The following is a 57,671-nucleotide window of genomic DNA, read 5'->3' on the forward strand; positions in this document are numbered from 1 at the left end:
TAAATATTTTGATTTTTTAGTATGTTTATAGTATGATAATTGTAGACATACATCTTATGGAATTCCATCTAAAAACTTACTAGGGTACATAAGAGAGGGGCAAGTACAAAATGCATAATGTTGTCATTACAGCTGCAGTTCGTTCACCAATTGGAACTTTCGGAGGAGCACTAAAAAATATCACACCAGTAGAATTAGCTGTTCCTGTACTTCAGGAAGCTGTAAAAAGAGGCGGAGTAGAGCCACATGAAGTTGATGAAGTGATTTTAGGTCATTGTATTCAAAGAACTGATGAAGCAAATACGGCAAGAACAGCTGCATTAGCGGCAGGGTTTCCTGACACAGTTACTGGTTATACAATTCAACGTCAATGTTCTTCAGGTATGCAAGCAATTATGTCTGCTGCAATGCAAATTCAATTAGGTGTAAGTGATATTGTTGTTGCAGGTGGAGTAGAAGCAATGAGTTCAAGCCCTTATGCATTAAAACAACACCGCTGGGGACAACGTCTACAACATGGAGAAATCCGTGATACAGTGTGGGAAATATTAGAAGATCCATTGCATCATATTATGATGGGTGAAACAGCGGAAAATTTAGTTGACCAATATGAAATTACGAGAGAGGAACAAGATGAAGTTGCACTTCGCAGTCACACATTGGCACTGCAAGCAATCGAGTCTGGATACTTTGACGATCAAATTGTTCCTATTACGATAAAAGAACGTAGAAAAGAAGTTGTATTTTCGAAGGATGAACATCCACGTGCAGATATTACAGCGGAAAAATTAGCAGGATTAAAACCAGCTTTCCGTAAAGATGGATCGGTAACGGCAGGAAATGCGTCTGGTCTTAATGACGGAAGTGCGGTTTTAGTATTAATGAGTGAGGAAAAAGCGAAAGAAAAAGGGTTACAACCGTTAGCTCGCATTGTTGGATATTCAGTAGCGGGTGTAGATCCGAAAATTATGGGTATTGGACCAGCACCAGCAATTCGCAAAGGGTTAGAAAAAGTAGATTGGTCATTAGAAGATGCAGATTTACTTGAAATTAATGAAGCTTTCGCTGCACAATACTTAGCTGTAGAGAAAGAGTTAGGATTAGATCGTGAGAAAGTGAATGTAAACGGTAGTGGCGTAGGACTTGGACATCCAATTGGTTGTACAGGAGCTCGTATTACCGTAAGTTTAATTCACGAATTAAAAAGACGTGGATTAGAGAAAGGTATTGCCTCTCTATGCGTTGGAGGCGGTATTGGAGTAGCTTTATTTATAGAAGCATTATAAAAAAGAGGCAGCGATTGCTGCCTTTTTTTTATGACTCAAATAAGTGGTGAAATAATCGATCGCGATTTTCAAAGAAAAGTTTCGTCGTTTGGTAATGCTCTGTTTCTTCTAATGTCGATTCGTGAACCCCTTCTTGAGTTAAAGAGTATATAGTAGATTCAGGATAAGCCATTAAAATGGGAGAATGCGTTGCGATAACAAATTGTGAACCTTGTTCAGCTAGCTCGTGCATGCGAATGAGCATTGAAAGTTGCCTCATCGGTGATAAAGCTGCCTCAGGCTCATCTAAAATGTATAAACCTTGTCCTGAAAAACGATTCATAAATAATGAGAAGAATGATTCGCCGTGTGATTGTTCGTGAAGTGAAACGCCGCCGTAAGATTTTATAGCATCTATTTCATCGATATAAGAAGCAACGTTATAAAATGATTCAGCACGTAGAAAAAAGCCGTCTTTTGGGGTATTAAAACTTTTTGAAATTCGAATGTATTCATGTAAAGATGAATGTGAATCGTACGTGTTAAAACGGAAGTTCTTCGTTCCACCTTCTGCATTAAAACCTAAAGCAACTGCAATAGCTTCGAGTAATGTTGATTTACCTGTTCCGTTTTCTCCAATAATGAATGTTACATTCGGGTGGAAAATGAGTGATTGTAATGTTCGAATTGCGGGTAAACAGTATGGATATGCGGAAAAGCTAGGGATATTTTCTTTTTGTAATGAGACGCTTTTTAAAAAGGGTGTTTTAATCAATATATAAACCTCAATTCATAAGGGATTTTGTTTCTAAAAAAGCAGCGAATACAAGTGTAAGACAGCTTGCTATTAATATCGTATATTGAAGTGCGCCAAAACCGAGACCTTCTCATCTGAAAGTCATTCTCTTTAATATAAAAATGAAAAGAACGTTCATAAAGCCAACTAGAGTAGGCGTATATTTTATAATTTTTAAGTTCTTCCATTGAAAAAATCCTATGTACGTACTTATTAAAAAATAGAAAGAATAAGAAAAAAGAAAAGTGTTAACGACACACGAACTCCTCCTTATTTTCTGAATATTGCATGTGGATTATATCATTTAAACTATCATATTCCAATGTGAAAATAAATATTGCATGGAGATTATTCATGTCGTTATGATAGTATGTATTCTATTAAAATTATGAAAAGGAGTTAAACATGCCGTTTACATTTGCACATCCAGCAGCTGTTCTCCCTTTTGTTAAGAAAAAAAGTTACATTTCAGTAACGGCTCTTATATTAGGTAGTATGGCACCTGATTTTGAATATTTTTTACATTTTAGGCCATACGGTATTATTGGCCATACATGGGCTGGTTTCTTATATTTGAATTTGCCACTCGTTTTTTTATTAGCGTATGCATATCATTGTATTTTAAAAGGACCATTTATAACACATTTACCTAAGCCTTTTGCTAGTTACTATAAATATGTAGTAGATGAGAAGTGGGCGCTTTATAATTGGAAGGATTTTTTTGTATTTTGCTATTCTGCATTGTTTGGCATGCTGACGCATGTCTTTTGGGATGCGTTTACTCATAAGACCGGCTATTTTGTTATGAAAATGCCGCTGTTACAGCAAGAAGTATATAGTATTCCGATTTATAAGTTTTTACAGCATGGGAGTACATGTTTCGGTCTACTATTACTAATATATGTACTATGGAAATATAGAAGAATGGATAGAGATACTAGTTTAACTTCGGAAAAAAGGAAGTACTGGTCTTTATCTATTGGTTTGGCAGCCATTATATTTATCGTTCATGCGTTCATAGATCCCTATTTTCATATTTTCCAAATAGGGGGTATAATAGTATCTGGACTGACAAGTTCGTTTTGTGGACTTCTCATTGTTTCTATAGTTTACAAAGCAAGGGACTAATTTATATTAATGAATGATAGTGTTAGGAGAAATTAAATGATGAAAGCATGGAAAAATATTTTTGTTTTATGTAGTTTTCTTCTTATGTTAAGTGGTTGCTTCCATCAAGAAGAAAAGAAGGCAGAACCTAAAAAGAAAGAATCTATTCCAGAAACAAAAGAGTATGGTGGGCGTGAGCTTAAAAAAGTAGGACAAAAAGTGAAAGAAAAAGGATGGGGGACATTTGAATTAGAACAGATTCATTCTGTGAATCAAACATTTGAAGTAGCCCCAATGAAAATTCATGTACAAGACGTTAAAGTTATCTCATTATCACAAATGAGCAAAGATGCAAAAAATACATTGAAAGTGTATACGGCATTAACTCCTGAAGAAGTAAAGCGTAGATTGGGAGATAAAGTGAGTCAAGAAGATGCTGAATTATATGCATCGTTAAGTGGAACAGAAATTAGCGACACGATTCGGTATGTTGAAATTACATATAAGGTAGAAAATAGTGGGAATAAGAACATGCAATTCTTCTCTATGAATGATGTTATTATTAATGATAAACAACATTTTAATGTAGCGACTCAAAACTTTTTATATGAAGAAGACACACTGGTGGGGACAAAGAGTGTATCAAGGGAAGATTATAAGCCTGGTGAGACACGAGCCGGAATTATCGGTTTAATACTTGATGATGGAAAAGAGAAGGTAAAGGATATTAAGTTTACAACAGATGATTTAGCGGCAGGAGATACTCATGAAACTGTTCAAGAGCCACAAACTTTCAATATCTCACTTTCCAAGTAAGGTGTGTATTTAAACGAAAACAGTCAGCATAAAAATTTATGCTGACTGTTTTTTTAGCTCTTTCACATATGAATCTACACTTTGAAAAGGTACTGTAATTTTAAATGCATCTTTTTGTTCGTTAAATTGTTTTTCATTATAAGGACCGAATCGTTTATTATGCTTTACATCGATAATCCAATAATGTTCACTTTTTTTATTTGTAATTGCTGCATCGGGATTATTTGGATCTGATTTTTCCTCAATTTGTTTTGCGATAATGTATTTATCATCCCAAGCAATTTCTGTGATTTTAGCAGGGATGTATTGTGTAGCATATACAGCATCTTGCGAGGGGAAAAGTTCAAATGCATCTCCAGAAGTATGTATGAGTTCATATTCGTCGTTAATTGTATAGGTTAAATGGTTTGTATTGCCTGTACAACCTGTTAATAAGAGTGCGGCAAATAGGATTATCCATCTTTTCAATATGGGAACCTCCTTTATAGTGCTGTTGTAACACATTGTACAAGAAAAGTAAGAGAAACGCTAGTTTACAATGTTTTTTAGAAGTGGTACGATGAAACGGGTAAAGAAGGATATGAAGGAGTCGACATAGAATGAAGTTAAAGATGCATCGTCCAGCGCTTGTAATGAATCGCATAGGTGCTTCCCTTATTGACATGTTTTTAATCTCGGTTATGTACGGTGCGATAGTAGCTGTTATCACCGGAAACTATAGTGCTATTTTCAATCGTTTTAATATAAGTTTTGGTGACTATAGATATGACCTTACGGTAGCTTTCATGCTAATGGCTATATATTTTATTTTGTTACCCTTTATTTGGAACGGTTCTACAGTAGGTAAAAAGGTAACAAGAACAAAAGTAATTTCATTAACAAGTGAAAAACTAACGTTACAAACATTAATAATACGATTTTTTGTATTGTTATTACCAAACATATTGTTACTTGGAATCCCATTAATATGTAACGTATATATGATGTTATTCCGCAAAGATAATTGTGGTTTCCATGATTTAATTGCAAAGACGAAAGTGATGAGTCTGGTATAAGGGATATTTAGATTATACGTTATAATAGTGAAATAAGACTTTTTATTGTTTGCATATAAAAAGTCTTATTTTTTTTTAGAAATTTGATAAATGTAATTGATATAATGGAATTTATATGGGCTGGATATCTACTATATAGTATTCTCCATCTTACTGAAGGATGTTTAAAGAAGCGGTGGCTAATTCAAACATCCTATTTTCTGTTTGAATAGATTGAAAATTAAGTTAATGTTATAATGAATATAAATAATATTGTTATATAACAAAGGGGGATTTGGAATGACCGGAGGTAGCTTAATATTTTGGGGGATTCTTATTTTTATCGGTTTAACCTTTGATCAATATAATAGTAAGAAAAAAGAAACAAAAAAGTAATCGCTTACAAGTTGTGAGGTTAACTTTTCCTGCTTGCGGACTAATCTAATAAAGGAGTATACTGAATGACGGTAAGACATATAGAAGGGGTAATGAAAATGAAGCTTGCAGGAAAGGTTGCCATTGTAACTGGTGGTGGCATCGGTATTGGACGTAGTACAGCTCTTTTGTTGGCTAAGCAAGGCGCAAAAGTAATTGTGACGGACATTGATCAAGAAAGTGGACAAGCAACAGTGGAAGAAATTACGAATCTAGGCGGAGAGGCACTTTTTGTATCCTATGATATGGGAAAACAAGGAGATTGGCAACGTGTTATCAGTTTTACTATGGAGGCATACAGTCGTGTTGATATGCTTTTTCAAAATGCTGGTCTATATAAAATAGATTCTATTTTTTCTCGCCAACAAGAGAACGATTCCAATGTACTTTGTATTAATGACGTTTGGATAGAGATAAAACAATTAACGTCATCTTTTATGAAACAGCAAGAAGAAGTGGTGCTTAGTGATTTACCTGTTTTTGGTATTATTAGCACGAGAGGACAATCATTTCATACAATAGAAGCCCTAGCATAATAATGGAAAACCGCCCTCAATATATGTGGACGGTTTTTTTGTATGTTATATAAAAGATAATTTTTTAGCGAATACGTTGTTCTGTTTGACTGTCAAAGAAATGCGCTTTATTTAAATCAAATGCAAGTTTAATTTGATCTCCAGGTGAAAAAGTATGTCTTGCATCAACACGTGCTGCAAAATCTTGATTTCCAAGTTTCATATATATAATAGATTCAGCCCCTAACAACTCTGCAACTTCAATTTTTGTTGTGAAAGTAGTAGATTGTGAAGCTTCTAAAAATAATAGTTCATCATGAATATCTTCTGGACGAATACCTAAAACAATTTCTTTATTTACATAGCCTTGTTCACGTAATAACTTCATTTTTCCTTCAGATACTTTAATCTTTAGTGAACTGTCTATAACGAAATTGGTTTCAGTTAATTTTCCGCGGAAGAAATTCATTGCGGGTGAACCGATAAAACCACCAACGAAAATATTTTCAGGTGTTTCATATACTTCTTTTGGAGTTCCGATTTGTTGGATCTTTCCATCTTTCATAACAACAAGACGTGAAGCCATTGTCATTGCTTCAGTTTGATCATGTGTTACATAAATTGTCGTTGTGCCAAGGCGGTGATGTAATTTAGAAATTTCGGATCTCATTGCAACACGTAGTTTTGCATCTAAGTTTGACAATGGTTCATCCATTAAGAAAACTTTTGCGTCTCGAACAATTGCTCTGCCTAATGCAACACGTTGTCGTTGTCCACCTGATAACGCTTTTGGTTTTCTAGTTAAATATTGTTCAAGCCCTAAAATTTTTGCTGCGTCGTTCACGCGACGATCAATTTCATCTTTCGGTATTTTTCGAAGTTTTAATCCGAATGCCATATTATCATACACACTCATATGCGGATAAAGAGCATAGTTCTGGAAGACCATTGCGATATCTCGATCTTTTGGAGGAACATCGTTCATTAGCTTACCATCAATTGAAAATTCTCCCTTTGAAATATCTTCAAGGCCAGCTACCATTCGTAATGTGGTAGATTTTCCGCATCCAGAAGGACCGACGAATACGATAAATTCTTTATCTTGAATGTGTAAGTTAAAATCTGTTACGGCTGTTACGTTATTATCATATATTTTATAAATATTTTCTAATTTAAGCTCTGCCATGATATTTCCCCCTAGAAATTTATGCAAACGTTTTCTTTGAGTTCATTATAAACGAATAGATTCAAAAAAGAAATAAAAACACTAGAAAAAAATAAAACGTTTTCATTTCCGCAAGAAAATATAGTAAGTTTCGCTTGTTTTCTTAGAAAAAGAGGAATAAATATTGTAAGCGCTATTTTAAATTAAGATAGAATCTGTTATCATTCATTAATGAAAACGTTTGCGCCTTAAAAAGAAGAAAAAATTATAGTATAGATGAAATGGGGTAGCATAATGGAAAAGCAATGGTGGAAAGAAAGTGTAGTATATCAAATTTATCCTCGTAGTTTTATGGATAGTAATGGTGATGGCATAGGGGATCTTCGTGGCATTCTTTCAAAGCTAGATTACTTAAAAGAATTGGGTATTGATGTAATTTGGTTATCACCAGTCTATGAATCTCCAAATGATGATAACGGTTATGATATAAGTGATTATTGTAAAATTATGAACGAGTTCGGAACAATGGAAGACTGGGATGAACTATTACATGAAATGCATAAACGTAATATGAAACTTATGATGGACTTAGTTGTTAATCATACTTCAGATGAACATAATTGGTTTATTGAATCACGTAAATCCAAAGATAATAAATATAGAGACTATTATATATGGCGTCCTGGAAATGAAGGGAAAGAGCCGAATAACTGGGGAGCAGCGTTTAGTGGCTCTGCATGGCAATATGATGAAATGACCGACGAATATTATCTACATCTGTTTTCTAAAAAACAACCAGATTTAAACTGGGATAATGCAAAGGTAAGACAAGATGTTTATGGCATGATGAAGTTTTGGTTAGAAAAAGGAATTGATGGATTCCGTATGGATGTTATTAATTTTATTTCTAAAGAAGAAGGCTTACCAGCTGTTGAAACGGATGAAGAAGGATATGTTTCAGGGCATAAACATTTTATGAACGGTCCGAACATTCACAAATATTTGCATGAAATGAATGAAGAAGTATTGTCTCATTATGACATTATGACGGTTGGGGAAATGCCAGGTGTAACAACGGAAGAAGCCAAATTGTATACAGGGGAAGAGCGTAAAGAATTACAAATGGTATTCCAATTTGAACATATGGATTTAGATTCAGGAGAAGGCGGGAAATGGGATGTAAAACCATGTTCACTTCTTACTTTAAAAGAGAATTTAACAAAGTGGCAAAAAGCATTAGAGCATACAGGATGGAATAGCCTTTATTGGAATAACCATGATCAGCCTCGTGTTGTATCCCGTTTTGGTAATGATGGAATGTACCGCATTGAATCAGCAAAAATGTTAGCGACGGTGCTTCATATGATGAAGGGAACACCATATATTTATCAAGGAGAAGAAATCGGAATGACGAACGTTCGATTTGAATCAATTGATGAATATCGAGATATTGAAACGTTAAATATGTACAATGAAAAAGTGGTAGACCGTGGTGAAGATAAAGAAAAAGTAATGGAATCTATTTATATAAAAGGCCGAGATAACGCTAGAACTCCAATGCAGTGGGATGGTAAGAAACATGCTGGATTTACAACAGGTGAACCATGGCTTGCGGTAAACCCTAATTACAAAGAGATTAATGTAGAGCATGCAATCCAAGATGAAAACTCTATTTTTTACTACTATAAAAAATTAATTGAACTACGTAAAAATAATGAGATTATTGTGTATGGATCATATGATTTAATACTAGAAAACAATCCTTCTATTTTTGCTTATGTAAGAACTTATGGAGCCGAAAAAATTCTTGTTGTTGCAAACTTTACTGCGGACGAAAGTGTATTTGAATTGCCTGAGGATATTAGCTATAGTGAATCAGAGTTATTAATACACAATTACGACGTGGAAATCGGGTCGATAGATAATATTACATTACGCCCATATGAAGCGATGGTATTTAAATTAAAATAAGAAAAATCCTTATGCCACACCTTGGCATAAGGATTTTTTGTTACCACTTTAAGATTGAGAATCCATATGGTGGAAGTGTAACTTGTAATACACTTGCTTCCGCTGAAAATTCTTCGTTTGTATAAATATTAATGATTTTCTTTCCAGTAACATGGAGAGGGAGGGAAGCAGTAATTTCACTATTAGTCGGATTTAAAACGAAGAAGATAGTTTCATCCTCATATGTTTTCGTATAGGAAATATAATTATGTTCATCATTTGCTTCGATGAATTGGAAAGTACCATGTCCACCAAATGCTTTATATTGCTTTCGTAATGAAATTAATGTTTGTATATGTGTAAATAAAAGAGTGTCTTGTTCTTTTTCATCCCATATCATACATTTACGACAACCAGGATCCATACCACCATCCATACCGATTTCATCACCGTAATAAATACAAGGAGAACCGATGAAAGAAAGGTGAAATACATAGAGTAACTTTAACTTATTTGTATCCCCATTACATGTTGCTAAAATTCTAGGTGTGTCATGACTGTCTAATAAATGAAATGCCGCTTCATTTACATTCATAGAGTAGGAATGTAGAGAATCCGTAATTTGTTTCATGAATTCATTCGCATGAATGGACTCGTTAGCGAAGTAAGAAAGTAGGGCGTTTGTCACAGGATAGCTCATGACAGCATCAAATTGATCCCCTTGTAGCCATGGGAGTGCATCATGCCAGATTTCTCCTAAAATATATACTTCAGGATTTAATGCTTTTATTTCACTACGGAATTCTCTCCAAAAACTGTGATCGACTTCATTTGCGACATCAAGGCGCCAACCGTCTATATGGAACTCTCTTACCCAATAACGACCTACTTCAAGTAAATATTCTTTAACATCTGGATGAGCAGTATTTAATTTAGGCATGTATGGTGTAAATGCGAAAGTATCATAATTAGGAAGCGGCTCAGTTATAATTGGAAATTCATGAATATGGAACCAATCTTTATAGGTGGAATTCTCACCATGGTTCAGCACGTCTTGAAATTTATCGAAGAAGTATCCGCTGTGATTAAAAACAGCGTCGAGCATTACTTTTATACCACGTTTATGACATGCTTCAACGAGTTCTTTGAAAGTTTCTTTCGTCCCAAATTGTGGATCGATTTCCATGTAATCAATTGTGTCATATTTATGATTCGAATGGGCTTTAAAAATAGGAGTGAAATAAATTCCAGAGATTCCAAGCTTCACAAGGTAATCAAGATTTTGAAGAATGCCAGCGAAATCCCCCCCGAAAAAATTAGTTGGAGTTGGTTCGGTACTTCCCCAAGGAAGAGTGTTTATCGGATTTAATGAGCTGTCCCCGTTAGCGAATCGTTCCGGGAAGATTTGATACCATACTGTGTCTTTAATCCAAGATGGTGCCCTGAAAACATCTTTTGCATGAATGAATGGAAAGCAGAAAAAGTTACCGACATCGTCATTTGGAATGTTAGAAAAAAATCCTCTTTCTGTATAAATAAGAGTGTCTACGTCGTTTTTTAATTCGAATCCATATCGTAAGCGTTTAAATTTCGGTTCGATTGAAACCGACCAATAATCAAATAACTCAGTAGATCCGTTTTTTTTCATCGGTGTACTCGCTGTAATCCATTTTCCATCTTGCCATTCGTAGGGATCACCGTAGATGAGGGCGGCACTGTGAACATCATCTCTTTTTGTGTGTATTCGGATGTGAATTGTTTTTTCATTGTAAGCGTATGCATAATTATCTTTTGGCCTATGATAGATCGCTTCTTTAAGCATATAGAAAATCCCCCTTTAATATCTCTATACATATTGTTACCTAAAACGAAATAATAAAGATTATGTTGCAAACGATTTCCTTTCACATAACTTTAATATTGCTTATAAGAGTAGTATTCATTTTATGTAAAGTCAATGGATAAAGAGTATGAGGGGATTATTTTGAAAATTAATATTTGCAAAATGAATAAAAGAATGTATAATGATAGACAAATAGCGCAAACGTTTTCATAGATTAGGATATTGTTTGCGCTTCTATTAAACTATTTAATGCAAACGTTTTCAATTTCTAAGGTACATAGACAATTTAGGGAGGTTTTTTGGGATGAAGAAAGCATTATCACTATTAACAATTTCGGCATTGTCAATCGGTATGTTATCTGCATGTGGGCCGAAAGATTCAGGGAAAAAGGAAGCAAGTAAAGAGAAGAAAGATTATGATCTTCTCGTTTGGGAAGATGATAAAAAAGGTGTTGGTTTAGAACCAGCCGTGAAAAGCTTTGAGGAAAAATATAAAGTAAAAGTTAAAGTTGTTGAAATGCAAATGACAGATCAAGTGAAGAAGTTACGCCTTGATGGACCAGCGGGGACTGGACCAGATGTCGTAACATTGCCACATGATCAAATCGGAAACGCAGTAACAGAAGGTTTACTTTCTGAAGTGAAAGCTGATGATGCTGTAAAGAGTAAATTTACTGACTCATCAATAAAAGCACAGACATATAACGGAAAATTATATGGTTTACCAAAAGCAATTGAGACACCAATCTTTATTTACAATAAAAAATTAATGCCAAAAGCACCAGAAACGATGGACGAGCTGTTTAACTTCTCAAAAGAATTTACGAAGGATGGCAAGTACGGATTTTTAACATTAGGAGATAACTTCTACTTTGCTAATGCATTCATGGCAGGTATGGGTGGTTATGTGTTTGGTGAAAAAGATGGAAAGCCAAATGCAAGTGATGTTGGATTAAATAATAGCGGAGCAGTACAAGGTGCTGAATACCTTCAAAAATGGTACAAAGAAAAGTTATTCCCAAAAGGTATTATCGGTGAATCTGGTGGAGCTGCTGCTGATGGACTATTTAACGAAGGAAAAGCAGCATCTATCATGAACGGCCCATGGGCGTTCCAAGCAATGGAAAAGAACGGAATTGATTATGGTGTTGCTCCAATGCCGAAATTACCAAATGGTCAACCAATGAAAACATTTGTTGGGGTTAAAGGATGGCATGTAACAAGTTTCTCTAAGCAAAATGATTTAGCTACAAAGTTCACTGAATGGGTAACGAATGAAGAAAATGCAAAAATTCGATTTGAGAAAACAAAAGAAATTCCTCCAGTAAAATCAGTAATGGAAGATCCAATTATTAAAGATAATGAAGCTGCAAAAGCAGTTGCAACGCAATCTGAAAATGGAATTCCAATGCCAAACATTCCAGAAATGCAAGAAGTATGGAAACCAGCTGGCGATGCGCTTCAATTAGTTGTTACGGAGAAAGAGGCACCAAAAGCAGCACTTGATAATGCAGTGAAGCAAATTAAAGGTAATATTGAGGCAAATCATAGTAAGCAAAAATAAGGTGAAATTCGTGCCTCTAATATGAGAGGCACGAATTCTCTCCCAGAAAAAAGGGGGAAGGAACATGCAAACATTGGAACCAGCAAACGGCTTAAACGGTTCAAAACATAGGAAAATGGCAACCATGTTATCAATCATTCCAGGCATGGGCCAAATGTATAATAAACAATTTGTAAAAGGTCTTATTTTTCTAGTACTAACAGGTTCATTTATTGTAGCATTTGCTGATTTATTAAATATGGGATTATGGGGAATTGTAACGCTTGGTACAGAAGTTCCACGTGACCATTCTGTCTTTCTATTAGTAGAAGGAATCTTGGCACTCATCGTCATCGTGTTTGGACTCGGAATATATGCATTTAATTTATATGATGCATACCAAAACGGGAAGAAACGTGATATAGGAACACCGTTAAACTCTGTAAAAGAGCAATACCGTAATTTACTAGATCAAGGTTTTCCATATTTAATGGTTTCACCAGGTTTTCTATTACTTATCTTTGTAGTTGTATTTCCAATCATCTTCGTAATTTTAATTGGATTTACGAACTATGATTTATATCATTCTCCTCCAGCTAAATTAGTAGATTGGGTAGGGTTTAAAAACTTTATTGATATCTTTACATTACCGATGTGGAGAGAGACGTTTTTAAGTGTATTTTCTTGGACTGTCATTTGGACATTCGTTGCAACGACATTACAAGTTGCGCTTGGTATTTTCTTAGCGATTATCGTAAACCAGCCTGGTATTAAAGGGAAGGCAATTATTCGGACAATCTTCATTTTACCGTGGGCGGTCCCAGCATTCGTATCTATTCTTGTTTTCTCTGGTATGTTTAACGAAACATTTGGAGCAATTAACAATCAAGTATTAGCTTTATTCGGTATTGAAAAGATCGCTTGGATGACGGATCCATTTTGGGCGAAGATTGCTTTAATTATGATTCAAACATGGCTTGGATTCCCATTCGTCTTTGCAATGACGACAGGTATACTGCAATCGATTCCAGGAGAATTATATGAAGCAGCTACAGTAGATGGAGCTACAGCTTGGCAACAATTCCGTAAAATTACATTGCCACTTGTCTTATATGCAACAGCACCAATATTAATTACGCAATATACGTTTAACTTTAATAACTTTAGTATCATTTATCTATTTAACGGCGGAGGTCCTGCTGTAGCGGGGCAAGATGCAGGTGGAACAGATATTTTAATTTCATGGATTTATAAGTTAACGATGACTTCGGCGCAGTACGGAAAAGCAGCAGCTCTTACAATGATTTTATCGTTAATCGTTATTACAGTTGCGTTATGGCAATTTAAGAGAACAAAATCATTCCAAGAAGAGGATATGATGTAAATGAATATTAAACGACAAAAGATGTTACGTCTCTCATTAAGTTATTTAGTTATCTTTGTAATGTGTGCCATTATTTTTTATCCATTATTATGGATTATTGGCTCATCGTTTAATCCGGGTGATAGTTTATCAGGATCAAGTATTATTCCGCAAAATGCAACGTTAGATCATTATCGTAAGTTATTAGATCTGGAAAATAGTAATTATTTACTTTGGTATAAAAACACATTAAAAGTAAGTGTTTTAACGATGATTTTCTCGGTGTTAGCAATTAGTTTTACTGCTTATGCATTTTCGAGATATCGTTTTGTTGGAAGAAAGAATGGTTTATTAACATTTTTAATTCTGCAAATGATTCCAAACTTTGCGGCGTTAATCGCACTATATGTATTAGCGCAGTTAACAGGATTAATCGATACACATCTTGCATTAATTTTAATTTATGTAGGCGGAGCAATCCCTATGAATACATGGCTTATGAAAGGGTATTTTGATACGATCCCGAAAGAGTTGGATGAATCAGCTCGCATGGATGGAGCTGGACATTTCCGTATTTTTTGGCAAATCATTATGCCACTTGCAAAGCCAATCGTGGCAGTTGTAGCGTTATTCACTTTCATCGGTCCATTTACAGATTTCATTTTAGCGAGTATTATTTTGCGCACACCGGAAAATTATACTTTAGCAGTTGGACTCTATGAAATGGTAGCGAAGAAATTTGGTAATGAATTTACAACGTTTGCAGCCGGTTCAGTATTAATTGCAATCCCGATTTCGATTTTATTCTTATCATTACAAAAATACTTTATTTCTGGTTTAACAGCTGGAGGTACGAAGGGATGAGAAATGGGACATTATGTCCCATTTTTCTTTTCATCTCTCTATAAAAAATTATAGAGAGATGAAAAGAGATTTGACATCGCATATGAAAAGAAGTGAAATAAATAGTATATTATAGTATAGGAAAAAAGAGCTATATCCCTTACAATACATGGAGAGGGAGAATATGATAAGTTTTGCAAGATAGAATAAATAAATGAATAAATAAATGAAAGTTTGTGACTTCTCCTATGACTTGCAAAGAGTGCAAGATAAAGTGAAACTTTAATCAGTGGGGTTGTTGTTCATCCTCACTGATTATCAGCTCTCACCAATCGGGCTTTTACTGGCAGCCTGACTCCCACCTAACTTCTTTGCTTTCGCTGAATTTTGAGGTGGGGGTCTTACTGCCCAGCAAATAGCGGGATAAAATATATGAAAATGGCAGAGAAGTGAAAGGAGGGGATTTTTATGACAGTTACAATTAAAGATGTGGCGAAGAAGGCGAACGTAGCACCATCAACTGTTTCTCGTGTAATTGCTGATAATCCAAGTATAAGTGAAAAGACAAAGCGCCGTGTTCGAAAAGTAATGAGTGAATTAGGGTATCATCCAAATTTAAATGCAAGAAACCTTGCAAACCAAACGACGAAGACACTTGGCCTTGTTATGCCGAGTTCTGCAAGTAAAGCTTTTCAAAATCCGTTTTTCCCAGAAGTTATAAGAGGAATTAGTTCATTTGCACATGTGGAAGGGTATGCGCTTTACATGTCGACTGGTGAAACGGAAGATGAAATTTTTAATGGTGTTGTAAAAATGGTACAAGGTCGTCAAATCGGTGGTATTATTCTTTTATATTCAAGAGAGAACGATCGGATTATTCAATACTTGCATGACCAAAACTTCCCGTTTGTTTTAATTGGAAAACCATATGATCGAAAAGATGAAATTACATATGTAGATAATGACAATTATACAGCTGCAAGAGAAGTGGCAGAATATTTAATTTCACTAGGCCATAAACAGATCGCGTTCATTGGTGGTGGATCAGATTTACTTGTAACGAGAGATCGTTTAGCCGGTATGAGTGATGCTTTAAAACTAGCAGACATTGTATTACCAAAAGAGTATATTTTACATTTTGATTTTTCAAGAGAAAGTGGTCAACAAGCCGTTGAAGAGTTAATGGGACTGAAGCAACCACCGACGGCAATTATGGCAACGGATGATTTAATTGGACTTGGTGTACTAAGCTCACTTTCTAAAAAAGGATTCGTTGTACCGAAGGATGTTTCTATTGTAAGCTTTAATAATGCTTTATTATCAGAAATTGCGAGCCCTCCGCTTTCGACAGTTGATGTAAATATATATCAGCTAGGATATGAAGCAGCAAAAGCTTTAGTTGATAAAGTAGAGAATGCTGAGTTAACTGCAAAGTGTATCATTATTCCGCATAAATTACTGAAGCGTCAAACTTGTGATCACTATGCATAAAAAAAGCTAAGAGTTTAACTCTTAGCTTTTTGCTTTAGAAAGGCTTCTAAACGGTCACAGCCTTCTTTTAAAGTTTCGATGCTATAAGCATAGGAAAGGCGAAGGTAGCCTTCACCGTATTCAGAAAATGCTGTCCCAGGAACAACGGCTAGCCCGGCTTCTTTTACAAGATCAAGTGCAAAATCAAATGATGAAGATGTTAAATGTCCAACATATGGGAATAAATAAAATGCACCTGTTGGTTTCTCAACCGTTAAACCCATTTGAATGAGTCTATTATATACGTAATCACGGCGTTTTTTGTATTGATAGCGCATCATCTTCGGAGCATCTTTAGCAGCTGTTAAAGCTTCGATTGCAGCATATTGAGCGATTGAAGTAGCACATGTAACATTGTATTGATGAACTTTTAATATGTGTTTTGCTAAATATTCTGGAGCAAATAAAAGTCCGATACGCCAGCCGGTCATAGAATGTGATTTTGATAAGCCGTTAATGACAATCGTCTTATCACGCATTTCTGGGAAATGAGCGATAGATGTGTGTTTTTCTTCATATACAAGCTCACTATAAATTTCATCAGAAAGAACGAAAATATTTTTATCTTTTAAGACAGATACAATATCTTCTAATTCTTCTTTTGATAAGGTAACACCAGTTGGATTAGAAGGATACGGTAAAACGACGCATCTCGTTCGTTCTGTAATTGCATGTTGCAATGCTTCAGCTGTTAAACGAAATCCAGTTTCACGAACATCTACAAAAATTGGCGTTGCACCGCATAGTCGAATAATCGGCTCGTAACCAGGGTAAATAGGAGCAGGTAAAATTACTTCCGTTCCTGGTTCTAAAATAGTTCGGAATGCAACGTCAATTGCTTCACTAGCACCGATTGTAACGATGGTTTCGTTTTCAGCTGAATAATGTAAATCGTAGTTATCTTTTACAAAGTTACAAGCGGCCTTTCGTAATTCTAGTAAACCAGCGTTATGTGTGTAGCTTGTATAATTTTCTGTAATGGCCCGTTTTGCCGCTTCTTTTACGAGAGAAGGTGTAGGGAAATCGGGTTGCCCAATTGTTAAAGAGATAAGATTATCATAGTTTTGAATCATATTAGAGAATTGGCGGATTCCAGAAATTTGGATGTCCTTTACTCTAGGATTAATGAATTGTTCCATTGTATCTCCCTTTCTTCCGTTTGAAAATTAAGTTCATTTTATCATACTTTCTATGATTACGCTTTGTATATGAAATTTAGAAAGAGAGAACAGAAAAAAAGCCGCTATAAGCGACTTTTTAGTATCCGTATTCCCAATCTATTTCATCTTCATTCCAAAGTACAGAGGATACTTTGCCAAGGTGAACAACTGATTCGTTCACAGCACATGTGCAATCTGCTTCTCCTGTTTTATGCTGTAATTCCTCATACACTGATTTTTCAACATTTTCTAGAACAACCAAATTTTCTTCTTTTAAAACAAGCGTAGTACCCGCCATATTTATCTTCCTCCTACTAAAGTAATGATCACTTATTTGTAAACATAGATAGTATGGATTATATGCTGTATTTTACTGTAGTTGTCCGTCTAGTGAAGTATTTTTATATTTTCTTTGTAATCCGTATTCATTGTATACTGTATGAAGGGAATTTGGTACAGGGTTTACAATCATTTCGAAAATCTGTAACAATTAATATGGGTTGTTAACAAAGAATTAATAAATATGTTAAGAAAAATCAAAATTTTAAAACAAATACACTAATAAAATGATATAATCATATCAAAATACATATAGGGGATGAGAGGCTATGGAGCTTATCCGTGATTTATTGATCCAAATTGCCATCATTATTTTGCCACTATTTTTATATGAAGCGATTCGTTTAAATCGCTATCAAGAAATGCCTCCGAAGCCGAATCGTTACTTTATTATGTTTTTATCTAGCGTTACGCTCGTGCTCTCCATGACCTATTCTATTTGTTTTGACAATGTTTGCGGGTATAACTTTCACCCAATCCCAATTGTCAGTGGTTTTTTATATGGTGGGATTGTCGGTTTAATCCCAGCGGTTATTTTTGTTACATATGAATGGGCACTAAAAGGAATGAGCTTTCTTCCAGTTGTAGAAGTAATATTTCTATTAATAGTTCCATTGTTCTTATCAAAGAAATGGTCTCTTTTTTCAAGGGATAAGAAGCTAATTTTAGCATTTATGATTTCGTCATTTTATGTATTGGTTTTTCTAGTATTTGGCATGATTAATGTGCTGTTAGAAACAGGTTTTACACCGTATATTTCGCAAATATATAGCGGGTTTATATTTGCCTCGCTTATTATGGTTATGACTATGGTATTTCAGGTGTATTTAACGGAATATTTAAATGAAAACGCATTACTACGTACTGAGATGCAAAAATCAGAAAAACTTAATATTGTAAGTGAGTTAGCTGCAAGTGTTGCGCATGAAGTTCGAAATCCGCTCACTGTGGTACGTGGGTTTATTCAATTGCTAGAGAGTACGGAAGATGTAAAAAACAAAGATTATATGCGTCTCGTATTAGCTGAACTGGATCGTGCTGAACAGATTATTTCAGATTATTTAAATTTAGCAAGGCCTCAAATTGAAAAAAAAGAACATATTTGTTTATCAGCACAATTAATTGAAATGACAACGCTTATGTCATCATTTGCGGCGATGCAGGGCGTTTATTTGCAAGTTGAGATTTCTGAGAGCCTTTATACTATCGGTGATAAAACGAAATTGAAGCAAGCTATTATGAATGTTGTTAAAAATGGTATTGAAGCAATTCAAGGAAACAAAGGGTATTTAAAAGTCACGGCTATTCAAAAAGATGAAATGATAATAATAAGAGTTAAAGATAGTGGCGTTGGGATGACAAAAGAACAGTTAGCAAGACTTGGACAACCGTATTATTCTTTAAAAGAAAAAGGAACAGGATTAGGTCTTATGGTAACATTTAGTATTTTACAAGCACATAATGGTACATTGGAATATAAAAGTGAAAGTGGAAAAGGAACTGAAGCTATTATTATATTGCCAGCTGCACGATATAAGGAATAAAAGTTACCGGTAGAAGGTAACTTTTTATTTTATTATGCATTAGAAAATATACAGAAGTTTATTCATTTGTTTTTTCTTGTTTTGTTCGAATGAATAAACTTCTAAATGATTGAAAGAAGCTTTGCTCTTTTGAGGCGGCGACTAATCTTTTTGTTTCTTGAATTTCGCGAATAACTTGCATAAGTTGTGTATCACGGCTGCTGTCTTTATTGTAAATTTGATGGACAAGTTTATTCATTTTTTCTTCTTGTTTAGATTCTCGCTTATACATATGATTCATTAATAAGTCCATCTTTTCTTTCTGGAGTGCATCGGTTTGAGCGGCATGATCAACTAGATCTTGTAACATTTTTTCTTGAGATCCTTCCTTTACATAAACTTGTTGCATAAGTTCATCTAATTTCTCGTCTTTTAAACGATTTTGTGTAATGAGAGTAGAGTTTTGATGAATAATTGCTTCATTTAATTGAGCAAGCATTTCAAGTTTTAACATGAATTCCTCAAAGTTACGTCCATCTTCTTTTTCTTTTGGTTGTATTTCTTGCTTATCTTGAATAACAGGTACAGGTGGGGACTCTTTTTCTTTTAAAATAATAGGTATTGTTTCTGAAATATCTTCTTGTAATGTAGCAGCTCTTTCATGTATAGATTTCAATAGTTTTAAATCATCCAATTTATAAATACGAGCATCAGCTGTTTTTGAAATGATATAACCGTGTTCCTCTAAGAGTTGGCTATATTTTCGGACTATATGTTTTGGGATACCTGTTTTATTTGTAACATCTTTCGTTTTATAAATAGCTTCCATGAATTTTCCTCCCCAAAAAGTATCGTATATATCATTTCAATCTTTTATGAAGACTTCCTTTGAAAAAGAATGTCGGAAGGTTATTAGTTTTCTACAGCATTAGTGAAAAGATGAGGAAAAATGAATGTTTTTGGCGGAATGGAGAGGAAGAGCTAAAATAATGTCTGAAAACATACATAGAAGAAGTTTGTTATAATAGCTGAGGAAAAGAAATTGGTAGGAACACGGAGGTACACATGAAGCAATTAAAAGGTATTATCATTTCAATTATTGCAATTCTTTCTCTTTTGGTAGCAGTATATGAAGTACTTGTGCCAGAGGAGACAAGTACTAAAAAAACAACTACGTATGATCAAATTTTAGAGTTCCCGAAAGAACGATATCCAGAGACCGGGAAACATATAGCGGATGCTATAAAAGAAGGGCATTCAGAAATGTGTACAATTGATCGTAATGGTGCAGCTGATAGAAGGAAATTATCGTTAGCGCCATATCCGACGAAGAAAGGTTATGATCGCGATGAATGGCCGATGGCGATGTGTAAGGAAGGCGGAAAGGGAGCTCATATTGAATATATAAGTCCAGCAGATAACCGCGGTGCAGGTTCTTGGGTAGGGAATAAGCTAGACAAATATCCAGATGGTACGCGTGTGAAATTTGAAGTGAAGTAGTAGTTGCATATTTCATAATGAAGGAGAAGGGAACTATGGAGTTAACAATTTCTTATTCACAATTAATGTTGATGAACTATGACGGTGAGCAGCCTTACGTAGATTGGACAGATGAAGATTTTGAAAGAGGTTATGCTAAGGCGGATGGAACTGTTATTTTTGAAGCACTCTCTGATTATACTTGTGAAGTAAAAGTGACTTGTGGAAAACATATTGAGAAAGAAGAAGTGATTAGAACGGTTACGGTTCCTTTTACAGTTGAAAATGAATGTATCGTTGTAACTAGTATTCTTTCAAATAAATTTCAAATCCATATTCCAAATGGTGAGTATACCGTTGTATTACAGGCAATTCCTCTTGAAGAGCCAACGGATGATGAATTATATAAAATACAATATGAATTCTTTTTTGAAAGTAAAGTATAAAAAATGGGTTATCCTTTTGGAGGATAACCCATTTTTATTATGCGTTTGTTTTTAAAAGGGAACGAGCATCTTTTGCTGCTTGCACCATGTGTTCTAAAGCCGGAATAACTTCTTCCGTTCTTCTAGTTTTTAAACCGCAGTCTGGATTAATCCAGAAATATTTAGGATCACATACTTGTAAAGATTGCTCTACGATTGCGAACATCTCATCTTTACTTGGGACACGTGGACTATGAATGTCATATACACCTAGACCAATTCCTTTTTCATATGTTGTATGTTTTAATGTATCAATAAATTCTCCGTGACTTCTTGATGTTTCGATAGAAATCACATCTGCATCTAATGCGCGAATCGCCTCTACAATATCTTCGAAGTTACTGTAACACATATGGGTGTGAATTTGTGTTTCGTTTGCTACAGAAGATGTTGCTAAAAGGAATGATTGAACTGCCCATGTAATGTATGCATCCCAATCCTTTTCTTTTAACGGCATACCTTCACGAAGTGCGGGCTCATCGACTTGGATTACTCTTATTCCGGAAGATTCAAGTAATTCAATTTCATGACGAAGTGCTAGTGCGATTTGATATGAAACTTCTTTTCGTGAAATATCATTTCGAACGAATGACCAATTTAGAATAGTGACAGGTCCAGTGAGCATACCTTTTACTACTTTCTCTGTTAAGCTTTGTGCATATACAGTTTCTTTAATAGTCATTCCATTTATAAAGGCAACATCGCCATAAATAACAGGTGGTTTTACGCAACGAGAACCGTATGATTGTACCCATCCGTTTTTAGTAAAGGAGAAACCAGCAAGGCGCTCACCAAAATATTCGACCATGTCAGTTCTTTCGAATTCACCATGCACTAGTACATCAAGACCAATATCTTCTTGGTAACGAATCCACTTCGAAGTTTCCTTTTCAATGAACTGATTATATTGTTCATTTGTAATATCACCGTTACGCCACTGTTTACGAGTTTGACGAACTTCGGATGTTTGCGGGAAGCTACCGATAGTTGTTGTTGGTAACAACGGTAATTGTAAAGCTACTTGCTGTAGTTCATATCGTTTTTCAAATGGAAGAGGACGTGAGAAATCTTCTTCTTTTAATGCTGTTCGTGCTGCTTTAACATCTTCTCGGTTACGTGCAGCAGATGAACGAATTGTATGATGTACGTTTCGGTATGTTTCTAGCTCATTACTAATGCTTTCTGTACCTTGAGTTAGAGCAGAATGAATAAGAACTAACTCTTCTAATTTTTGATTTGCAAATGCTAGCGCATCAAATAGCTCAGTCGATAAGTGAGTTTCTTCTGTTTTATCGATTGGTGTATGCAATAAGCTACAAGAAGGCTGAACGATGAAATCTTTCGTTTGGACTTGTTTTTGTAGCGTTGTAAATAACGTAAGAACTTCATCAAGGTCAGCTCTCCAAATGTTACGGCCATCTATACAACCGACAGCTAAAATTTTATCAGCTGGGAATCCATATTTTGAAATAGCATTTAGATTTCCTTCTTTACCATGAACGAAATCTAATCCAATACCAGATACAGGGAATGAAATGATTTCTTCATAGTTTTCTTCTACACTATCAAAATATGTTTGTAAAAGAAGAGTCGCATTTGGAACTTCTTTACGAATAGCTTCGTAAATTTCTTTTGCATGTTGAATTTCTTCTTTCGTTAAAGAAGCGAAAATCGGTTCATCAACTTGAATGATTTGTGCACCAGCTGCATGTAGTTCTGAAATTAGTTGTACGTAAGGTGCAACTAATTGGTTTAAAATCGTAGCAAATTGCTCTTGTGTATAGCCTTTCGCTAATTTTAAGAAAGTATATGGTCCTAAAATAACAGGCTTTCCATCTACTCCTAATTCTTGTTTTGCCTCTTCATATAAGCGAAGTGGACGATTATCTTTTAAAGAGATTTGTAATCCCTCTTCATATTCAGGAACGATATAATGATAGTTTGTATTAAACCATTTTGTCATTTCGGAAGCTACGTGATCTTTAGAGCCACGCGCCATTGCGAAATATACATCAAGGTAAGATGTAAACTCAGAAAAACGTGATGGAATAAATCCTAGCATATAAGCAGTATCCAAAACGTGATCATAATATGTAAAATCGCCAATTGGAATGAGTTCAATCCCTTTTTCTTGCTGTGCTTTAACGTGTTGAAGGCGAATTTCTTTCATTGTTGTTAAAAATTGTTCTTCATCGATTTTATTGGACCAAAAGGCTTCCAATGTTTTTTTCCACTCTCGTTGTAGTCCGATACGTGGATAACCTAAATTACTTGTTTGAATTGCCATTTCAAATTCCTCCCTAATTGAAAGTAAGCATTTCCGTTTACTAGGAAATACCTATAACAAAAAGTACAAAGGCATAGAAAATAAGCCTTCCTTTTTGTTTTAACACCTCATCATCATCCGTGAATCTATCAGTGTTGCTAAAACAGGCAGGTCTCCTGACTTATGCTTCATATAATTTCTTTCACCTTCCCATTTTCACAGTGGTATAGAAAAGAAATCTCAGCATTTACAGTGGCGGGACCGTGTTGGAGTTTCACCAAGCTTCCCTTTTAAACACGAAACAAAATGTTCGTGTACCCATTTTCCTTTTGAAAGGAATTTAACAAGCGATATGATATTGAAACAAATTCTAACACAATTTTTAGAATTTTGTCTACTGTTTTAAAATAAGAAAATTCCAAAGTTTTTTATTTTTATTATTCTTATTTTTCTGACTAGCTAGAAGGGGGAATTGGATTAAACTTATAAAGAATTGTGTACTTGTACAGGGATAAGATGCTAGTTATGTTATTTAAGAACCGGTCCATATTCTGGAATAAGGAAGGGAATTGGATAGTTCATTTTGAAATAGTAAGTTATCACAAAAAAAGAACAAAATAGCTATATAAAGATGCATATACTAAGTTTATAGAAACGGGGAATTTCAATGGGAACAAAGTACACAAAATATTTATTCACCGCCAAAACATATAGTTTCAGCAGCGACAATTGTAATGAATGAACAAAAAGAAATCCTATTAATCAAGGGGCCTAAAAGAGGGTGGGAAATGCCAGGTGGACAAGTTGAAGAAGGAGAGTCTTTGAAAGATGCTGCAATAAGGGAAACTAAAGAGGAAACGGGTATTGATATTGAAGTTTTAAAATTTTGTGGAGTATTTCAAAATGTGAACCATTCAATATGTAATACGTTATTTTAGCTAGACCAGTTGGCGGTAAATTAACGACTACACCAGAAAGTTTGGAAGTAGGGTTTTATCCTATTGAACAGGCGTTAGAAATGGTGAGTTTTATGAATTTTAGACAAAGAATTGAATACAGTTTGGATGAAAATCAACAACCTTTTTATATAGAATTTTAAGAAACGAAATTCTATTATAGGACACTATTGTTGAATAAATCTTAGATTTTCAAACGATTTTATTGTTATATTTTTGAGTACAGTGAATTATCCTATATCGAAAATTAAACAACTATATGATACCCCCGTCCTAAATTAGAACGGGGGTATGTTTATCTTAGGTTTTAAAATTAAATAACTTTATTGTCTTTTTACAGTCTCTTTTTTACAAGCTTAACCTTCACCGATATCAATTTCTGAAAGTCGCCCTGCAACTGCATCTGTAAGGAGGGTGTTTAACCATTGCAATTCAACTGTAATATGCTCAATAACGCTTTGCAAAATATATAGTTGTGCACGTGGAATTTTTCCTTTGCTACAATCATAAATAGTTTGCATTTTATGTAAATATTGAACGGTATCATTTTTCTTCTTTTCTAAAATAGGAAGTAACTCTTGATCATCACCAAAATGAGCGAAAGAGAGTGCTGAATAAATTGGTTTATATATTTGATTTTTTGCTTCGAATTGTTTTAATAGTAACGTGTGAAATAACCGTTTTCCTTCTTCTGTTATATGAAAGATTGTTTTATCTGGTCTATTCGTATCTCGAACAATAGTTGTAATACTAATTGCACCTTGCTTTTCTAATTGCTCGAAGGCGTAGTAAAGTGATCCTTTTGCATATTTAATATAACAATCCATTTGTCTTTCTTTCATGATGTGCTGCACTTCATATGGATGTTTATCCCCTTCGAGTAGCAAGCCGAGAATGACTAATTTCATGCTCATGCTGTTTCAACTCCTGTATATAGAAACTTAATCCCGATTGGTGAGGGATTATAATCAGTGGAAATGGTCCTATGCTGATTAAAGTTTTACTTTATATATTATAAACGGCATACCCTTTTTCATAAAGGGTATGCCGTTTCTTTTTTCTATACTAACTTACTTGCTTTTGTTTTTGTTTCGTTTTTGGTCCGGTAAAGAGGCGTTCATTTCCCATAAGTAAAATACAAATAATACTTAATACAGCCGGGATAAGTGCCCAGAAGAATGTACTGGCAATAGATGTAGCAAGAGCTTCTTTAATACCAGTTAATATTTCAGCTGGTATTTTATCGGTAGCACCTGGTGATAATAAGAAACTTGTGTCTCCACCTTTTGGGGCTAATTTTGCTAGTTCAGGAGGGAACACAGTGTTTAGTTTATCTGTAAAAATATGATTTTGAATGGTACCGAAAATCGTTACACCAAGGGTCATACCGAGTGAACGGAAGAATGAGTTTGTTGATGTAGCAGAACCACGGTCTCTCATTTCTAATTTGTGGATAGAAGACATACTTAAAACTGAGAATGAGAAACCAACACCAAGTCCAGCGAGAACCATAAATAGCGTTACGAGTACACGTGGTGTGTCCATTGTTAAGGTGCTTAGTAAATAAATACCAAGAACGAAGAAAACACCAGACACCATCATGATGTTACGATAACTTGTTCGAGAAGCTAACTGTCCACCTGTTTGACTTCCAATTACAGAGCCGACCATCATAGGTGTTAAAATCAATCCAGCATTTGAGGCTGAACCGCCGAGAACACCTTGAACGAAGATTGGAATATATACGGTACAGATGATAAAAGCGGCGCCATAGAAAAAGGCAACCCCTTGGCTAGCTGCGAATAAAGGTTTTTTAAATAGATGGAATGAAATGATAGGCTCAGTTGCTTTTCTTTCTACGAAGAAGAAAATAATAAGCATAATAACAACTGTTGTAAATAGACTGATAATTACATTGGAATTCCATGCGTATTCTTTACCACCAAGTTCTAAGGCGAACATTAAGCAAACGATACTAATAACAAGTGTAATAGCGCCAGCCCAATCAATTTTTTGTTTTCTAAATTCTAGAGATTCACTGTAGTATTTAGTAATAAAGAAGAAGGAGATAAGCCCTAATGGAATATTAATATAGAAGACCCAATGCCAACTTATATAGTCCGTAATATAAGCGCCTAATAAAGGGCCAAATACGCTAGATGTCCCGAAAACCGCACCGAATAGACCTGTCATTTTTCCGCGCTTTTCTGGTGGGAATATATCGTACATAATTGTGAAGGCGATAGGCATAAGAGCGCCGCCACCGATTCCTTGAATTGCTCTATAAATACTTAGCTGCTCAATGCTAGATGCTGTTCCGCAAAGTGCGGAACCGAATAAGAAAAGAATGAGGCCACCAATATAAAAGCGTTTCCGTCCGTACATATCAGAAAGTTTTCCGAAGATAGGCATCCCTGCCATTGTTGCTACCATATATGCAGATGTGACCCAAACGAACTTGTCAAATCCTCCTAAATCTCCAACAATCGTTGCCATTGCTGTTGCAACGATTGTATTATCCATTGCTGCCATTAAAATACCAAGTAGTAAACCAGCAACAACAAATTTTGTCTTGTTGGAGTCTTTTTTTAATAATTGAGATTCCAAATATAACCCTCCTTTAATAATAAGTACACTATATTAAGTTTTGAGTGCAGCGCATAAAAAAATTAATATAGTTCTTTCAAATCAATTTACACAAGTGCACTGACAAAGCCATAAAGAATATTATAGTCAAATTTGACTAAAAGGCAAACTTTTTCTTCCGTCAAAATATTCTGTTGTATGGACAGCGAAAGAGTGAGTAATACTTAATATTGGTATAAAGTCAATGAAGGAAATTGTAAAAAAATATTTCGGTAAGAATACCTTCTGTTAACAGAGGAAAAATGGTTTTTTCTTTATATTGTCGAATAGGATAAAAGGAAGAGTAATAACTATATATCTTTTGTAACAAGCTTTATTAATATCGTGTAGAGAGGCAGAATAAGGTCGTATGGATGATGCATCTGAAATGGGGTGAATATTATTATGAAAATGTGGAAACGAATTTCGGATCAAGGAAGGCGTTCAATACCGCTACAACCGGTGTTATGGATTGATGGCTCAAAAAAGGAAAACGAATGTCCTAATGTAGCAGTTACATTACAAATCCGTAGTATGTATAAAGAAAAATTTTCATATGAACTGACCTATGATGTAAATGACATACTTATTATTCGAATTGAAGTTGAAAATAAAGGAATGGAAATGATTTCACGAGTTGTAGTAAGTCATATGATTCGAGATTATTTTGCATATATTCCAAACTCATTAAAGGTTGATAAGGGGATGAGTGAGTTTCTGTTCCAGCTTGTAAGGTGGCGAATCGAAAATTTATTACCGAATGAGAAGGTAGAACTAATTTGTAAAATAAAAGCAAATAAAGATAAAGCACTTAAAAACGCATTATTTCAGGCTACATATACATTTCAATATAAAGGATTATCATATGGTCCACTGCAAACAAATGAAGTTGTTGTGCGGCAATGATAAAAAGGAACCTGTATGAAAGGTTCCTTTTTTAGTGAAGGTTGTGTTTTTTGAGTACTTTTTTTTGCTCGATTCCTTTTTTTCCTACATAATTGTTTTTATAACCAAAATATAGAATGAAAAGAAAGGAAGCAACATTTACAATAGCATCAATTTGATCGTTTGTAATAAAGTTCACTCCGAAAGAATTAAATAGTAATTTTAACGATAATAGAAAACCTGCTAGAAAACGTATAATATCTGATAGATTTTCTTTTTGAAGCATATATATCACTCCTTTCTAAAAACGATATATATTATATATATGAAATGAATTAGAAAAGGTATACAAGCTTAAGTAGAAATGTACATTAAATATGTACATTTTTTATTTTGTAGAAAAACATTATTGTTATAGAAACATATATTGGTATAAAAAGGGGGGAGAGTATGAAATATAAAGGGAAAATTAGTGGGTTATTACTTGGGAACACAGTTGCGGTTACAGAATGGATTGCACTTCAGGATGTAATCGCTAAGCTAGATTCGCGATCATTTTTAACCGTCTTTATTATTTATATACTGCAAATGATACTAAGCTGTTATTTTGGACATCGGTACGATAAAAGAACGAATACGCATGAAAATATTGAAGTAGGAGGAATGACGAACAACGATTTTGTCGTTGATTTTTTCGGGAAAGTAGCTGCTTTATCAGAAAGAGATTCTCGTAATATTACAGTGTATATCCTTTCTGTAAAAGAATGGGATGTATTAAAAGACACAGTGCAAGAAAAAAAATTAGATGAGTTAGTCCAAAGAGTAGAACGTACAATTGTAAAGACAGTGCGAAAGGGTGATGTAGTGACGAGGTGGGATGAAAATAAATATGTTATCGTAGCTGTTGATAATGGCTATGAAAAGTCAACAATAACAAATCGATTAATCAAAAATATTCAAAATGAAATAGCGAATGATTTATTAAATGTCACACTATTATTTGGGGCTGCAAGTTATCCGATAGAAGGGAAAACTTTTGAAGATTTGCTTAGAAAAGCACAAAATCAATTGTATAATTATAGAAAATTGCAAAGTCATGAATGAAATTTTGATTTGAAGAAGTATGATATAAAGAGTTTTTGTAACATTTTTTTGACTTTTGTTACAAGGGAAAACTTTTTTTGTAACAAAAGTCTTTAAAAATATATGGAATCAGCATATAATTGTGTGTGGATGTATCAATGCATTTTGCACAATGTTTTCAGTTTAAAAGTGTAGAGGAAAACATGCTCTACACTTTTCCTTTTTAAGAAATTAAAAGAATCTTTGTAAGAGTTGCGAGGTCATCTTCGCACTATGTAAAATGGACAAAGAGGTTATTTGGTAGAAAGCGAGAAAGGGAATGATAGACATGAGAGGTTATAGATTATCTTTTATCAGGTGAAACATTATAGTGTTTCTTGCAGTAGGTAAGATTAAAGTAAATACCTTTATGTTTTAAGACATTACATAATTTCAAGTGCTAAAATTGTACAAGCAGTATAAATAATTATTGATGATCTTCGTAAAAAAGATGCGAGCATGAAATAGATAAAGAAGTTACATGTTTTCATGGGGTTTTTGGCACGATGATCGTTTACTAATAGGAGGAAAAGATGTTGAAATATAATAAATTAGCAATTGTAACTGCATTATCAATGACTTTACTAGCCGGTTGTTTCGGACCGAAACCAGAAGAGGAATTATATGTTGCATTTGAAAATGCTGCAAAGCAAGAAAAAACAATGTTTGAAGATGCAAAGAAACTTGAAACTTTAGAAAAAGAGGGACAAGAATTATATAACCAGATTGTTCAAGAAGGAAAAGATAATAATCAAACTGTTAAGGAAAAACTGAACCAAGCAGTGAAAAATACAGATGAACGAGAAAAAGTACTTAAAAAAGAAAAAGAATCTTTAAATAAGGCACAAGAAGAAGTGAAATCAGCAGATAAATATGTGAAGAAAATTGAAGATAAGAAATTGAAAGATCAAGCGGATAAAGTGAAAAGCACATATGAGAAACGACACGATTCATTTAATAAGATGTATGATAGCTATAATAAATCGTTAAAACAAGAAAAAGAATTATATACAATGTTACAAGATAAAGGTACAAAATTAAAAGATATAAGTGAAAAAGTAAAAGTAGTAAATCAATCTTATAAGGATATTGAATCAGAAAAAGATAAGTTTAATGAATTCACGAAATCCTATAATACAGAAAAAATAGCTTTTTATAAACAAGCAAATATTAAAATTAAAGAAGAGAAAAAATAAAACAGTTTGGCCTATAATTGGCCAAACTGTTTTATTTTTTTGTATAGGTACGGCTATACCATGGAACTGGTTCGCTTAATTTTTTTTCTTGTTTTAATGCTTCAGGACCAATATAATCTTGCAGTGTTTTTTTTGCTATTGTTAAAGATAAGGTTGTTTTCGGATTTCGATAGGAGGATTCAAGGTGACCAAGATGTGGTAGGGTGCGAAAATCATCTTTCGTAGGAGGGATATGGAAAAAATAATCACCTAAACGTATAAGGACATCGGATTGTTGTTGACTAAAACGTGGATTTCTAGAAAAATGTAATCCTTCTTTGATAGCCTTCTTTTCAGTAATTAAGCGTTCTAAAGCAGTCTTTTTTAACCAGTATAAGTACTTAGGGTTAGTTGCAGCTTTAGCATGACGATTCACAACGAAAATAGATTGAGCTAGTCTGTTAATAGAATGTTGGTTATGTAATTGAGATTGTGGTTGTGAAGGTTTCATATTGAATCTCCTTTCAAGTTTTCCTTAATTATAGCATAAATAAAATGGGTTTTTATTATATGCAAAAAGTAATTGTATATATTTTCAATATTAAAGCAATATTGTTACAAAAAACAACTATTTTGTATAATAGTAATAGAATATGTTTCAGAAATTTGATAATGAAAGAGTGAGAAGTTTGAAAGAAATATTAAAACAACAATATGCCATTATAGACATTGGTTCTAATACAATGCGCTTAGTTATTTATGAAAAACAAAGCGGAGGCTTTTATAAAGAGATTGAAAATACGAAAGTGGTCGCTAGGTTAAGAAATTACTTAGTAGATGGTGTATTAAGTGAAGAAGGAATAGAAGTATTGTTACAAACATTATTTCAATTTCAAGAAAGTACACGATTCCATAATTTACACCATGTGCTTTGTGTCGCAACGGCAACAATTAGACAGGCAGAGAATCAAGATGAAATTAAAAAACTTGTTGAAGGACAAACAGATTTTACTCTAAGAGTTTTATCAGAATATGAAGAAGCGCGTTACGGTTATTTAGCAGTTATGAATTCTACTTCATTTTCAGAAGGAATTACAGTTGATATTGGTGGGGGAAGCACAGAAGTTACATACTTCCGAAATAGAGAAATTTTAGAATATCATAGCTTTCCTTTTGGAGCACTTTCTTTAAAGCAACAATTTATTCAAGGGGATATTCCTACTACAGAAGAGTTAGAGGAAATCAAAAACTATTTATGGAATCAATTTCGAACGTTACCATGGTTAATCGATAAAAAATTACCTCTTATCGCAATTGGTGGGAGTGCGAGGAACTTGGTGAAAATCCATCAAAATTTAATTTGTTATCCTATAGCTGGATTACATTTATACAAAATGAAAGAAGAAGATATTCAACATGTAAAAGAGGAATTAAAAGAATTGTCGTTCATAGAGCTTCAAAAGTTAGAGGGGTTAGCAAAAGATCGAGCGGATACGATTATTCCAGCTATCGAAGTCTTTCATATACTTGTTAACGTTATAGAGGCACCGGCATTTGTATTGAGTAAAAAAGGATTAAGAGAAGGTGTTTTCTATGAAGAATTAACGAAAGATTTGGGGATTTCATACTATCCAAACGTAGTAGAAGAAAGTTTACATCTATTATCATTTGAATACGAAATGGATATGGAATTTGTAATTCAACTTATTAAACAAGGAACATTGATTTGTAAACAACTTGAAGGAGTAGGGCTTATTTCTATGTCGGAAAAAGACTGGGAAATATTCCATCAAGCGGCGAAAGTATTTAATATTGGGAAGTACATAGATGAAGAAGCGAGCCGATTACATACGTTTTATTTACTAGCGAATAAAACAATTGATGGTATGATGCATAAAGACCGAGTTAGATTAGCGCTTATTGCCTCATACAAATCAAAAATGTTATTTAAACAACATTTAGCTCCATTTGAAGGTTGGTTTGAGAAAAGTGAACAAAAAAAAATTCGGTTATTAGGAGCTGTTTTGCAATTTTCAGCTGCTTTAAATGTGAGACAAAGATCGCTTGTTGAAACGATATCTATAACAGAAAGTAAAGAAGGATTAACATTTAGAATTGTATGTGAGCAATCGGCGTTATCAGAAAAAGTACAAGCTGAAAAGCAAAAAAAGCAGCTGGAAAGAGTATTGAAAACGAATATTAACTTATCATTTGAATCAAAACGTTAAGTTGTACGGATGTCTTTACAAAAAATTAACACTTTGGAATATAGTAATTTGATAAAATAAAAGTAACTAAATTATAGTGAAAAAGTTTCAAAGGGAAGTGTGAAGAGAATGGAATTGCTAAAGGGGAATTTAGTAAATGTAAATGATACAGCTTATTATAATAACCGTGAGTTGAGCTGGCTAGCTTTTAATGAACGTGTACTACAAGAAGCGCAAGATGAAAATAATCCACTTTTAGAAAGATTAAAGTTTATTAGTATTTTCAGTTCAAATTTAGATGAATTTTTTATGGTGCGCGTAGCAGGTTTGAAAGATCAAGTAAGTGCCGGATTTAATCAGCCAGAAAATAAAGCGGGTTTAACACCGAAGAAACAGTTAAATAAGATTGCGATAAAAGCTCATGAGTTAATGACTGTACAGTATGACACGTTTAAAGGTTATGTATTGCCAGCGCTTGAACTAGAGGGGATTGAGCGTCTAACGTTCCATGATTTGACGAAAGAGCAGAGGGAATTTATAGAAGAATATTTTGATGAACAAATCTTTCCGGTATTAACTCCTGTAGCTATTGATGCGTATCGTCCATTTCCTATGTTATTAAATAAAAGCTTGAATTTAGCTACTATTTTATACGATGAGAAACAGGCAGAGGAAGAAAATCGCACGAAGTTAGGAATTGTCCAAGTGCCTTCTTTACTGGAGCGTTTCATATTTTTACCGAGTGAAGGACAAAAACATAAATTTATTTTATTAGAAGATGTAATTAGTGGTTTTACTCATAAATTATTCACAGGATATAATGTATCACCCGTTACTCGTTTCCGTATTACACGTAATGCGGATTTAACAATCCATGAAGAAGGTGCACGCGATTTATTAAAAGTAATTGAAAAAGAATTGAAAAAGCGTAAGTGGGGAGCTGCCGTTCGTTTAGAAGTTGGTAAAGAACACATTGATGAAAGAGTGCTAGCGTTATTGTATGAAGTGTTGGAAGTAAAAGATGAAGATGTGTACATGATGGATGGACCGTTAGATTTAACATGTTTATTCTCCTTATATAAAAAACTAGCGCCTTTATATGAACATCTAGTATATCCGGCTCTTATTCCTCAACCTCCTCAAGATTTAGGTGATGAGGAAGATGTATTTGAAAAAGCGATAGAACATGATATTTTATTACACCATCCCTTCGAGTCGTTTCAGCCAGTCGTTGATTTTGTCCGTGATGCGGCAGATGACTCGAATGTACTTGCGATCAAACAAACATTATATCGTGTAAGTGGAGATTCTCCGATTATTCAGGCGCTAAAGGTAGCGGCTGAAAAAGGGAAACAAGTGACGGTATTGGTTGAGTTAAAGGCGAGGTTTGATGAAGAGAATAATGTTCATTGGGCTAAAGAATTGGAACAGGCCGGATGTCACGTTATTTACGGAGTAAGTCACTTGAAAACGCATAGTAAAATTACGTTAGTTGTAAGAAGAAGAAACGGAAAAATTGAAAGGTTTGTACATCTTGGAACCGGAAATTATAATGATGCAACAGCGAAGTTATATACCGATTTTGGATATATTACATCGCGAAAAGACTTTGGTATAGATGCAACAAATTTCTTTAATTATTTGAGTGGCTATACAACGAAACCGTATTTTCATCATTTATCTGTTGCACCATTTGATATAAGAGAGCAATTTATGGATTTAATAGATGAGGAAATCCGTTACCATAGACAATATGGAAATGGATATATTATCGCTAAGATGAATTCGTTAACAGATAAACCGTTAATAAAAAAAATGTATGAAGCATCGCAAGCTGGGGTAAGGGTAGAGCTCATCGTTAGAGGGACATGTTGTTTAAGACCTGGGATTCCAAATGTAAGTGAAAATATTCGTGTAGTTAGTGTTGTGGGAAGATATTTAGAACATAGTCGTATTTATTATTTCCATCATAATGGAGATGAGAAAATATACTTATCTTCAGCTGATTTGATGACACGAAATATGGAAAAACGAGTAGAAATATCTTTCCCAATTTTAGATATTGAAATGAAAGCGAGAATAAAGGCAATTTTACAGCTTACTTTAGCTGATAATGTGAAAACACGTGAACAAAATAAAGATGGTGACTATTATTATATTATTAATAGTGGTGCAGAAGAAATTGATAGCCAAGTGAGTTTATTTAAGTTGGCTTATCAAAATACAGATGCTGAATAATAGAGACAAAGTAAAAACCTCTTAATTTCGATTAAGAGGTTTTTACTTTGTCTCTATTCACGTGTTCCAAAAGTGGAAGAATGAGTAGGGAGAATAGTTTTTATTATATGCGTATGATGGATCGCTTAGTTGAGAGAATAAAAGTGGAAGAATCGTTGTTTTAAATTAGTAATAGTATGGTTGTTGACAAGGCCCTCCGTAACAAGGATAAGGTGCTGGTGGTGGGTAAGGTGGTGGATAAGGCGGATAAAACGGTCTAGGGCCGAAAGCTAATGCTCCGCCGAGCAATCCTCCAGCAATTCCGGCTAGAAATGGAACACCGAAAAATGGAAAGAAGCGTGAGTCGCCTGCTGGGCCAATAGGTGCTGAACGAACTGGGATAGGTTGGTAATATGGATACATGAACAAACCTCCTTTATTGGACTCATTTTTATCATATGGTGGACCAAGCGTGGATGAGCGAGTACAAGGAAGGATAAGTAAGAAAATAGGCGAATTGTTACGAATGTTGTAGGGTGAAGAGTGTAATTTCGGGTTTTGACATAAAGCGGAATGGGACACGTGTTCTTCCAATACCTCGATTGACATAGAGAATCAAATCCTGAATGTTATAGAAACCTTCAATATATTGTTTTGCAAGCGACGGGGTAATAATAGCACCTAAAAAAGGAATTTGTACTTGTCCGCCATGGCTATGACCAGAAAGTTGAAGGTTGATTGGATATGTAGCGATTTGTGGCGCGATATCTGGTTCGTGAACGAGAACAATTGTATAAATATTTTGTTTTGCGTGCTGTAAAGTTTCCGCTATTTTTGGTTTACCTAGTAGTACATCATCGAGTCCGAAAATGGAAATTTCACTATTATCCAGTAAACGAATTCGCTTTTCACTATTTTGTAAAAGTTCAAATCCAGATTCACGCATGATGTGATCATAGTATTCGGTTCCATATCCCCCATGGTCGTGGTTACCATAAATAGAAAATTTACCGAAGGGTGCTTGTATATTCTTTAAAATGGATGCCACAAAAGGAGCCTCGGTATATGTTTGATAATCATCAATGAGATCACCAGTAAAAAGGACAATATCTGGCTTTTCAGCATTAATCTTGGAAACGATTTGAGATAAATGTTGGAGAGAGAGATAGTATCCTAGATGTAAATCGCTAAATTGAAGAATCTTCATACCATGAAAACTTTTTGGTATGAGTTGTGATGTAAGTGTGTGTTGGGTAAAGGAAAGCAAATAGGGTTCTATATATTTAGCATAATAATAGCCGATGCTAGCGGTTATAAATGAATATAGACAAGTGCGTATTCCAGCTTTTAAAAAATTTCTTCTTGTAATTTTTTTCATATACAGGTTACTTGAATCTCCTTTCAGTTTTTTTAAAATATATTTTTAATATTAAAAAAGTAGTATAGATTAAGAAAAAATGAACGAAAAGAAACCTCTTTACGTTAAAATATCAGAAAATATTAAAAATATAAAGATTTCTGTTAAATAAAATGATAAAATGAATGTGTATTCATTTTTTGGAGGGGATGTATGTGAAAGAGAAGGTAGTTATTATAACAGGTGGATCAAGTGGAATGGGAAAAGGAATGGCGACTCGTTTTGCGAAAGAAGGGGCACGAGTTGTTATTACAGGACGTACAAAAGAAAAATTAGAAGAAACAAAGCTAGAGATTGAACAGTTTCCGGGGCAAGTATTGCCTGTACAAATGGATGTACGAAATACGGATGATATTCAAAAGATGATTGAGCATATTGATGAGAAGTTTGGACGAATTGATATTTTAATAAATAATGCAGCTGGAAACTTTATTTGTCCAGCAGAGGACCTATCAGTGAATGGCTGGAATTCGGTCATTAATATTGTATTAAATGGTACATTTTATTGTAGCCAGGCTGTCGGAAAATATTGGATTGAAAAAGGCATAAAAGGAAATATCATTAACATGGTGGCAACATATGCATGGGATGCAGGGCCAGGGGTTATTCATTCAGCAGCAGCTAAAGCTGGTGTATTAGCGATGACTAAAACGCTTGCTGTTGAGTGGGGGCGTAAATATGGGATACGAGTTAATGCTATCGCACCAGGGCCGATTGAACGTACGGGCGGTGCCGATAAATTATGGATTTCAGAAGAAATGGCTAAGCGTACAATACAGAGTGTCCCACTTGGTAGGTTGGGGACACCAGAAGAAATCGCGGGTCTAGCTTATTATTTATGTTCAGATGAAGCTGCATACATAAATGGAACTTGTATGACAATGGATGGTGGCCAACATTTGCACCAATATCCATTTTAAAAGGGATGAAAAATGGATGATGTATTCATTTTTCTCCGGTAAAATGTGACGAAATTGTGACACGTTAGAGAAAGGTGTTTACAAAGGGGAATATATACGGTATATTTAAGACCTCTTTTTTCTTCATAGTAGAATTGCTAATTCCCCTTAGCATTTTACCCCTCTAATCCCTTCAGGAAAACTGAAGGGATTTTTTATTATTTTTCCGTAAATATCGTGTTATAATTTTTGAAAAGTAAAGGGAGGGAAGCACGTTGATAGATGCATTAGATGTAATGAGTAACTTGGATAAAGTCCTTCCTTATTATCAAGCTATTTTTAGTGCTGATGAGCATACAGTAATTGGATATGAAGTTGTAGGACGTATTCAAACAGAAGAGGGCATACAAAGTTTAGCGTCTTTCTTCCATGATGATTCTATTCCGAGTGAGTTCCAACTGGAAGCGGATAATATCATAGTAGAAAAAGCGTTAAATAGGTATTTAGAAACAGATCAAAAATTATTATTATTTATACATCGGAATGCCAATGTATTAATGAATGATGAAGATGAAAGTTTACTTCAACTTTTATTGATGTATGAAAAACAAGGTTTAAATTTGAACCACATTGTTTTAGAGATTACAGAACATGAATGTAAAGAAGATATCGAGCAATTTAATCATTTGCTGATGTATTATCGTACATATGGTATTCAAATTTCGATTAATAAAGTAGGAACGGGTACAAGTAATTTAGAACGTATTAGCGTGTTAGCACCGGATATTTTAAAAGTAGATTTAACAAACCTAAGGCAAACTGCACTTTTACAATCTTATCAAGATATTTTATATTCCTTATCTTTACTTGCTAGAAGAATTGGTGCGACATTGTTATATGAAGAGATTGATGCTTTTTATCAACTACAATATGCTTGGAAAAACGGTGGTAGATATTATCAAGGTAATTATTTGAAAGAATGTTTACCTGATTTTATTGAAACGAATGTTTTAAAAGAGCGACTTGGTAATGAATGTCATCAATTTATTCTGCATGAGAAGAAGAAGTTGCAAAAAATTTATAATTTAACAGAGATGTTACGTGATCGAATTGGTGATGTTCTGTCAAAACAAAAAAAGAATGAAGATATAAATGACTGGTTATTACAATTTAGCCAAAGTGTATCACAATGTAGTTTTCGGATATTTATTTGTAATGAAGATGGTTTCCAGCAATCAGGTAATGTTATGAAAAAAGATGGTGAATGGATTGTGATGCCGGAGTATTATATGAAAAACTGGAGTTGGCGTCCGTATTTTCTCGAGAATATCATGAAAATGCGTTTTGAGAATAAGGCAAGGCTCTCGGATTTATATGCCGATATTGAAACTGGTGAAATGGTACGAACATTTTCTTTTCCGATTGATGATGAAAACTTTTTATTTATAGATTTATCTTATGAATATTTATATGAAGAAGACGTTTTATTTTAATGCACGAAGAGATTCGTGCATTTTTTTGTTTGTTTTTATCATAAATTGGTAATAGTGAAAATAATAATGAAAATGCTGTCTATCGTTGTAAAGATTTTACGAACGAAATCATCCCTGTCTTTGCATAATCATTGTTACAATGAATACTACAAAGACAAGCTCTTTTAAAAGGAAGGTGAAAAAATGAGGAAATATGGAATATGGTTTGTTCTATTTATATGTGTTGCCTTTCTAGTTGGCTATAGCGTCACAACTGTTTTAGGGAAAGAAGAAGTGAAAGTGGATCGGAAAGAAGTGTTTACAACGATACAAAAAGGTTATGAGACGCAATTTTCAATTCGAGGGAAGCAAATACCAATGAATAAGATGATAGAGACGTTATCACCATATTTTACAAATAATTTCCTTCAAGTTTTTACAGATGAAAACAGTAGAAATGAAAAACAAAGTGGTGAGTATTTACTTCCAGCAAAAGAAGCTCCGTTTTCCTTTAATTCAGAAACAAAAATGTCATATGATGAGGAACATAAAAATTTATACGTCTATGAACGGGCAAAAAGTGGACAATATCAAATTGTGACATTACAAAAGGATAATGGGAAATGGAAATTAGCAGGGTATCATGAAAGTCAGGAACTTTTGGCTGAAATAAAAAGGTTACAACAATTATGAGAATAGGAATAGGTTTCTCCCTATTCCTATTCTATACCAAGTAGCTGTTGTAATTTTTCAATTTGAAAACCTGCGACAACTTCTCCGTCAATTACAACTGTTGGAGTTGAATAGGAGTCATAGTCATATAAAAGACGATTGCGTGCAGCGGCGTCTTTTTTTACGTCAAATTCTTCATACACAACGTCATTATGTTTTAAAAATTCTTTCACAATGGTACAAGGCGGACAATCAGGCTGTGTATAAACCTCAATTTTTTTCATTGTAATTCCTCCCTTTTTCTGTGTTTTATTATATTCTGTCAGTATAAAAAGAGCAATAAAGAAGGGAAAAGATATTCTTTCTTCTTTTTCCTTCGTATTTCGACAAATTTTAGTTGAGTTTCTGGCCAAGAACCTTTATCCTAGAGTGTGGAACATTTTTTCTGTTATGACGGATAGAATGAGTATAGCTGTAAAACCTATTGGTAGGAAGATCAGAGAAAGGAGAGATTTCATGTCTCTACTCCAAGGAATTTTAACTCGACTTGTTAGTCTACAAGAACAAGCTGAAAGCGGTGAAGTAGCACAACGCTATTTTGAAGTGAACGGTGAGCGCAAATGTAGCGTGAAATTTTTCGATAAAAGTGAAATGTATGAGTTAGAAGTGTATCAACAAGGTGAAAAACCTCAAGTGTATCAATTCGACAACATCGACATGGTGGCAATTGAGATTTACGACATCATTTCTTGATACATATAAAAAAGGTACTGCCATTTGGCAGTACCTTTTTTAGTTATATTAATTAATAGGCTATACATTAGTGGAAGTCGCAATGAAATAAAAGAACTTCCACAAATGTATATGTATAGGAATTTTTTATTTTTCCTACAATGGTAGTAAATAGTAATAGGAGGTGAAAAGGATGGAACGCTTACCGATTGTTATTTGTCCTAATTGTCACAGTCATGCTGAAATTAATCATGTATTAACTGCTCAGTCTAATCAAAATGTAATTTATACGTGTAGGTTTTGTCATTATGTAATCCGAAATATTGAAACGAATAAAGGGTAGTGAGTTATAATTTTTGTTTTTGTCCCATACAATGAGAATACGAAAAGTCTGTCTAATTGAAAGGACGTGACTATGTGGACGGTGAACATACATTTTATAATGTTTCTGAGAGGCATTTGAATTTTGATATGGTATTTAACCGCATTTGTAGTTTCATTGAAAAGGATCCGCGAAATTTATATCGATTATCTATTGGGACAGACTCACAAGCACATCAAAAGGATACGAGGTTTATTACAGCGATACATATTCATCGGGTTGGAAAAGGAGCATGGGGATGTTTGCACCACAAATCAGTAAAAAATAAGCCAGCAACTTTGCGAGAGAAAATATATTTAGAAACGCAGTTTAGTCAAGAAATTGCCTGTCTATTTACTCCAAATCATATACAAACAATCTGGGATTTATTGCACCCATACGCTCAAGATGGAGCGGGATTCATAATGGAAATTCATTTAGATATTGGGAATGATGGTTTAACAAAAGAATTTATTTTAGATATGACGAAGAAAATTCAAGCGATGGGATTAACAGCAAAAATTAAACCGGATGCTTATGCGGCGTTTAGTTATGCGAACAGGTATACGAAATAATGTGAAATGGTTTCTATATGTTCGTTAAATACTTTTATTAAAAACTGAATATTACATCTATTAAATAAGTTGGAAATTTTATATAATAAGAGTGATGATGCGAGGACAAGGAGAGGGACATATGGAAAAGGAATTTGTTTTAACGAGAGAAGAAGAAGATTTATTGTTGGATATTCTGTTTCAGCAAAATTATGCGAGCGAAATTTTAGCGGTGGAGCTTACAGACATTGAGAATGGTTTAAAACAGACAGATGTGACACAATATAAAAAAATCACAAGATTGTTTTACCGATTAAAAAATAAAGGGTATTAAGCGCTACCGGAATGGTAGTCTTTTTTTTATGTTGTATGCTAAAATAGCTGTGTATCTTTTTTATTAGAAGAATGTCAGGACAAAATAATAATATGAAAACGCTATCATAAAATGTGAATAGGATCAGAGAATATAAGCAGGAAAAAGGGAAAATGGGGGATGTAACATGATTAGTATTCCGAAAGATGAGTTTCAACAAATTCTTGTGAAGGATTTAATGATTTCATCAGAAAAAGTAGCACATGTCCAAATAGGGAATGGTTTAGAACATGCTTTACTCGTTCTTGTGAAATCTGGATATTCGGCGATTCCTGTTTTAGACCCTACGTATAAATTACATGGGTTGATTAGTACTGCTATGATTTTAGATGGTATTTTAGGATTAGAGCGCATTGAGTTTGAAAGACTTGAGAATATGAAAGTGGAACAAGTGATGAAGGAAGAGATTCCAGTTCTTATGTTAGAAGATTCCTTTGCAAAAGCTTTAGAAATGACAATTGATCATCCTTTTATTTGCGCTGTCAATGAAGAAGGTTACTTCGAGGGTATTTTGACACGCCGAGCTATTTTAAAATTGTTGAATAAAAAAGTGAGACAGCATAATCGATAACATAGGAAAAGTGACTTCACAGAAAAGGAGAAGTCACTTTTTTTCGTGCATATCAGTTGTGTATGTATTATATTTAAAAGGACATAAAACATAAGAAAGGTTTGAACTAACAAACCGTTCTAATGTATAAAATTATTCAATTAAATTAAAGATGAAATGCTTATTAGAATTAGGTGTATGGAAGCTAAGGAAAGAGGGAGAAAGTTGCAAATCGATGATTTTCAAATGATGGTTGTGTTAGCTCAGGAATCAAATATGAGAAAAGCGGCGGAACGTTTATTTGTTTCCCAACCTGCGCTTAGTCAACGATTACAATCTATGGAGAAACAATGGGGAATGAAATTTTTTATTCGTTCACAAAAAGGATTGACAATTACACCTGAAGGGGAAAAAGTTGCAAATTATGCGAAAGAAATGTTACAAAAAGAAGAAGATATAAAAAGTGAACTGGCTCTTTTTAGAACGGAAACATACGGTACGCTAAAAATAGCTGTTGCGTCAGTCATTGGTCAATATTGGCTTCCACCTGTTTTGAAAAAATTTGTGCAAAAGTATCCTTCTGTGAAGATATCTCTGTTTACTGGCTGGAGTAGTGAAGTGCAAAAGCAATTTTATGAAGGAGACGTTCACGTCGCCATATTAAGAGGGACACAAGAATATAAAGGTCAGAAGCAACAATTATTTGAAGATGAATTATACTTAGTTGATAAAGAAATAAAAGATATTACAATGTTGAAAGAGACAAATAGACCTTTTATTCAATTTAAAAGTGATTCGACCTACTATGGACAAATACAAAATTGGTGGTATGGATTATTTTCCAATCCACCTAAGCGAACGATTGTAGTTGACCAAATTGAAACGTGCAAACAGCTTGTTTTAAATGGTATAGGCTATGCTCTTTTACCTTCGACTGTTTTAAAAGAAGTGCAGGAAAACATGTATAAAACACCTGTTCAATTAACGAGAGAAACATGGTTATTGACGAGTGACTCGGCAAGGCAGTTGAAGCAAGTGCAAGCGTTTTTAGAAATTATAGAAGAAATTCAAATGGAAAAATAAGATTATTGTCTTGCTACTCGCCCTATCGTTTGGTAGAGTAACATTATAAATGGATTTAGGAGGCAACAAGAATGAAAATGATGGACGCTAACGAAATTATTTCTTTTATTCAAAAAAGTGAAAAGAAAACTCCTGTAAAGGTATACATAAAAGGGGATTTAAAAGAAGTAACATTCCCTGAAACAGTACAAGCATTTGTAAATAAAAAATCTGGTGTATTATTCGGAGAATGGTCTGAAATTAAGACAATTCTTGATGAAAATAGCAAGTACATTGTTGACTATGTAGTTGAGAACGACCGTCGTAATTCTGCAATTCCAATGCTTGATTTAAAAGGTATTACAGCTCGTATTGAGCCAGGCGCAATTATTCGTGATAATGTTGAAATTGGTGACAATGCTGTTATCATGATGAATGCAACAATTAATATCGGTGCTGTAATTGGCGAAGGTACTATGATCGACATGAACGCAGTGCTTGGTGGACGTGCAACAGTTGGTAAAAACTGTCACGTGGGTGCAGGAGCTGTACTTGCGGGTGTTATTGAGCCACCTTCTGCAAAACCAGTTATCGTTGAAGACGATGTTGTAATTGGTGCAAATGTAGTTGTTCTAGAAGGCGTTACAGTAGGTAAAGGTGCAGTTGTAGCAGCAGGAGCTGTTGTAACAGAAGATGTGCCTCCATATACAGTTGTTGCGGGAACTCCGGCACGTGTAATTAAAGAAATTGATGAGAAGACAAAAGCAAAAACTGAAATTAAACAAGAGCTTCGTCAATTAAACCCAGAGAAATAAAAAACAAAAAGCGTAAGAGCATGAATGTGCTCTTACGCTTTTTATAGATAGAGGTGCAAAAATGACAGTAAGCAAATTTGTTCAAGTTCGTAGAGATTTACATAAAATTCCGGAAATCGGATTTAAAGAGTGGAAAACACAACGGTATATTTTAGACTATATAGGAACGCTTCCTAATGAATATTTGGAAGTGAAAACATGGAAAACAGGTGTAATTGTTAAAGTAAATGGAAAAAATCCAGAAAAAATAATAGGTTACCGTGCAGATATAGACGGTCTACCAATTACAGAGGAAACTGGATATGAATTCTCTTCCGTCCATGAAGGAATGATGCATGCATGTGGACATGATTTGCATACAACAATCGGTTTAGGACTTCTAACAGCGGCTGTAAGCGAAAGAATAGACGATGATCTTGTGTTTATATTCCAACCAGCTGAAGAAGGGCCAGGCGGTGCACTTCCAATGTTAGAAAGTGAAGAGTTAAAAGAATGGAAGCCGAATATGATTCTTGGGCTTCATATTGCGCCTGAATACTCTGTGGGAACAATTGCTACAAAAGAAGGTTTATTATTTGCGAATACATCAGAGTTATACGTTGATTTAAAAGGAAAAGGTGGACATGCTGCATATCCGCATACAGCAAATGATATGATTGTTGCAGCGAGTCATCTCGTTACACAACTTCAATCAGTTATTAGTCGTAATGTGAACCCTCTTGATAGTGCGGTAATTACAATTGGGAAAATTACAGGTGGTACAGTCCAAAACATCATCGCAGAAAAGTCTCGTTTAGAAGGAACAATTCGAACGCTATCAGTGGAATCAATGAAACGTGTTAAAAGCCGAATCGAGGCAATTGTTGCGGGAATAGAAGCTTCTTTTCAATGTGAGGCTGTTATTGACTACGGAGCGATGTATCATCAAGTGTATAACCATGAAGAGTTAACGCGAGAGTTTATGCAATTTACACGTGAACAAACGAATATGGACGTAATTACATGTACGGAGGCAATGACAGGTGAAGACTTTGGTTATATGCTTCGAGAGATACCTGGATTTATGTTTTGGCTTGGAGTAAATTCAGAATATGGTTTACATCATGCAAAATTAAAACCCGACGAAGAGGTTATTGAGAAAGTGATTGTATTTTTAAATCAATATGTGAAGTGGAAGGGAAATAGAAAGTGAACTCCCGCGCTAAATTTGCAACAGTTTAGAGTGGTGACTTCTTAGTTCCGAGACGAAAATATCTTTCATATTTGTTAGTGTTAGACATTTTCATTCAAATGAGTAAAGTTACATTTGGTGTTTTAATAATGAGCAGGGGGTTTTTAGCCACTGCTCATTATTAATTATTGCTAATAAAGAAGATAATTATTTAACTACTTATATATGTTTACTTTTAGTATGAAAAGTGTGTAAAATCAATGTGATACATAGAAAAAAGGGTGGGGAATTACGTGCAAATTAGCAGTGCGATTTTATGTTTCGTCTTATATGCATATGTTATTATTGCGGCGGTTTATTTTGGGATAAGTTTTTACGCCTATCGTTTAGCGAATAATAGTGAATATGAAGAAACATACAAATGGGTGAAAAGATATTTGTCACCTGTACTAGAAATTATGAATGGATTTGTTCTTTTTTTATTTATTGGATTAATTGCTTTCTCAACGAGCTTAGTAGGGAATAAGACTACATTATTTGTGCTAGGTATCATTATTTTTATGCTATTAGGAATTCGGATTGGTAATACGGTATTTTGGAATGAAAGAAAAGTAGATGGTTGGACAGGAATGCTAATTCCGTGTATGTTAGCTGCAATCGTGACGAATATAGAACATGAATATTATCAATTACATTTTTGGCTTATCATTGTTTTAACAATCCTTTCGGTTTTGTATATAAGTACTGTCGTGCTAACATACATTGCAAATGAAAAAGGCGATGCAAAAGGTACACGCTTCTTTAGAGGACGTGCATTATTATGGAGTGTGCCGACGATGGCAGTTATAGGAATTATTGCGATATTAGTAAATGGATATCAATTTACTAATTGGCAACTGTTTTTAGAAACTTGGTGGATTTTTATTGTTTCGTTTATAGCTTTTTTAGGCGCGACACATTATTTGTTCCATCAACATCATTATATATTGGCATTGGTATTCGCATTTACACAACTATTATTTGCTTTTTTCGGACAAGAAACGTTATTGTTTGTTTTTGAAACATTTAGTTCATTTGGAAATATTTTTGTATTCGGTATGTTAATTTTCGGTATCGCATTTTATTTACAACAGTATTTTTATATGCAAAAACAAAAATAAGAATTATATACAGGTTTTTGTAGCGAATCTAAAGTATGTTACAATAAAAGTACATAGTATTTGATATTATTGGAGGAATTCCTGTGGGCGAAAAAGAGAAAGAATTTGCTGTTATTGGGCTTGGACGTTTTGGTGGAAGTATTTGCCGAGAACTCGCTCAATTAGGTATGGAAGTAATGGCAATTGATTCAGATGAGGATAAAATTAATGAGTTTGCAAATATAGCTTCGCATGCCGTGATTGCAGATTCAACAGATGAGATGGTATTAAAAAGTCTTGGTATTCGCAATTTTGATCATGTAGTCGTTGCTATTGGAGATAATTTAAATTCAAGTATTTTAACAACGTTAATTTTGAAAGAATTAGGTGTGAAAAATATTACTGTGAAAGCTCAAAATGACTATCATGAAAAAGTGCTAAGTAAAATAGGGGCCGATCATATTGTGCATCCAGAACGAGATATGGGAAAAAGGATTGCAAATAATATTGCATCAAGTAATGTGTTAGATTACCTAGAGCTTTCAGATGAGCATAGTATTGTAGAGATTATTGCAAATAAAAAAATTGATGGACACTCTTTAATTGAATTAGACATTCGTGCGAAGTTTGGTTTGAACATTGTAGCAATTAAACGTGGAAAAGAAGTTATCGTATCTCCTCGAGCTACAGAAAACATTCAAGCGGGAGATATATTAATTGTAATTGGTCATGACGATGAAGTAGATCGTTTTAAGCATTTTTTAAGATAAGAGAAAAGGACAATGCCTCCTCGGCATTGTCCTTTTCTCTTATATTTCCATAATGATTGGTAAAATCATTGGACGGCGTTTCGTTTTTTCGTATAGGAATGGTGCTAATGTGTCTGTAATCTCATTTTTAATTTCAGACCATTGTGTTGTTTTTCGCTCCATTACTTTTTCTAAATGTGTTGTAATTAATGTTTGAGCATCGTTGATTAAATCGCTGCTTTCACGCATATAGACGAAACCACGCGAGATGATATCGGGTCCTGCTGCAACTTTAAATTCTTTCATATCAATGCTTACAACTACAATAACAAGTCCTTCTTCAGAAAGAATGCGACGATCACGTAATACGATATTCCCGATATCTCCAATACCATTTCCATCGATATAGACAGAGCCAGATGGAATTTTCCCAGCTACGCTTGCTTCATCAGAACGTAAAGCAAGAACATCTCCATTATCCATAATGAAACAATTTTCTTCTGGAATACCACAATCATTAGCTAATTTCATATGCATACGCTGCATACGATACTCACCATGAATTGGCATGAAATACTTCGGTTTAATTAGACGGAGCATTAGTTTTTGTTCTTCTTGTCCGCCATGTCCACTCGTATGAATGTTTGACAGTTTTCCATGGATTACATCAGCGCCAGCACGGTACAACATGTTAATTGTACGACTTACACTAATTGTATTGCCTGGGATTGGTGAAGAAGAGAAAACAACTGTATCGCCAGGGATAATTTGAATTTGACGATGAGTACCATTAGCAATACGTGAAAGTGCTGCCATCGGCTCACCTTGACTACCTGTACATAAAATAACAACCTTATTAGCTGGTAGGCGGTTTAGCTGAGATGTGTCTATGAATGTATCCTTTGGACAGCGAATATAACCAAGGTTTTGTCCGATTTCAATCGCTGCCTCCATACTGCGGCCGAATACAGCCACTTTACGATTGTTTTCAACAGCTGCTTCAACAACTTGTTGCAAGCGATGGATATTTGATGCAAAGGTTGCGAAGATAATACGACCTTCTACTTTGCGGAAAATATCTTGAATACTATCACCAACACGGCGCTCAGACATCGTAAAGTTTGGTACTTCACTGTTTGTACTATCAGATAAGAGACAAAGTACACCGTCTTTTCCGATTTCGGCCATTTTTGTTAAATCTGCTGGCTCACCGACTGGTGTGAAATCGAATTTGAAATCACCTGTATGAACGACTTGTCCTTGAGGTGTTTTTACAACAACTCCGTATGAATCTGGGATACTGTGAGTTGTACGGAAGAAGGAAACAGATGTCTTTTTAAATTTAATAACATCATCTTCTTGAATTTCATAAAGTTTTGCTTTACGAAGTAATCCGTGCTCTTCTAATTTGTTTTTGATTAGTGCAATTGCTAATTTTCCGCCATAAATCGGAATGTTCACTTGACGTAATAGGTAAGGAATTCCACCAATATGATCTTCGTGACCATGTGTAATGAATAATCCTTTAATTTTATCTTCGTTTCGCACAAAATAAGTGTAATCTGGTATTACATAATCGATTCCGAGGAGTTCGTCTTCTGGAAACTTAATTCCAGCGTCAATTATAATAATTTCATCTTGAAATTGAACAGCATATGTATTTTTACCGATCTCACCAAGTCCACCTAAAGCAAAAACGGCAGCTTGATCATTCTTTAGAAATTTCATATGACTATACGATTTCCGCTAATATTAAATCAGCGTTTTGTTTTTCATATTCAAGATGATTACCAGTAACAGACTGAACGAACTCGATATTATATGCGAACTTATTTAATTTTTTACGAACATCCTTTTGAGACGTAGCCTCTAAATATAAAACTTTTGTATTTTCACGTACTGGGACCTCAGTTAATTTTTCTTGATAAAATACTTTAAAAATCATTGGGAAAACCTCTCCTTGTCTATGTTTTGCATTATCTGTTACTTATTATAAAGCAAACAGTCATGATTTTCATGTTTTTTCGAATGGGAATGAAGAAAAAGCCCGAAATGGGCACAATTTAAGCGATTGTCTTCTTACGGACTAAATCGTTTAAATAACGCTTGAGCTTTTTCTTCAGCTTCTTCAGCATGATTACTCCTTCCTTTCCTTATTTTAAACATGCATGTTACTAATGATAACTCCGTCTCCCGTACAAGAAAGAAGATTAGAAGTGAATAGTGAATCTTGTTCTTTTTAGTATAGTGTAAGTTATCCTGTAGTAACGATTAGTAGCCGTTAGTTATAGATATAGTATGAGGAAGAATAGAAAAGAAAATTCATCCGAACAAGTATCCACATTTTTTTACTATTATTATATGCATATTTCATAAATAAGGTCAGAAAGTGAACGCTTTCTTCACAGATGTTTAATATGTTATACTTTTTTTTGAAATTTGAAAAGTGATAATTAAAATAGGAATATAGAGTGCCAGAAAGGATTTTGACAAATGAATGATAAAATTGTCTTTTTTGATATTGATGGAACATTATTAGATCATGATAAAAAAATTCCGCAATCTACACGTGATGCAGTAAAAGATTTACAAGAAAAAGGTGTGCACGTAGCGATTGCGACAGGGCGTGCGCCATTTATGTTTGAAGATATTCGTAAGGAACTCAATATACATAATTATGTTAGTTTTAATGGACAGTACGTTGTATTTGAAGGTGAGACAATATTTAATAATCCGTTACACCCAGAGGCTCTACATAAGTTTACTCAGTTTGCAAAACAAGAAGGATATCCACTTGTATATCTTGATCATCAAGAAATGAGAGCGTCAGTGGAATATCATGATTATGTGAAAGAAGGTTTTGGGAGTTTAAACTTTGAACATCCAGCATATGAACCTGATTTCTATGAGAAACGTAATATTTATCAAACTCTGCTTTTCTGCGAAGTAAATGAAGAAGAAAAGTTTATTAATCAGTACCCAGATTTTCATTTTATTCGTTGGCATGCGTATTCAATGGATATTATTCCAAATGGTGGTTCTAAGGCAAAAGGAATTGAGAAATTCATTGAGAAATTAGGATTTAACCGTGAACAAGTGTATGCATTTGGAGATGGCTTAAATGATTTGGAAATGATTGAAGCAGTAGGGACAGGTATTGTGATGGGGAATGGTCATGAAGATTTGAAAAAACTTGCGAATCACGTGACAAAGGATGTTAGTGAAGACGGTATATACCATGGATTAAAATGGGCTGGATTGCTTTAAGTGAATATGGAACCCATTTCATAAAAAAAGGCGGAAGATTAACTTCCGCCTTTTTTTATTATCGTTCTAGAGGTTTCGACTCATCAGGAGAGGCAAATGGATTCTCTTTATTAATATGGTCGTAGAACATAACACCATTTAAGTGGTCGATTTCATGCTGGAATACGATTGCTGGTAAACCTTTTAAACGTAATTTTACTTCTTCTCCGTTAATAGATGTTGCTTTCACTGTAATTCTTGTGTAACGAGGGACATAACCAGGTACTTCACGGTCTACAGATAGACAGCCTTCACCATTTTGTAAATATGTACGTTCAACAGAATGACTAATGATTTTTGGATTAAATAGTGCATGGCTATATAACGTACCGTTCGTATCAGTTACATGAACCGCAATCATTTTCTTTGAAATACCGATTTGCGGAGCCGCTAATCCGATTCCAGGGCGCAAACTATATTTTTCAGCCATTTCAGGATCTTGGCTATTTATTACAAATTCAATCATTTCTTTAAGGGTATTTGTATCTTCCTCGCTAGCAGGTAAGGAGACCTCTTCTGCAACGTCGCGCAAAATCGGATTTCCTTCACGAATTACCTCATTCATTGTAAGCATATGTAATCTCTCCTTTCTTCTTTAGTCTACCAAAGGAGATAAAAAAAGTCATCGGCAAGTAAGGAAGATCTACTTGGAAACAAATCTTCTATAGATAAGTTATATAATAAAAGAAAAGACGGCAAAGCCGTCTGTTTCTTTCCATAGTTGTTTCATTTTACATTAGCGAATGCAAGCAGCACCAACGATAATTAAAAGGATAAACAACACAACGATTAAGGCGAAGCCGCGTCCAGACCCGCCACAAGAACCGCCATAACCGTAGGAAGGATATGAACAAGTTGTTGGATAGCAATATGAGTATCCGTACATGAGATGACCTCCTTTATCATTTCCCGCTAATACTGCGGTTACTATAATGTATGGAGGAAGGATCAGAAATGTATAGGTATTTACCTATAAAAGGAAGAAGTGTTTGTATAATTTTATTGAGAAGAGAGAAAAACTAAAGAGAATTAAATCGTTTACATATTATTCTAAGAGAAAAAACAAGTTAAAAAGGGAATAATATAACAGTAGGTTATTGCTTACTAATACAGATGTGAAAAATAAAAACACGTTTGTGTAGAGGAAACCTGCATATTATTTATAAAAAAACGTATTCAAAGTAATTGACATCGTAATTAGAATAGTTGTAAACTAAAAAACGTGATCAAGATTGTATTAATATGTTTTTGGAAAAACATTAGTACAGATTGTTAGGTACACAAAATTATTCTCAACCGACAAACAAATTTGTTGGTTTACATTGTTGCGCTTTCAGTCTAGCTAATAGATAGTGAAAGCGTTTCAGAATATGGTTCAAGAGAGGAAGAGGTGAACGGAATGGGTACTAAAACAAAAAAGACCCTATTTAATGTTGATGAGCAAATGAAAGCTATCGCAGCTCAATTTGAAACATTACAAATTTTAAATGAAAAAGGCGAAGTTGTGAATGAAGCAGCTATGCCTGAATTATCTGATGATCAATTAAAAGAATTAATGCGCCGTATGGTGTATACTCGCGTACTAGATCAACGTTCTATTTCTTTAAACCGTCAAGGACGTTTAGGTTTCTACGCACCAACTGCTGGACAAGAGGCTTCTCAATTAGCAAGTCATTTCGCACTTGAAGCAGAAGATTTCATCTTACCAGGATATCGTGACGTTCCACAATTAGTGTGGCACGGTCTACCATTATACCAAGCATTCTTATTCTCTCGTGGACATTTCATGGGTAACCAAATGCCTGAGAACGTAAATGCACTTGCTCCACAAATCATCATCGGTGCGCAAATCATCCAAACTGCTGGTGTTGCGTTAGGTATGAAACTACGTGGTAAAAAATCTGTTGCAATTACTTACACTGGTGACGGTGGTGCTTCACAAGGTGACTTCTACGAAGGTATGAACTTTGCGGGTGCATTCAAAGCTCCAGCAATCTTCGTTGTACAAAACAACCGTTATGCAATCTCTACTCCAGTAGAAAAGCAATCTGCAGCTAAAACTGTAGCACAAAAAGCAGTAGCAGCAGGTATTTACGGAATTCAAGTAGACGGTATGGATCCATTAGCTGTATACGCAGCAACTGCTTTCGCTCGTGAGCGTGCAGTAAACGGCGAAGGCCCTACTTTAATCGAGACTTTAACATTCCGTTACGGTCCACATACAATGGCTGGTGATGACCCAACTCGTTACCGTACAAAAGATATCGAAAACGAATGGGAACAAAAAGATCCAATCGTACGCTTCCGTGCATTCTTAGAAAACAAAGGCCTATGGTCTCAAGAAGTTGAAGAGAAAGTAATCGAAGAAGCAAAAGAAGATATCAAACAAGCAATTGCTAAGGCTGACCAAGCTCCAAAACAAAAAGTTACTGATTTAATGGAAATCATGTACGAAAAAATGCCTTACAACTTAGCTGAACAATATGAAATTTACAAAGAAAAGGAGTCGAAGTAAGCCATGGCTCAAATGACAATGATTCAAGCAATCACTGATGCTTTACGCGTTGAAATGAAAAACGATCCTAACGTACTTGTTTTTGGTGAAGACGTTGGTGTAAACGGCGGAGTATTCCGTGCTACTGAAGGTTTACAAGCTGAATTCGGTGAAGATCGTGTAATGGATACTCCACTTGCAGAGTCTGGTATTGGTGGACTTGCAGTTGGACTTGCACTTGAAGGTTTCCGTCCAGTTCCAGAAATTCAATTCTTCGGTTTCATTTATGAAGTAATGGATTCAGTTTCTGGTCAATTAGCTCGTATGCGTTACCGTTCTGGTGGACGTTGGACTGCTCCAGTAACAATTCGTTCTCCATTCGGTGGCGGTGTTCATACTCCTGAACTACATGCTGATAGCTTAGAAGGATTAGTGGCACAACAACCTGGTCTAAAAGTTGTTATTCCATCTACTCCATACGATGCAAAAGGTCTTTTAATCTCTGCGATTCGTGACAACGATCCAGTTATCTACTTAGAGCATATGAAATTGTACCGTTCATTCCGTCAAGATGTACCAGAAGGCGATTACACAATTGATTTAGGTAAAGCTGATATCAAACGTGAAGGTACAGATGTATCTGTTATCGCTTATGGTGCTATGGTTCATGCTGCATTAAAAGCTGCTGAAGAACTTGAAAAAGAAGGTATCTCTTTAGAGGTTGTTGACTTACGTACAGTTCAACCATTAGATATCGAAACAATCATCGCTTCTGTTGAAAAAACAGGCCGCGTAGTTGTAGTTCAAGAAGCTCAAAAACAAGCTGGTATTGCAGCTAACGTTGTAGCGGAAATTAACGACCGTGCAATCTTAAACTTAGAAGCTCCAGTTGTACGTGTTGCAGCTGCTGATACAGTATTCCCATTCTCTCAAGCTGAGAGCGTATGGTTACCAAACCATAAAGATATTGTTGAAGCTGTTAACAAAGTAATGAACTTCTAATTTTTAGTTTTTCATGTGCAAAAGAAATCAGCACATGCTGGTTTCTTTTGTACATATTCCATAATAATGAAATGAATCAGGGGGCTGAATTCCGTGGCATTTGAATTTAAACTACCAGATATCGGTGAAGGTATCCACGAAGGTGAAATCGTAAAATGGTTTATTAAACCAGGTGACGAAGTAAACGAAGACGACGTACTTCTTGAAGTACAAAATGATAAAGCAGTAGTAGAAATCCCTTCTCCTGTTAAAGGTAAAGTACTTGAAGTACTTGTAGAAGAAGGAACAGTTGCAATTGTAGGAGATACATTAATTAAATTTGATGCTCCTGGATACGAAAACCTTAAATTTAAAGGTGACGATCATGATGAAGCTCCAAAAGCTGAAGAAGCAGCAGTAGAAGCTCCAGCAGCGGAAGCTACTCCAGCAGCAACTACAGAAGTAGTAAATGAGCGTGTAATCGCTATGCCATCTGTTCGTAAATATGCTCGTGAAAAAGGTGTAGATATTCATAAAGTAGCTGGTTCTGGTAAGAACGGCCGTGTTGTGAAAACTGACATCGATGCATTTGCAAATGGTGGACAAACTGTAGCAGCAACTGAGGCTCCAGCAGCAGTAGAAGCTACTCCAGCAGCAGCGAAAGAAGCAGCACCAAAAGCACAACCAATTCCAGCTGGTGAATATCCAGAAACTCGTGAGAAAATGAGTGGTATCCGTAAAGCGATTGCGAAAGCAATGGTTAACTCTAAGCACACAGCTCCTCACGTAACATTAATGGATGAAGTTGATGTAACTGAGCTTGTTGCTCACCGTAAGAAGTTCAAAGCTGTTGCAGCTGACAAAGGTATTAAATTAACTTACCTTCCATACGTTGTAAAAGCTTTAACATCTGCATTACGTGAATTCCCAATGTTGAATACTGCTTTAGACGATGCTTCTCAAGAAATCGTTCATAAACATTACTTCAACATCGGTATCGCAGCTGATACAGACAAAGGTCTATTAGTACCAGTTGTTAAAGATACAGATCGTAAATCAATCTTCACTATTTCTAACGAGATCAACGATCTTGCTGGTAAAGCACGTGATGGTCGTTTAGCTCCAGCTGAAATGAAAGGTGCTTCTTGCACAATTACAAACATTGGTTCTGCAGGTGGACAATGGTTCACTCCAGTTATCAATCACCCAGAAGTAGCAATCCTTGGTATCGGCCGTATCGCTGAAAAACCAGTTGTGAAAAATGGTGAGATTGTAGCAGCTCCAGTATTAGCATTATCTCTAAGCTTTGACCATCGTTTAATTGACGGCGCAACTGCTCAAAAAGCATTAAACCAAATTAAACGTCTATTGAATGACCCACAATTATTAGTAATGGAGGCGTAATAACAATGGTAGTAGGAGATTTCCCAATTGAATTAGATACAGTCGTTGTTGGTGCAGGTCCTGGTGGATACGTTGCGGCAATTCGTGCAGCACAATTAGGTCAAAAGGTAGCAATCATCGAAAAAGCTAACCTTGGTGGCGTATGCTTAAACGTTGGATGTATTCCTTCAAAAGCGTTAATCAATGCAGGTCATCGTTATGAGAATGCAATGCATTCTGATGACATGGGTATCACTGCAGAGAACGTAAAAGTTGACTTTACAAAAGTTCAAGAATGGAAAAACGGCGTAGTTAAGAAATTAACTGGCGGTGTTGAAGGCCTTCTTAAAGGTAACAAAGTTGAAATCATTCGCGGTGAAGCTTACTTCGTAGATGCTAACACATTACGCGTAATGACTGAAGATGCAGCTCAAACTTATACGTTTAAAAATGCTGTTCTTGCAACTGGTTCTACACCAATCGAAATTCCAGGATTCAAATACTCTAAACGTGTTATCAACTCTACAGGCGCTTTAAGCTTACCTGAAATTCCTAAAAAACTTGTTGTAATCGGCGGCGGTTACATCGGTATGGAATTAGGTACTGCATATGCTAACTTCGGTACAGAAGTTACTGTAGTAGAAGCTGGCGACGAAATCTTAGCTGGTTTCGAAAAAGCTATGAGCTCTGTTGTTAAACGTGCTCTACAGAAAAAAGGTAACGTAAATATCCATACAAAAGCTATGGCTAAAGGCGTTGAAGAAACAGAAACTGGCGTAAAAGTTAGCTTTGAAGTTAAAGGTGAAATCCAAACTGTAGAAGCAGATTACGTATTAGTAACTGTAGGTCGTCGTCCAAACACTCAAGAAATCGGTCTTGAGCAAGTTGGAGTTAAAATGACTGATCGCGGTATCATCGAAATCGATGAGCAATGCCGTACAAACGTATCAAACATCTATGCAATCGGTGATATCGTTCCTGGACCACCATTAGCTCACAAAGCTTCTTACGAAGGTAAAGTAGCTGTTGAAGCAATTAGTGGCCATGCATCAGCAATCGATTACATCGGAATTCCAGCAGTATGCTTCACTGATCCAGAATTAGCATCTGTTGGTTACACTAAGAAACAAGCAGAAGAAGCAGGAATGACTGTAGCTGTATCTAAGTTCCCATTCGCTGCAAACGGTCGTGCGTTATCATTAAACAGCACTGACGGTTTCTTACAACTTGTAACACGTAAAGAAGATGGTCTTCTTGTAGGTGCACAAGTTGCAGGTGCAGGCGCTTCTGATATTATCTCTGAGATTGGTTTAGCTATCGAAGCTGGAATGACAGCAGAAGATATCGCTCAAACAATCCATGCTCACCCAACATTAGGTGAAATCACAATGGAAGCAGCTGAAGTTGCTCTTGGAATGCCAATTCACATTGTAAAATAATTTAAGTAATGTAAATACCCCATCTCTTATTTAAAGAGATGGGGTATTTTTAATATAATGGCTTGCAAGGTCTTTATATGTACTTGTCGAATGAATATATATAATACTTTAAATGAATCGTTAGAACATACGTTAATCCAAAAGCAGTATATATACTTTCATATAATATGTAATTGATTCAAACTTAATCCCATATATTAATAAAATAGGGCATGTCAAAGGAGAAGGTTCCATGAGAATATTACATGTTATATTTTATCATTTTCTATTATGGAGTGGTTTTTCCATTGTATTAACATTATCGAATGGTGATAAGTTTCATTATAAAGTAATTCTCTTTTTCGTATTTCTTTATTTGGCATATGTAATTGCATGTTTTGTATTACACGCAAGGAAGCAGGCATTATTCCTTACGTGTTCAAATTGCATACTTTTTTTAATCATATTCTCAATTTTTTAAATTAACGTTTATAGAAATACATTGTTCTTCCATTAAATAATTGTAACTCTCCTTCCAATTTCTTCGCTAGAAAACGGCTAAATTCATTTGCTTTTCCTTTATCGCCAAATGTTGCTGTGGTGGGTAAAGAAATTTGTATGAAAGATCGTTTATTTTCTATTCCAATCCCCACATAAATAGAATTATATCGGTCGTGACTCGATTGGAGTTTTAATGTTGTTGCTGATGTATCTAATATTTCATAAGGAAAAGCTGTATTTGTATAGGCGTAATTAATTTGATCACCAGTCTTGGAAGTAATGGTTTTATAGTTATCAAAAAGGTGTTTGACATCCTCTATTGAAACAGATTGTTGATTGGATTTAGGTACAAGTGTGATAAAGGCGTGTTGCATACAAATTCCCCCCTAGTTTAGTAGAATAATATCATTCTACATCCTACTGAATTTTTTGACAATTAAAAGGAGTATTACTTTTTTTGTTTAATATATTATTGAGTAGGAAGTGTTATTGAGAAAGGTGGAAACTGATGTTTGAAAAATTGTATGATGAGCATGAAAGTGTGAAGGTACGATTTTTAGGATTTATGACGCATGATACACGTTATGATTTTGGAGTTATTTATACAAATATGTTTTTTGGAAAGCCACTTATTGTTTGTATGCAAACAGGGAGATCTACTTTGCTTGGACGAGATGATGTGGAAAATGTTCCTTATATAAAAGAAACTTTTAAGTTAGGGTCGGAAGAGGAGGCGGAGGAGTTAGCACAGTTTTTTAAATTTCTTGTTCCGGCTACTTCTTTGCATGCGGAGTATGAAGAATAATTAACAAGAAACAGTCGTACGTATGAGATATGACTGTTTTTTTGTGTTAATATCGCATACTAATTTAATTTTAAAATATTTAATGTGTTATACTAAAAACCTATTGACGTAAAAAGTATAACATATTAAAATAAAGACAGAAAGTTAAGCGGTTACAAAAAAGTTTTTGGGAT

59 protein-coding genes, 2 pseudogenes and 1 riboswitch are annotated in these 57,671 nt (G+C 34.7%); of the genes and pseudogenes, 40 read left to right on the forward strand and 21 right to left on the reverse strand.

Features of this window, described 5'->3' with window-relative positions; translation table 11 throughout:
- Positions 1-110 precede the first annotated feature (110 nt).
- Positions 111-1,286 (forward strand): acetyl-CoA C-acetyltransferase, encoded by a 1,176-nt coding sequence (locus JDS80_RS02515; RefSeq protein WP_071746917.1) that lies wholly within the window; start codon positions 111-113, stop codon positions 1,284-1,286.
- Between the two features lie 28 nt (positions 1,287-1,314).
- Here JDS80_RS02515 and JDS80_RS02520 read toward each other — a convergent pair whose 3' ends face one another.
- Together JDS80_RS02520 and JDS80_RS32055 are read right to left on the reverse strand one after the other, a co-directional pair.
- Positions 1,315-2,040, reverse strand: a complete 726-nt coding sequence (locus JDS80_RS02520) for an AAA family ATPase (protein ID WP_199637005.1) — start codon at positions 2,038-2,040, stop codon at positions 1,315-1,317.
- Positions 2,041-2,050: 10 nt separating this feature from the next.
- A pseudogene (locus JDS80_RS32055) lies at positions 2,051-2,319 on the reverse strand (hypothetical protein).
- Positions 2,320-2,466: 147 nt separating this feature from the next.
- Between JDS80_RS32055 and JDS80_RS02525 the strand changes: the two are divergent.
- Together JDS80_RS02525 and JDS80_RS02530 are read left to right on the forward strand one after the other, a co-directional pair.
- Entirely contained in the window at positions 2,467-3,189 is a 723-nt protein-coding gene (locus tag JDS80_RS02525; RefSeq protein WP_199637007.1) for a DUF4184 family protein, read from the forward strand.
- A gap of 36 nt (positions 3,190-3,225) precedes the next feature.
- The gene (locus JDS80_RS02530) at positions 3,226-3,984 is read left to right on the forward strand and encodes a hypothetical protein (protein WP_071771550.1); all 759 of its coding nucleotides are present in this window, start codon (positions 3,226-3,228) and stop codon (positions 3,982-3,984) included.
- 36 nt (positions 3,985-4,020) lie between these two features.
- On the opposite strand, the gene JDS80_RS02535 is transcribed toward JDS80_RS02530, so the two are convergent.
- The gene (locus JDS80_RS02535; protein ID WP_071746913.1) at positions 4,021-4,452 is read right to left on the reverse strand and encodes a DUF3997 domain-containing protein; all 432 of its coding nucleotides are present in this window, start codon (positions 4,450-4,452) and stop codon (positions 4,021-4,023) included.
- A 131-nt stretch (positions 4,453-4,583) separates the two neighbouring features.
- Here JDS80_RS02535 and JDS80_RS02540 point away from each other — a divergent pair, with 131 nt between their 5' ends.
- The 3 genes from JDS80_RS02540 to JDS80_RS02550 all read left to right on the forward strand — a co-directional run bounded on the left by JDS80_RS02540 (position 4,584) and on the right by JDS80_RS02550 (position 5,989).
- On the forward strand, positions 4,584-5,039 hold the full coding sequence (locus JDS80_RS02540) for an RDD family protein (protein ID WP_000769075.1): 456 nt from the start codon (positions 4,584-4,586) through the stop codon (positions 5,037-5,039).
- 279 nt (positions 5,040-5,318) lie between these two features.
- Positions 5,319-5,414 carry a hypothetical protein gene (locus JDS80_RS02545; protein ID WP_000145641.1) on the forward strand — a complete coding sequence of 32 codons (96 nt, stop codon included), beginning with the start codon at positions 5,319-5,321 and terminating at the stop codon, positions 5,412-5,414.
- A gap of 65 nt (positions 5,415-5,479) precedes the next feature.
- The gene (locus JDS80_RS02550) at positions 5,480-5,989 is read left to right on the forward strand and encodes an SDR family NAD(P)-dependent oxidoreductase (protein ID WP_071746911.1); all 510 of its coding nucleotides are present in this window, start codon (positions 5,480-5,482) and stop codon (positions 5,987-5,989) included.
- A 64-nt stretch (positions 5,990-6,053) separates the two neighbouring features.
- On the opposite strand, the gene JDS80_RS02555 is transcribed toward JDS80_RS02550, so the two are convergent.
- Positions 6,054-7,154, reverse strand: coding sequence for an ABC transporter ATP-binding protein (locus tag JDS80_RS02555; RefSeq protein WP_199637009.1), 1,101 nt, complete (start codon positions 7,152-7,154; stop codon positions 6,054-6,056).
- A gap of 273 nt (positions 7,155-7,427) precedes the next feature.
- On the opposite strand from JDS80_RS02555, the gene malL reads away from it, so the two are divergent.
- Complete coding sequence (gene malL / locus JDS80_RS02560; protein ID WP_199637011.1) at positions 7,428-9,104, forward strand: oligo-1,6-glucosidase; 1,677 nt, start codon at positions 7,428-7,430, stop codon at positions 9,102-9,104.
- Between the two features lie 40 nt (positions 9,105-9,144).
- On the opposite strand, the gene JDS80_RS02565 is transcribed toward malL, so the two are convergent.
- Positions 9,145-10,905 carry an alpha-glycosidase gene (locus JDS80_RS02565; protein WP_199637013.1) on the reverse strand — a complete coding sequence of 587 codons (1,761 nt, stop codon included), beginning with the start codon at positions 10,903-10,905 and terminating at the stop codon, positions 9,145-9,147.
- A 325-nt stretch (positions 10,906-11,230) separates the two neighbouring features.
- Here JDS80_RS02565 and JDS80_RS02570 point away from each other — a divergent pair, with 325 nt between their 5' ends.
- The 4 genes from JDS80_RS02570 (at position 11,231) to malR (ending at position 16,166) form a co-directional block, all read left to right on the forward strand.
- Positions 11,231-12,490, forward strand: coding sequence for an extracellular solute-binding protein (locus JDS80_RS02570; RefSeq protein ID WP_199637015.1), 1,260 nt, complete (start codon positions 11,231-11,233; stop codon positions 12,488-12,490).
- 64 nt (positions 12,491-12,554) lie between these two features.
- Entirely contained in the window at positions 12,555-13,853 is a 1,299-nt protein-coding gene (gene malC / locus JDS80_RS02575; protein ID WP_071721312.1) for a maltosaccharide ABC transporter permease MalC, read from the forward strand.
- The gene (gene malD, locus JDS80_RS02580) at positions 13,854-14,696 is read left to right on the forward strand and encodes a maltosaccharide ABC transporter permease MalD (protein ID WP_001022608.1); all 843 of its coding nucleotides are present in this window, start codon (positions 13,854-13,856) and stop codon (positions 14,694-14,696) included.
- Between the two features lie 447 nt (positions 14,697-15,143).
- The gene (gene malR / locus JDS80_RS02585) at positions 15,144-16,166 is read left to right on the forward strand and encodes a maltose operon transcriptional repressor MalR (protein ID WP_199637017.1); all 1,023 of its coding nucleotides are present in this window, start codon (positions 15,144-15,146) and stop codon (positions 16,164-16,166) included.
- A 14-nt stretch (positions 16,167-16,180) separates the two neighbouring features.
- Here malR and JDS80_RS02590 read toward each other — a convergent pair whose 3' ends face one another.
- Positions 16,181-17,344: an aminotransferase A gene (locus JDS80_RS02590; RefSeq protein ID WP_071746905.1), complete on the reverse strand. Its 1,164-nt coding sequence runs from the start codon at positions 17,342-17,344 to the stop codon at positions 16,181-16,183.
- Between the two features lie 118 nt (positions 17,345-17,462).
- Positions 17,463-17,663, reverse strand: coding sequence for a hypothetical protein (locus JDS80_RS02595; protein ID WP_000929282.1), 201 nt, complete (start codon positions 17,661-17,663; stop codon positions 17,463-17,465).
- 310 nt (positions 17,664-17,973) lie between these two features.
- Between JDS80_RS02595 and JDS80_RS02600 the strand changes: the two genes are divergently transcribed.
- Positions 17,974-19,248, forward strand: coding sequence for a sensor histidine kinase (locus JDS80_RS02600; RefSeq protein WP_071771543.1), 1,275 nt, complete (start codon positions 17,974-17,976; stop codon positions 19,246-19,248).
- Positions 19,249-19,306: 58 nt separating this feature from the next.
- Here the strand turns inward: JDS80_RS02600 and JDS80_RS02605 are convergent, their stop codons facing one another.
- Positions 19,307-20,056, reverse strand: coding sequence for a DUF3967 domain-containing protein (locus JDS80_RS02605; protein ID WP_071771542.1), 750 nt, complete (start codon positions 20,054-20,056; stop codon positions 19,307-19,309).
- A gap of 236 nt (positions 20,057-20,292) precedes the next feature.
- On the opposite strand from JDS80_RS02605, the gene nucA reads away from it, so the two are divergent.
- Positions 20,293-20,727: a DNA-entry nuclease gene (gene nucA / locus JDS80_RS02610; RefSeq protein ID WP_000811509.1), complete on the forward strand. Its 435-nt coding sequence runs from the start codon at positions 20,293-20,295 to the stop codon at positions 20,725-20,727.
- A gap of 35 nt (positions 20,728-20,762) precedes the next feature.
- On the forward strand, positions 20,763-21,152 hold the full coding sequence (gene comJ, locus JDS80_RS02615) for a competence protein ComJ (protein WP_071771541.1): 390 nt from the start codon (positions 20,763-20,765) through the stop codon (positions 21,150-21,152).
- Between the two features lie 37 nt (positions 21,153-21,189).
- Here comJ and metE read toward each other — a convergent pair whose 3' ends face one another.
- Positions 21,190-23,478 (reverse strand): 5-methyltetrahydropteroyltriglutamate--homocysteine S-methyltransferase, encoded by a 2,289-nt coding sequence (gene metE / locus JDS80_RS02620; RefSeq protein WP_199637019.1) that lies wholly within the window; start codon positions 23,476-23,478, stop codon positions 21,190-21,192.
- Positions 23,479-23,606: 128 nt separating this feature from the next.
- Positions 23,607-23,794: riboswitch (cobalamin riboswitch) on the reverse strand.
- A gap of 397 nt (positions 23,795-24,191) precedes the next feature.
- Between metE and JDS80_RS02625 the strand changes: the two are divergent.
- Positions 24,192-24,556 (forward strand): annotated as a pseudogene (locus JDS80_RS02625) (NUDIX hydrolase).
- Positions 24,557-24,769: 213 nt separating this feature from the next.
- On the opposite strand, the gene JDS80_RS02630 reads toward JDS80_RS02625, so the two are convergent.
- Positions 24,770-25,327 carry a PadR family transcriptional regulator gene (locus JDS80_RS02630; RefSeq protein ID WP_199637021.1) on the reverse strand — a complete coding sequence of 186 codons (558 nt, stop codon included), beginning with the start codon at positions 25,325-25,327 and terminating at the stop codon, positions 24,770-24,772.
- A 151-nt stretch (positions 25,328-25,478) separates the two neighbouring features.
- Positions 25,479-27,020, reverse strand: a complete 1,542-nt coding sequence (locus tag JDS80_RS02635) for an MDR family MFS transporter (RefSeq protein WP_071746898.1) — start codon at positions 27,018-27,020, stop codon at positions 25,479-25,481.
- 423 nt (positions 27,021-27,443) lie between these two features.
- On the opposite strand from JDS80_RS02635, the gene JDS80_RS02640 reads away from it, so the two are divergent.
- The gene (locus tag JDS80_RS02640) at positions 27,444-27,944 is read left to right on the forward strand and encodes a hypothetical protein (protein ID WP_071746897.1); all 501 of its coding nucleotides are present in this window, start codon (positions 27,444-27,446) and stop codon (positions 27,942-27,944) included.
- Positions 27,945-27,975: 31 nt separating this feature from the next.
- Here the strand turns inward: JDS80_RS02640 and JDS80_RS02645 are convergent, their stop codons facing one another.
- Positions 27,976-28,209 (reverse strand): SPP1 phage holin family protein, encoded by a 234-nt coding sequence (locus tag JDS80_RS02645; protein WP_071771538.1) that lies wholly within the window; start codon positions 28,207-28,209, stop codon positions 27,976-27,978.
- 164 nt (positions 28,210-28,373) lie between these two features.
- Here JDS80_RS02645 and JDS80_RS02650 point away from each other — a divergent pair, with 164 nt between their 5' ends.
- Together JDS80_RS02650 and JDS80_RS02655 are read left to right on the forward strand one after the other, a co-directional pair.
- Positions 28,374-29,027 (forward strand): diguanylate cyclase domain-containing protein, encoded by a 654-nt coding sequence (locus JDS80_RS02650; RefSeq protein ID WP_199637023.1) that lies wholly within the window; start codon positions 28,374-28,376, stop codon positions 29,025-29,027.
- 551 nt (positions 29,028-29,578) lie between these two features.
- Positions 29,579-30,241, forward strand: coding sequence for a YkyA family protein (locus tag JDS80_RS02655; protein ID WP_071771536.1), 663 nt, complete (start codon positions 29,579-29,581; stop codon positions 30,239-30,241).
- Between the two features lie 31 nt (positions 30,242-30,272).
- On the opposite strand, the gene JDS80_RS02660 is transcribed toward JDS80_RS02655, so the two are convergent.
- A complete protein-coding gene (locus JDS80_RS02660) occupies positions 30,273-30,731 on the reverse strand; it encodes a YkyB family protein (RefSeq protein ID WP_000804854.1) in 459 nt (152 codons plus the stop codon).
- 142 nt (positions 30,732-30,873) lie between these two features.
- Between JDS80_RS02660 and JDS80_RS02665 the strand changes: the two genes are divergently transcribed.
- Together JDS80_RS02665 and JDS80_RS02670 are read left to right on the forward strand one after the other, a co-directional pair.
- Complete coding sequence (locus JDS80_RS02665; protein ID WP_139254665.1) at positions 30,874-32,448, forward strand: Ppx/GppA family phosphatase; 1,575 nt, start codon at positions 30,874-30,876, stop codon at positions 32,446-32,448.
- Between the two features lie 108 nt (positions 32,449-32,556).
- Positions 32,557-34,665 carry a polyphosphate kinase gene (locus JDS80_RS02670; RefSeq protein WP_199637025.1) on the forward strand — a complete coding sequence of 703 codons (2,109 nt, stop codon included), beginning with the start codon at positions 32,557-32,559 and terminating at the stop codon, positions 34,663-34,665.
- A gap of 165 nt (positions 34,666-34,830) precedes the next feature.
- Here JDS80_RS02670 and JDS80_RS02675 read toward each other — a convergent pair whose 3' ends face one another.
- Both JDS80_RS02675 and JDS80_RS02680 read right to left on the reverse strand, forming a co-directional pair.
- Complete coding sequence (locus JDS80_RS02675) at positions 34,831-35,067, reverse strand: hypothetical protein (protein ID WP_002122065.1); 237 nt, start codon at positions 35,065-35,067, stop codon at positions 34,831-34,833.
- Positions 35,068-35,164: 97 nt separating this feature from the next.
- Entirely contained in the window at positions 35,165-36,022 is an 858-nt protein-coding gene (locus tag JDS80_RS02680) for a metallophosphoesterase (RefSeq protein WP_071746891.1), read from the reverse strand.
- A 194-nt stretch (positions 36,023-36,216) separates the two neighbouring features.
- Between JDS80_RS02680 and fadH the strand changes: the two genes are divergently transcribed.
- From fadH to JDS80_RS02695, 3 genes are all read left to right on the forward strand, one after another.
- The gene (gene fadH / locus JDS80_RS02685) at positions 36,217-36,981 is read left to right on the forward strand and encodes a 2,4-dienoyl-CoA reductase (RefSeq protein ID WP_098498808.1); all 765 of its coding nucleotides are present in this window, start codon (positions 36,217-36,219) and stop codon (positions 36,979-36,981) included.
- Between the two features lie 254 nt (positions 36,982-37,235).
- Positions 37,236-38,453 carry an EAL domain-containing protein gene (locus JDS80_RS02690; protein ID WP_000564312.1) on the forward strand — a complete coding sequence of 406 codons (1,218 nt, stop codon included), beginning with the start codon at positions 37,236-37,238 and terminating at the stop codon, positions 38,451-38,453.
- 183 nt (positions 38,454-38,636) lie between these two features.
- Entirely contained in the window at positions 38,637-39,125 is a 489-nt protein-coding gene (locus tag JDS80_RS02695; protein WP_001233796.1) for a DUF3993 domain-containing protein, read from the forward strand.
- 26 nt (positions 39,126-39,151) lie between these two features.
- On the opposite strand, the gene JDS80_RS02700 is transcribed toward JDS80_RS02695, so the two are convergent.
- Complete coding sequence (locus JDS80_RS02700) at positions 39,152-39,388, reverse strand: glutaredoxin domain-containing protein (RefSeq protein WP_000717868.1); 237 nt, start codon at positions 39,386-39,388, stop codon at positions 39,152-39,154.
- A 232-nt stretch (positions 39,389-39,620) separates the two neighbouring features.
- Between JDS80_RS02700 and JDS80_RS02705 the strand changes: the two genes are divergently transcribed.
- From JDS80_RS02705 to JDS80_RS02750, 10 genes are all read left to right on the forward strand, one after another.
- Positions 39,621-39,857, forward strand: coding sequence for a YkuJ family protein (locus JDS80_RS02705; protein WP_000055151.1), 237 nt, complete (start codon positions 39,621-39,623; stop codon positions 39,855-39,857).
- 172 nt (positions 39,858-40,029) lie between these two features.
- Positions 40,030-40,179 (forward strand): hypothetical protein, encoded by a 150-nt coding sequence (locus JDS80_RS02710; RefSeq protein WP_071746889.1) that lies wholly within the window; start codon positions 40,030-40,032, stop codon positions 40,177-40,179.
- A gap of 74 nt (positions 40,180-40,253) precedes the next feature.
- Positions 40,254-40,772 carry a ribonuclease H-like YkuK family protein gene (locus JDS80_RS02715; RefSeq protein ID WP_071771534.1) on the forward strand — a complete coding sequence of 173 codons (519 nt, stop codon included), beginning with the start codon at positions 40,254-40,256 and terminating at the stop codon, positions 40,770-40,772.
- Between the two features lie 121 nt (positions 40,773-40,893).
- On the forward strand, positions 40,894-41,085 hold the full coding sequence (abbA, locus tag JDS80_RS02720) for an antirepressor AbbA (protein ID WP_071771533.1): 192 nt from the start codon (positions 40,894-40,896) through the stop codon (positions 41,083-41,085).
- A gap of 166 nt (positions 41,086-41,251) precedes the next feature.
- Positions 41,252-41,695, forward strand: coding sequence for a cyclic-di-AMP-binding protein CbpB (gene cbpB, locus JDS80_RS02725; RefSeq protein WP_000623577.1), 444 nt, complete (start codon positions 41,252-41,254; stop codon positions 41,693-41,695).
- Positions 41,696-41,872: 177 nt separating this feature from the next.
- Positions 41,873-42,757: a LysR family transcriptional regulator gene (locus JDS80_RS02730; protein WP_071746886.1), complete on the forward strand. Its 885-nt coding sequence runs from the start codon at positions 41,873-41,875 to the stop codon at positions 42,755-42,757.
- 71 nt (positions 42,758-42,828) lie between these two features.
- The gene (gene dapD / locus JDS80_RS02735; protein WP_071746885.1) at positions 42,829-43,551 is read left to right on the forward strand and encodes a 2,3,4,5-tetrahydropyridine-2,6-dicarboxylate N-acetyltransferase; all 723 of its coding nucleotides are present in this window, start codon (positions 42,829-42,831) and stop codon (positions 43,549-43,551) included.
- A 61-nt stretch (positions 43,552-43,612) separates the two neighbouring features.
- Positions 43,613-44,743: an N-acetyldiaminopimelate deacetylase gene (locus tag JDS80_RS02740; protein WP_098498809.1), complete on the forward strand. Its 1,131-nt coding sequence runs from the start codon at positions 43,613-43,615 to the stop codon at positions 44,741-44,743.
- A 272-nt stretch (positions 44,744-45,015) separates the two neighbouring features.
- Entirely contained in the window at positions 45,016-45,882 is an 867-nt protein-coding gene (locus JDS80_RS02745) for a cytochrome C oxidase assembly protein (protein ID WP_071771531.1), read from the forward strand.
- 83 nt (positions 45,883-45,965) lie between these two features.
- Positions 45,966-46,631, forward strand: coding sequence for a potassium channel family protein (locus JDS80_RS02750; RefSeq protein ID WP_000504032.1), 666 nt, complete (start codon positions 45,966-45,968; stop codon positions 46,629-46,631).
- A 39-nt stretch (positions 46,632-46,670) separates the two neighbouring features.
- On the opposite strand, the gene rnjA is transcribed toward JDS80_RS02750, so the two are convergent.
- Entirely contained in the window at positions 46,671-48,338 is a 1,668-nt protein-coding gene (gene rnjA / locus JDS80_RS02755; protein ID WP_000670372.1) for a ribonuclease J1, read from the reverse strand.
- Positions 48,339-48,342: 4 nt separating this feature from the next.
- Entirely contained in the window at positions 48,343-48,555 is a 213-nt protein-coding gene (locus tag JDS80_RS02760; protein ID WP_060632082.1) for a DNA-dependent RNA polymerase subunit epsilon, read from the reverse strand.
- 548 nt (positions 48,556-49,103) lie between these two features.
- Between JDS80_RS02760 and JDS80_RS02765 the strand changes: the two genes are divergently transcribed.
- Positions 49,104-49,877: a Cof-type HAD-IIB family hydrolase gene (locus JDS80_RS02765; protein WP_071746881.1), complete on the forward strand. Its 774-nt coding sequence runs from the start codon at positions 49,104-49,106 to the stop codon at positions 49,875-49,877.
- 58 nt (positions 49,878-49,935) lie between these two features.
- Here the strand turns inward: JDS80_RS02765 and def are convergent, their stop codons facing one another.
- Entirely contained in the window at positions 49,936-50,490 is a 555-nt protein-coding gene (gene def, locus JDS80_RS02770; protein ID WP_071746880.1) for a peptide deformylase, read from the reverse strand.
- A gap of 162 nt (positions 50,491-50,652) precedes the next feature.
- Positions 50,653-50,802 (reverse strand): YjcZ family sporulation protein, encoded by a 150-nt coding sequence (locus JDS80_RS02775; RefSeq protein WP_000274565.1) that lies wholly within the window; start codon positions 50,800-50,802, stop codon positions 50,653-50,655.
- 513 nt (positions 50,803-51,315) lie between these two features.
- On the opposite strand from JDS80_RS02775, the gene pdhA reads away from it, so the two are divergent.
- The 5 genes from pdhA (at position 51,316) to JDS80_RS02800 (ending at position 56,673) form a co-directional block, all read left to right on the forward strand.
- Positions 51,316-52,431: a pyruvate dehydrogenase E1 component subunit alpha gene (gene pdhA, locus JDS80_RS02780; protein ID WP_000536893.1), complete on the forward strand. Its 1,116-nt coding sequence runs from the start codon at positions 51,316-51,318 to the stop codon at positions 52,429-52,431.
- Positions 52,432-52,434: 3 nt separating this feature from the next.
- Entirely contained in the window at positions 52,435-53,412 is a 978-nt protein-coding gene (gene pdhB, locus JDS80_RS02785) for a pyruvate dehydrogenase complex E1 component subunit beta (RefSeq protein ID WP_000068162.1), read from the forward strand.
- A 93-nt stretch (positions 53,413-53,505) separates the two neighbouring features.
- Positions 53,506-54,795 (forward strand): pyruvate dehydrogenase complex dihydrolipoyllysine-residue acetyltransferase, encoded by a 1,290-nt coding sequence (pdhC, locus tag JDS80_RS02790; protein ID WP_199637027.1) that lies wholly within the window; start codon positions 53,506-53,508, stop codon positions 54,793-54,795.
- 5 nt (positions 54,796-54,800) lie between these two features.
- The gene (gene lpdA, locus JDS80_RS02795; RefSeq protein WP_000260106.1) at positions 54,801-56,213 is read left to right on the forward strand and encodes a dihydrolipoyl dehydrogenase; all 1,413 of its coding nucleotides are present in this window, start codon (positions 54,801-54,803) and stop codon (positions 56,211-56,213) included.
- Positions 56,214-56,445: 232 nt separating this feature from the next.
- Positions 56,446-56,673, forward strand: coding sequence for a hypothetical protein (locus tag JDS80_RS02800; RefSeq protein WP_001221349.1), 228 nt, complete (start codon positions 56,446-56,448; stop codon positions 56,671-56,673).
- Between the two features lies 1 nt (position 56,674).
- On the opposite strand, the gene JDS80_RS02805 is transcribed toward JDS80_RS02800, so the two are convergent.
- Positions 56,675-57,067 carry a DUF1885 family protein gene (locus JDS80_RS02805; RefSeq protein WP_071746878.1) on the reverse strand — a complete coding sequence of 131 codons (393 nt, stop codon included), beginning with the start codon at positions 57,065-57,067 and terminating at the stop codon, positions 56,675-56,677.
- A 134-nt stretch (positions 57,068-57,201) separates the two neighbouring features.
- Here JDS80_RS02805 and JDS80_RS02810 point away from each other — a divergent pair, with 134 nt between their 5' ends.
- A complete protein-coding gene (locus JDS80_RS02810) occupies positions 57,202-57,498 on the forward strand; it encodes a DUF3055 domain-containing protein (RefSeq protein WP_199637029.1) in 297 nt (98 codons plus the stop codon).
- The last annotated feature ends 173 nt before the right edge of the window (positions 57,499-57,671 follow it).

Origin of the sequence: Bacillus cereus group sp. N8 (assembly GCF_016483685.1) — a bacterium.
Lineage (GTDB): Bacteria > Bacillota > Bacilli > Bacillales > Bacillaceae_G > Bacillus_A > Bacillus_A proteolyticus.

Coding starts and splice junctions, on each gene's coding strand:
- JDS80_RS02515 (WP_071746917.1), top strand. CDS start 111: ATGCATAATGTTGTCATTACAGCTGCAGTTCGTTCACCAATTGGAACT.
- JDS80_RS02525 (WP_199637007.1), top strand. CDS start 2,467: ATGCCGTTTACATTTGCACATCCAGCAGCTGTTCTCCCTTTTGTTAAG.
- JDS80_RS02530 (WP_071771550.1), top strand. CDS start 3,226: ATGATGAAAGCATGGAAAAATATTTTTGTTTTATGTAGTTTTCTTCTT.
- JDS80_RS02540 (WP_000769075.1), top strand. CDS start 4,584: ATGAAGTTAAAGATGCATCGTCCAGCGCTTGTAATGAATCGCATAGGT.
- JDS80_RS02545 (WP_000145641.1), top strand. CDS start 5,319: ATGACCGGAGGTAGCTTAATATTTTGGGGGATTCTTATTTTTATCGGT.
- JDS80_RS02550 (WP_071746911.1), top strand. CDS start 5,480: ATGACGGTAAGACATATAGAAGGGGTAATGAAAATGAAGCTTGCAGGA.
- JDS80_RS02555 (WP_199637009.1), bottom strand. CDS start 7,154: ATGGCAGAGCTTAAATTAGAAAATATTTATAAAATATATGATAATAAC.
- malL (WP_199637011.1), top strand. CDS start 7,428: ATGGAAAAGCAATGGTGGAAAGAAAGTGTAGTATATCAAATTTATCCT.
- JDS80_RS02565 (WP_199637013.1), bottom strand. CDS start 10,905: ATGCTTAAAGAAGCGATCTATCATAGGCCAAAAGATAATTATGCATAC.
- JDS80_RS02570 (WP_199637015.1), top strand. CDS start 11,231: ATGAAGAAAGCATTATCACTATTAACAATTTCGGCATTGTCAATCGGT.
- malC (WP_071721312.1), top strand. CDS start 12,555: ATGCAAACATTGGAACCAGCAAACGGCTTAAACGGTTCAAAACATAGG.
- malD (WP_001022608.1), top strand. CDS start 13,854: ATGAATATTAAACGACAAAAGATGTTACGTCTCTCATTAAGTTATTTA.
- malR (WP_199637017.1), top strand. CDS start 15,144: ATGACAGTTACAATTAAAGATGTGGCGAAGAAGGCGAACGTAGCACCA.
- JDS80_RS02590 (WP_071746905.1), bottom strand. CDS start 17,344: ATGGAACAATTCATTAATCCTAGAGTAAAGGACATCCAAATTTCTGGA.
- JDS80_RS02595 (WP_000929282.1), bottom strand. CDS start 17,663: ATGGCGGGTACTACGCTTGTTTTAAAAGAAGAAAATTTGGTTGTTCTA.
- JDS80_RS02600 (WP_071771543.1), top strand. CDS start 17,974: ATGGAGCTTATCCGTGATTTATTGATCCAAATTGCCATCATTATTTTG.
- JDS80_RS02605 (WP_071771542.1), bottom strand. CDS start 20,056: ATGGAAGCTATTTATAAAACGAAAGATGTTACAAATAAAACAGGTATC.
- nucA (WP_000811509.1), top strand. CDS start 20,293: ATGAAGCAATTAAAAGGTATTATCATTTCAATTATTGCAATTCTTTCT.
- comJ (WP_071771541.1), top strand. CDS start 20,763: ATGGAGTTAACAATTTCTTATTCACAATTAATGTTGATGAACTATGAC.
- metE (WP_199637019.1), bottom strand. CDS start 23,478: ATGGCAATTCAAACAAGTAATTTAGGTTATCCACGTATCGGACTACAA.
- JDS80_RS02630 (WP_199637021.1), bottom strand. CDS start 25,327: ATGAGCATGAAATTAGTCATTCTCGGCTTGCTACTCGAAGGGGATAAA.
- JDS80_RS02640 (WP_071746897.1), top strand. CDS start 27,444: ATGAAAATGTGGAAACGAATTTCGGATCAAGGAAGGCGTTCAATACCG.
- JDS80_RS02645 (WP_071771538.1), bottom strand. CDS start 28,209: ATGCTTCAAAAAGAAAATCTATCAGATATTATACGTTTTCTAGCAGGT.
- JDS80_RS02650 (WP_199637023.1), top strand. CDS start 28,374: ATGAAATATAAAGGGAAAATTAGTGGGTTATTACTTGGGAACACAGTT.
- JDS80_RS02655 (WP_071771536.1), top strand. CDS start 29,579: ATGTTGAAATATAATAAATTAGCAATTGTAACTGCATTATCAATGACT.
- JDS80_RS02660 (WP_000804854.1), bottom strand. CDS start 30,731: ATGAAACCTTCACAACCACAATCTCAATTACATAACCAACATTCTATT.
- JDS80_RS02665 (WP_139254665.1), top strand. CDS start 30,874: ATGTTTCAGAAATTTGATAATGAAAGAGTGAGAAGTTTGAAAGAAATA.
- JDS80_RS02670 (WP_199637025.1), top strand. CDS start 32,557: ATGGAATTGCTAAAGGGGAATTTAGTAAATGTAAATGATACAGCTTAT.
- JDS80_RS02675 (WP_002122065.1), bottom strand. CDS start 35,067: ATGTATCCATATTACCAACCTATCCCAGTTCGTTCAGCACCTATTGGC.
- JDS80_RS02680 (WP_071746891.1), bottom strand. CDS start 36,022: ATGAAAAAAATTACAAGAAGAAATTTTTTAAAAGCTGGAATACGCACT.
- JDS80_RS02695 (WP_001233796.1), top strand. CDS start 38,637: ATGAGGAAATATGGAATATGGTTTGTTCTATTTATATGTGTTGCCTTT.
- JDS80_RS02700 (WP_000717868.1), bottom strand. CDS start 39,388: ATGAAAAAAATTGAGGTTTATACACAGCCTGATTGTCCGCCTTGTACC.
- JDS80_RS02705 (WP_000055151.1), top strand. CDS start 39,621: ATGTCTCTACTCCAAGGAATTTTAACTCGACTTGTTAGTCTACAAGAA.
- JDS80_RS02710 (WP_071746889.1), top strand. CDS start 40,030: ATGGAACGCTTACCGATTGTTATTTGTCCTAATTGTCACAGTCATGCT.
- abbA (WP_071771533.1), top strand. CDS start 40,894: ATGGAAAAGGAATTTGTTTTAACGAGAGAAGAAGAAGATTTATTGTTG.
- cbpB (WP_000623577.1), top strand. CDS start 41,252: ATGATTAGTATTCCGAAAGATGAGTTTCAACAAATTCTTGTGAAGGAT.
- JDS80_RS02730 (WP_071746886.1), top strand. CDS start 41,873: ATGGAAGCTAAGGAAAGAGGGAGAAAGTTGCAAATCGATGATTTTCAA.
- dapD (WP_071746885.1), top strand. CDS start 42,829: ATGAAAATGATGGACGCTAACGAAATTATTTCTTTTATTCAAAAAAGT.
- JDS80_RS02740 (WP_098498809.1), top strand. CDS start 43,613: ATGACAGTAAGCAAATTTGTTCAAGTTCGTAGAGATTTACATAAAATT.
- rnjA (WP_000670372.1), bottom strand. CDS start 48,338: ATGAAATTTCTAAAGAATGATCAAGCTGCCGTTTTTGCTTTAGGTGGA.
- JDS80_RS02760 (WP_060632082.1), bottom strand. CDS start 48,555: ATGATTTTTAAAGTATTTTATCAAGAAAAATTAACTGAGGTCCCAGTA.
- JDS80_RS02765 (WP_071746881.1), top strand. CDS start 49,104: ATGAATGATAAAATTGTCTTTTTTGATATTGATGGAACATTATTAGAT.
- def (WP_071746880.1), bottom strand. CDS start 50,490: ATGCTTACAATGAATGAGGTAATTCGTGAAGGAAATCCGATTTTGCGC.
- JDS80_RS02775 (WP_000274565.1), bottom strand. CDS start 50,802: ATGTACGGATACTCATATTGCTATCCAACAACTTGTTCATATCCTTCC.
- pdhA (WP_000536893.1), top strand. CDS start 51,316: ATGGGTACTAAAACAAAAAAGACCCTATTTAATGTTGATGAGCAAATG.
- pdhB (WP_000068162.1), top strand. CDS start 52,435: ATGGCTCAAATGACAATGATTCAAGCAATCACTGATGCTTTACGCGTT.
- lpdA (WP_000260106.1), top strand. CDS start 54,801: ATGGTAGTAGGAGATTTCCCAATTGAATTAGATACAGTCGTTGTTGGT.
- JDS80_RS02800 (WP_001221349.1), top strand. CDS start 56,446: ATGAGAATATTACATGTTATATTTTATCATTTTCTATTATGGAGTGGT.
- JDS80_RS02805 (WP_071746878.1), bottom strand. CDS start 57,067: ATGCAACACGCCTTTATCACACTTGTACCTAAATCCAATCAACAATCT.
- JDS80_RS02810 (WP_199637029.1), top strand. CDS start 57,202: ATGTTTGAAAAATTGTATGATGAGCATGAAAGTGTGAAGGTACGATTT.